This is a genomic window from Limisphaera sp. 4302-co (assembly GCF_049537155.1).
GTDB lineage: Bacteria > Verrucomicrobiota > Verrucomicrobiia > Limisphaerales > Limisphaeraceae > Limisphaera.
In genome coordinates this window covers 57,672-115,342 of record NZ_JBMVQZ010000012.1, presented here as the reverse complement: position 1 = coordinate 115,342, position 57,671 = coordinate 57,672, and the positions used below count along the sequence as shown (strand labels likewise).

Below are 57,671 nucleotides of genomic sequence, written 5' to 3'. Positions count from 1 at the left end.
ACGCGCCGGATCGTAACCCGCCAGGTGAACCCGCTCCGCAGCGGGCCGTTGCCACGGCCTCCGATAGCGCCACGGGTTCGTGCCGAACACCCGCTCGCACAATTGCGCCAGCCCGGGATCGTAAGCCTGCAATTCCTCCCGGGTGTTCACGTGGTTATGACTGGCGTCGTTTTCCCGGTTGCAGTCGAACCAGCTTTGCACCGCCTCGGCCCAGTACTCCTCCGGGTTGGAGGCGGCATAAGTGCCGGTCCATCGTCCCTCGCGCCGGGCCTGTTCAAAAAGGCGTTCCAAGGTCTCCTGAAACCCCGGCTCTCCCCGGCGCAGCGCGACGTTGTGCAGCGCGTGCGAGAACTCGTGAATCAGGATGCATTCCCCCGCGTATGGGTCACCCGGGAAGCCCAGGAGATTCTCTTCTCCGCAACTGGTGGTGCGCCCGCCCAACCCGCGTGCGCGCCGGTCCCAATAGATCTTCGGCCGGAGTCGTGCGTGCTCGGGCACGTCGGTGGTGTATTCATCATGGGCCATCACCACCACACGCGCCCCGCGCTCCCCCATTCGGGCCAGCCACTCCGGCCGGCCCGCCAGCATGTGCCCCAGGATCCAGGCCGCCTCACGCAGTGCCGCGTTGCTGACCCGACGGGACCCAAGCACCGGCAAGCCGCCCGCGTCCAGGTGTTTGCGATAAAAGGGATCCAATTGCAGCCGTGCCCGCAGATCCTCCGGCACGGGCCCCACCTCCGGCACCGAAAAGTCCCCCGCACCAGACCCGGCACGAACTTCACCCGCCCACAAGGCTTGGATCACCAAACCCAGCACCACCCCAAACGCGACCGGCCTGCGCAGCAGACTTGCAGGACAATCGGGGTCGGCGGGGGGCATACCGGACCGGAGAGCGTTTGCCGTGGGCGACCGCTTGGTCCAACGCATCTTCCGATTCCGGATCTGTCCGCTCCGGCGGCGCACCTCGCTGCACGGGGAGATCTGCATCGTCCCCAACAAGACCCAGTGAATCCGCCCTTGTAAAGCTTGGTCTGGCTGCTCGCCCGATTCGGAGGGGTCGCCGGACGCGGGCGGGGCGCCTACCCGGCAGCGGCCACACCATTCAGCGCTGGTGATCCGGGACAGTCCGTTCCAAGATGGAACGCCGTGAATGGACTTCATCCACGGGAGGTGCGCCGGTTCGTTCGCAACGCCCTCCGCGAGGACATCGGGCGTGGCGATGCCACCTCGCTGGCGCTGATCCCGGCCCGGGCGCGCGCGCGCGCCGTCATGCGCGCGCGGCAAGCGCTGGTCGTGGCGGGGTTGCCTCTGGCCATCGAAGCGTTCCGGCAACGGAGTCGCTCGGTTCGAATCCGAACCCGCGCCCGGGATGGCGAGAGTCTCCAGGCGGGCGCGGTGCTCCTGGAGGTCGAAGGGCCGGCCCGGGCCCTGCTGTCGGCCGAACGGGTCGCACTGAACTTCGTGCAGCGCCTTTCCGGCATTGCCACGCTGACGGCCCGCTTCGTACGTGCGGTGGCCGGCACCGGCGCGCGGATCCTCGACACGCGCAAGACCACACCCGGGTGGCGGAAGCTCGAAAAGTACGCCGTACGTTGTGGCGGCGGACACAACCACCGCTTCGGCCTCGACGACCTGGTCCTGATCAAGGACAACCATCTCCAAGTCCTGCAAGACGCCGAACCCAACCCGGTGGCCGCAGCCGTGGCACGGGCACGGCAACGCTGGCCCCACCTGGAGGTCGAGGTCGAAGCCGACACCTTGCAACAAGTGCAGCAGGCTCTGGACGCAGGTGCCGATCGCATCCTGCTGGACAACTTCAGCCTTCCCGATCTCCGGGAGGCCGTGCGGCGCGTCGCCGGCCGCGCGCGCCTGGAAGCCAGTGGAGGTATTCGCCTCGACAACGTCCGTGCCGTGGCCGAAACCGGCGTGGACGACATATCCGTCGGCGCGCTGACCCATTCGGCACCCGCCGTGGACATCGGGCTCGATTTCCTCCAGCCATGACCACCGACGCGCACATCCTGGCAGCCCTGCATGCCGCCGGTTCCGCCGGCGTCTCGGGGGCCGAGCTGGCGGAGCGGCTCGGCATCACCCGCGCCGCCGTCTGGGCAAGGATTCAGGAACTTCGCGCCCTGGGGTTCGAAATCGAGGCCAGCCCGCACCACGGGTACCGCCTGGTGCGTTGTCCCGACCGCCTGTTGGCCGACGACCTGCTCGCCCGCGTCGCACACCGAGTCCAGCGGATCGGACGCGACATTCGCGTGCTCGCCCAAACCGCCTCCACCAACGACGTGGCGGAAAAACTGGCCTTGGACGGCGCCCGGGAGGGCGTGGTGGTGTTTGCAGAGGAACAAACCCGCGGCCGCGGCCGCCTCGGCCGAAGCTGGATTTCCCCTCCCGGCAAAGGTCTGTGGTTTTCCGTCCTCCTTCGCCCACCCCTGCGCACAACCGAAGCCACGCAACTGACCGTGACCGCGGCCGTCTCCGTCTGCCGCTCGCTCCGACAGACCACCGGCCTGCCCTTGGAAATCAAATGGCCCAACGACGTCACCTGCCGCGGCCGCAAGGTCGCCGGAATCCTCACCGAAATGAATGCCGACCCGGACACGTTGCACCACGTGGTGTTGGGCATCGGCGTGGATGTGAACCTGGAACCAAAGGATTTCCCGGCCGAGCTTCGCGACGTGGCCACCTCGCTGCGAATCGAGTCCGGCCAAACTCTGGACCGGCCGGCCCTGGCGGCCTCCCTGCTGGAGGCGCTCGACACCGACTACCGGCGCGTTTGTGACGGCCGGTTCTGGGAAGTGGCCGACGAGTGGGCCCGTTACTGCTGCACCCTGGGCCGGGAAGTGACGCTGGTGCTGGGTTCGCGAAGGCTGACCGGCCGGGCGGAAGCGCTGGACGAGACCGGGGCCCTACTCCTCCGCACCGAACACGGCCTCCTGGAGCGCGTCATCGGCGGTGACGTGACCACCGAAAAATAAGGGTCCGTGGCTTGCGCACGCGCACGGCCCCAGCTTCACCGGTGCCTGTGCCACGGGAAACGCCGCCCGGTTTTGGCCCGTGCAGGCCTCAACCCCAGGGGCAGGCTCTCCAGCAGAACCGATCTTCGAACGTCCTCCCGCGTGGCCCGGCAGGAGCTGTGATGCGCAACCTGCTGAAGGAAAACAGGTGGGAGAACCTGGCATGTGGATTGGAGCACCGACCCGCGCCTTCGGCTTGGGCGCCTGTCTCCGGACGGGAAGTGAGAAAGTGCCCTCCCCTGCTCCAGCAGCAACGGAGCGGAAGCCCCCATTTCCGCACCGGACGGCTCCGGCGTGCCGCCATGCCCGACGCCGCGGCGTGCGGAACGCACATCGCCTTTCGGAGACCTCGCGCCCCGGCAGGGCTGGAAGGTCGCTCTTCCACGTCCCATGCCGCATGAGGCGCCGGTCCATCGAGTGCCCGCCGGCGGCTCGCGAAGCGCCGGGTTTGCGGCGCTTGGTTTGGCAACCGCGGGCGGACCGAAGGCGCACGCACGAGGTCGTCCCGGGGCTGGGTCTGGAACCAGTCAGCATCATGGCACCGCTCGTGTGACATACCTGCCCACGTTCCCGGTCTTGCAGGGTTCCAGTCGGCGGCGCCATTTCTCTGCCAACGGCCTCAAAAACAGGAGCCGTCCCGGCGGTCCACGACCGGCTGAAACCGCTGGTTCCTCGCGCGGCCTTCTCCTTTGCTCTTCGCAAGCGGCCCGCCTGATGCTCCGCTTGCAGTCTTTGTTTCCCCTGTCGCGCCACCCGGTCTGGTGCATCGCCGGCATGGAGCTTGTGCTCCTACCTGCTTCCGGACTTTCTGCGACACTGGGAAACCGGACAATCCCTGTGTCGCACCGGCCGATGAGGACCTGCCGAAACCCTTCCCACTGCCGCCGGTGATGGCACACGTCCCTCGATATCGAGGTCGCCGGCCCTGCCGGCCTTCGGGCGGCCCATCCACCGCCACTGCCCGGATCGGATAAAACGCGACTTCCCGAAGGGATTCACGCAGTCGACACTGCCGGTGCCCCTGTGACCGCCGGGCGAATGTCCGCAACGCAAAGGCCATCCGAATGCCCCCTCACCACGGGCCGCAGAGAAACCCATGGCCACCGCCATTGTGGCCGCACCGCCGCGCGGACATGCCTCCTGCCGCGCCCGGCAATCAATCAGCCGGAAGACGTCGGCCGCGACTTTGCGGCCGGTGCGCCTGAAGGCAGCCGGCATCGGGATTACGGAGGGGGTGTGGGTGAGCAAAAGGACCCGGACAGTGAGCGTGAGGCTCGGAGATACTCGAACCCCTTGCGGCAGGGCCTGCCGGCTGTCTCGAGAAAGGTTCCCCAGCTCGAGACCCATTGGCCCCTGAGTCCGGCGATGCGGACGAGCGGGCCTTTCACCCTGCTCCCGGAAACATGTCGGGGCGCCGGGGGAGAAAAACTTGCGAGCCCGCTGCAGGAGCGAATCGACCGGAATCCGTTCCGCAGGATCCTCAGCGGACAGCCGGCACACGCCGCAGGGCCTCTGCCACAGTGGCAGCGCCGCTCAGTTCGATGTCGCGGCTGTCCAGGATGTGGATCGGGAACGGCGTGTCGGCTGTTTGACCCATCCGTTTGACCTTCCGGGGGATGTGGGAGCCCGTGATGATACGTTCCTTTTCTTCTTCGCTCCGGACCGTGGGGGGAGCGGTTGACGTTTCGGCCCGGCGGGAAGCCTGAGGCCCCGTTGCGCACGCGCTGGCGAGCAGCCCGAGCGCGAGAAAGGCCGCGGCACGACTCCACTGCGAGCCGCGGCAGCAGACCTCCACGCGTTTCATGTGCCCAACATAGCACGGCTGCGTTCGAAAGGCACCGGGTTTCCCCAAGGCCGGGCGTGGCGATGATCCCGCCGAATCGGGAAGGACACCGGGAGAGGCGGGGCACTGTTCGGTTCGGTTCGGACGGTCGGATCCGGAAACGCAACGACCCCGCCCGGTGGGCGGGGTCGCGTGCACTTACCCGAGTCAGGTGCGATCAGAATTTCTTGGACACCTGGACGTACCAGAACCGGCCACGGGGATCGTGGATGGAAGTGTCGTAGCCGGCCGTGTCGTTGCTGGAATCCGAGAAGGGCGGATCCTCGTCGGTCACGTTCAACACGCCCACCACCAGTCGGACGTTGTTCAGCAGGTCGTACTTCGTGTCCTTGAACGCGTAACCGGCCTGCAGGTCGAACGTCCAGAGATCATCCACGTACTTGTAAACGATCTGGTTGGCCTGATCGTACTCGCCGATGTAGTTGGCGGTGAAGCTGAAGGTGAAGCCCTTGTAATCCCAGCTCAGAGTGCCGTAACCCCGCCACTCGGGCACACTGTAGGAACCCGCGTAGTGGATGGTCGGATCGCCCGGGCTGGGGATCTCGTCAAATTTGTACAGCCACGAGGCGCTGGCATCCAACGTGAACTCGCCCCACGACTCGGTGGGGTAGAGGTACCGGATGCCGAAGTCGAGGCCCTCGACCTTCCGTTCGGCGATGTTTTCGTAGCCGCTGATGATCTTGACGATGGTGCCCGGGATGCCCTGGGCAATGTCCTGCGCGGTGGGCGGGTTCCGGATCACCCGGCCCGGGAAGAGTGCCTCGTTGTCGAGGATATCCTGCGGATCGAGGTCCTCGATTTTGCCGGTCTGTTTGATGTGGAACCAATCCACCGACAGCGTCAGGTGCTTGATGGGTTCGAATGCGATGCCGGCCGTCCAAGACTTGGCCTCTTCCGCATCCAGGTTCGGATTGCCACCGCGTTCGACCCGGTACTGCAGGTTGTTCTCACCCCGCGCGGGGTCGCTGAGGAAGTCGAACGAGGTGGACCTGCCCTGGAACAACTCCACCAAGGAGGGGGCCCGGAAACTCTCGGCGTAAGTGCCGCGCAGGACCACCTGATCCAGCGGTTTCCACCGCACGCCCACCTTGGGATTGGCCGTGTCACCGAAATCCGAGTATTGCTCGAACCGCCCGGCCGCCTGAACCTCCAACTCCTTCACGCCGGGGAACGAGAGGTCCTGTCCCAGCAAGGGGATCCGGGCCTCGATGTACGCGGCCCACGCATCCCGGCTGCCTGCGCCGGAGGTGCCGCCCGAGCTGACGATGTGTCCGCCCTCGGAAAACGGATCCGAAAGGTCTTTCACGTCCTCGTACCGGTACTCGCCGCCGACGGCCAGCCCCACGCGGCCGGCGCCCCAGTCGATCGGCAGGGTGCCGCTGGCGCGGATGTCCGGGCTCCAGAGCACCGAGTCGCCCGACCGGAAGGTGCGGACTTTCAGACTGTTGATGACGTCCGGGGAATTGATGCCTTGGCCCGCGCCAAACACGTTCAGTGCGGTGGCCGGGTCGGTCGAATTCAGGGCATCCTGCAGGGCTTGTGCGGAGATGAAGTTCTTGCCGATCTCCAGCGTGCGGCTCTCACTCCACAGGAACGCGGCTTCGGCGGTCCAATCTCCGCCAAGCTCGAACCTGATCCCCGGCAGCAAGCGGATGGCCGTGGTCTCACCTTCGTCGATGCGCGGGCCGGCCTCCGTGATGCGGTACCGGAAGGTCACGTCCTGTCCGAACGGGTTGTACGGGTTGCTGGCCGGCACGGTGAACCCGTCCAGATCGCCGAACACGGGCGTGGGCGCCGCGCTCACCTCATAATTGACCCGCCGGACGGAGGCTTCCAGGAAGAGTTTGACCTTTTCCAGCACCTGGTAATCCACGGCGGCGAATGCGCCGTACCGGGTCGTGTCCGGGAAGGCCGAGATCCAAGGATTGAAATCGTACCGGTTCAGGCCCGGGTTGGCCACGATCTCCAACGCGGTGGGCCGGCCGGGCACGGCCGGGTTGGCCGGTACGCGATAGCGGCCCGTGCCATAGACCGTACCGTCCGGCGCCGTCCACGGGCTGGTCAGGATGATCGTGCCGGGGTTGCCGGAGGAGCTCCGCAAATCCACGCCCCCGCGGGGACTCTGGTTGGCCGATTTGGCGAAGTCACGATCGCGGTAGAACAGAGCATTGCGGCTGAACCAGTCGGCGATCACCAGTGCGCTGCCCTTCTCGGTCAGGACGCCCCAGGCCGCGCTGTACGACTGCTCCAGCATGTCATCGCCGCGTGTCACATTCCCGATGCGGGCGGTGACCTCGGTGCCGGTGAATTCTTTCTTCAGGATGATGTTGACCACGCCGGCGATGGCGTCGGAACCGTACAACGCCGAGGCGCCGTCCTTCAGAATCTCGATTCGTTCCACCGCCGCCAGCGGGATGCTGTTGAGGTCCACGAACTGGTCGGTGATGTTCTGCGCGAAGCCGTAGCTGGCCAGGCGACGCCCGTTCAGCAGGACCAGCGTGGCGTTGGGACCCAGACCGCGCAGAGAGACCGAGGAAGAACCTTTGGAAAAGGAGTTGCCGCCCAGGAAGCTCTCGTTGAACTGACCGGCGTTGTTCTGGGGCATCCGTTGCAAAACGTCGCTCACCGTGGCCACACCGATCTTCTCAATCTCCGCCGCCGTCAGCACTTTCACCGGCGACGGGCTGGCGTTGACATCCACGGTGGGGATGTAAGAACCGGTGATGATCACCGGCTTCATGGTTTCCGGTGCTTCCGGTTCCTGGGCGGTGGCGCTACCCAGCGCCATGGCAATCCCCGCCGCACACAGGACACGCGAAGCCCCAAGGAGGAGGTGGGAGCTTTGGTTGTTCATAGGGTCAACTGGTTCTGGGTTCGTTCGTTAGGGACCTCTTCTGAACTCAGGTTGAGCCTCTCATACCGGGGCCAGGTGGCCTTGACAAGCGTTTTTTCTCTGTTTTTCGGCGAAAAGTTTACTTTGGGATCCCCCGTGAAGCGGGCCGGGCGGGTCGCGCCGCGGACAGCCGGGCCGGCCAGGACCGGTACAGTCGCGCCGATCCGTCCGCCCATCGCCCTGCCGCACCCACGGCGGACCCGCGGTGAACGTTTCGCACCGTCATCGACCCATCGCCTTCAGGTCCCTGCCCCTGATGATTCCACCCGGGCAAAGCCGCGGCACCGCGCCCACCGGCGACTTGACGGCCTTGCCAAGCCGACTCAGGGTGGGGCTGTATGAACAAGCCGCATCGCTTGGCCGGCTTGGTTTTGTTGCTCTTCTTCATCCGGACCGTCCTGTGCGCCTCGGACACGCGGACCGAGACGCCGGACTGGGTGCCCGAATCGTTGCGCCCCTGGATCCCCTGGGTGCTCCACGGTCACGAGGAGTGGAACGCTCCACCGCGCTGGGACCAAGGCGAGGCCAGGCGTCCGGCGTGGCCGGGCCGCCTGGTGCTCGAAGCGGAGGAAGCCGGTGCAAAGTTCGCGTTGGAGGCGTGCCTGTTTGCCGAGGACTGGCTGGTGCTGCCCGGCGACGAGACGATGTGGCCGCAGGAGGTCACGGCCAACGGCGTCCCTGCGCCGGTGGTGGCCCGGTCGGGCCGGCCCGTGCTCCGCCTGCCCGCGGGCCGGTGGCGGATCGAGGGGCGCCTGGATTGGCGCAGCCTGCCCCTGCGCATGCGCGTGCCGGCGGAGATCGGCAGTCTGGAGTTGAAACTGCTGGGCGAACCCGTGCCCGTGCCGGGCTGGGATGCCGAGGGCTGGCTCTGGTTTCGGCAGCCGCCACCCCCGCCAGAGCCCGAGACGCAACCGGATTTCCTGTCCGCGGAATGGTTCGGGCTCTTCGAGGACGGCAACCCCCAATGGTTGCACATCGAAGTCCAGCTCTCCGTGGCGGGTCGGCCGCGGGAAGAGCTGGTGGGTACCGTCCTGCCGGAAGGTTGGTCGCTTGCCTCGGTCGGCTGTCCCCTGCCCGTGCTGGTGGAAGATGGAACGCTCCGCGCACAGGTGCGGCCGGGCCAGTGGACGGTGGAGCTGGAGGCGTTCCGTTACGGGCCCCGGTCGGACCTGCGTTTTCCCGAGGACGCAAAGGTGCCCGGCGAAGGTGCCGTGCTCATCGGTCTGCGAACGCGACCGGAGTTCCGCGTGGTCGAGCTGCGCGGGGGCGAGCAGGTGGACGTGACGCAAACACGTTTCCCGGAACGTTGGCGCGGTCTGCCCGTGTTCCGCTGGGAGGTGCACCGCCCGCTGGAGATCGTGGAACGACAACGCGGCGGGGGCATCGGCCCCGTCCCCACGTTGCGGATCCACCGTCAGTGGTGGCTGGACGAGGATGGTGGCGGTCTGACCTTCCAGGACCGTCTCCAAGCAACGGGCCAAAACGTGTGGCGGCTCGACGTCACCGAGGGGGTGGAGCTGGGGTCGGTCCGTTTGCAGGGTGACCCGCAATTGTTGACGCGGCATCCGGAGACCGGGCGCGCCGGCTTTGAAATCCGCCTGCGCGATTTCGAGGTGGAAGCGGTCGGCCGGATCCCGCGGCGGGGCCCGGTGAGCGCGAGCGGTTGGGAGGTGACCTCCGATCAGGTGGAAACCACCCTGCACCTGCCCGTGGGATGGCGCCTGTGGGCCGCGTTCGGGGCCGACCAGGTCTCCGGTGACTGGCTGACACGCTGGACGTTGCTCGACCTGTTTGCCGTCCTGGTGCTTGGCCTGGCGGTCCAACAGTTGCTCGGCTGGCGGGCGGGTCTGCTTGCCCTGGCAACCGCCACCCTCATCTATCACGAACCGTGGGCCCCGCGCTGGAGCTGGTGGTCGGTCATCGCATTGGTGGCCCTGTTGAAGGTGGTGCGGACCCCGCGGGCCGCCCTTGGACTGGGCCTCCTGCTGGTGCTGGCCGGCTTGGTGCTCGTGCTCCAAGCCGTGGCGTTTGCGGGGCTGCAGTTGCGTCACGCATTGTACCCCCAGTTGGAAACACCGCAGCCAGCGGTCGGCGAAACCCGCAAGTTCGCAGCTCCCACGACGCCGCCGGCCGAAGCCGCCCCGCCGGAGTATGCACCCTTGCAGGCACTCCCGGCGGCCCGTGCGCTCAGGGAAGCAGTCCTGGACCGCTCCGCAGCCCCGCAAGCCGTAGCCTACCCGAGCCGCTCCGGTGAAAATCTCGGCCTCGATGTATCGGCGAAGGTCCAGACGGGACCGGGCATACCGGAGTGGCGCTGGCGTGTGGCCATCCTCCGATGGAACGGCCCGGTGCGGCCGGAACAAACGATTCAACTCTGGCTGGCCCCGCCCTGGCTGGAAAGAATCCTGGCGGTGGCCCGGGCTCTCCTGACACTGGCCTTGACCTCGGTGCTCCTCTGCGCCCCGCGCCGGCCGGCGTTCCGCTTCGGCCCGCTCCCCGGAGCATCTTCCGTTTCGCGCGCAGCGGGCGTGGCGGTGGCCACCCTCTGCCTCGCCGGGCTTTCCTCCCCTGCAGGAGCCTCGGAGTTTCCGCCGCCCCAGATCCTGACCGAGCTGCGCGACCGGCTCTTGGCCGTGCCCCCGACATTCCCCGGAGCGGCCGACATCCCGTGGGCGAGGCTGAGCCTGAAAGGCGAACAACTGACCTTGGAGGCGCGGTTGGAAGCAGCGGCCCGCTGCGCCGTGCCTTTGCCGGCGCGGGTCAACCAGTGGGCGCCCCACCGCGTGTGGCTGGACGGCCAGCCCGAAACGGCGCTCCGTCGCGAGGACGGTTCGCTCTGGATCGTCCTCCAGCCGGGCGTGCACGAGGTCCGCGTGGAGGGCCGGTTGGCACCCGTGGACGAATGGGTCTGGACCTTCCAACTCCGACCGCGAAAGGTCGAGGTCTCGGCGCCCGGCTGGGAGGTTTCCGGCCTGAGCCCCGAGGGAGTGCCGTCGGACCAGGTGTTCCTGCGCCGTCCCCGAACGGCCGCACCCTCCGGCGGGCCCGCGCCCCCCACAACGTCCTACGACCGCCAAGTGCTCGTGCCTGCCTTCCTCACGGTGCGCGAAATCGAGCTCGGCCTGCGCTGGAAAGTCCGCACCACGGTGAGGCGGCTCTCACCGCCGGGCCGCCCCGCCGTGCTGCATGTCCCTCTGGTGCCCGGCGAGCAGGTTTTGACGCCCGGCCTGACCACGCGCGGGAAGCAGGTGGAGGTGCGCCTCGGGCCGGGTCAACGCCAGTTCATCTGGGAAGGTGAACTCTCGCCCACCAATCGCCTGGGCCTCGCCACTCGCACCCATGACACCTGGGCAGAAGAATGGCGCCTGAGTGTGGGGCAGGTTTGGAACGTGGCGTTTCAGGGCCTGCCGCCGATCTACGAGGCTGGAGCGGCGCTCGTGCCCGTCTGGCGGCCCTGGCCCGGCGAAGGCGTGGAATTGCGCGTCACGCGGCCGGAGGCCTTGCCCGGTCCCACAGTCACGGTGGAGTCCGTCAACCAGGTCACCCGCGTGGGTCACCGGCAGCGGAGCAGCGATCTGCAGCTGCGCATTCTGTCCAGCCTCGGTCAGGACTTCGTCCTCACACTGCCGCCCGAGGCCGAGTCGGTGGAAGTCCGTCGCGATGACCGGACGCTGCCCCTGCAAAAACTTGGTGACCAGGTCACCGTACCCTTGTTGCCGGGCCGCCAGACGGTCCGCCTCACCTGGAAGGAAACCGTCCGGCTTACTCCGCGGATCCGGCCGGGCCCGATACACCTGCCGGTCGAAGCCAGCAACGTCAGGCAAACCATGCAACTGCCGGAGGATCGATGGGTTCTCACAGTGCACGGGCCGCGCTTGGGGCCGGCCGTTCAGTACTGGTCGGTCCTTGCCCTGGCGGCCCTGCTGGCGGTGGTGCTGAGCCGACTGGGTCTCGGGCCCATGGGAAGATTCTCCTGGTTCCTGTTGCTGGTCGGTCTGACGCAGGTGCCCGTCTGGATTGGTTGGATCGTGGTCGCATGGTTCGCCGCCCTGCAACTTCGCGGTTCCTGGGTGTTGGAAGAGCAGAAGTGGTGGCTGGCCGATCTCGCCCAACTGGTTCTGGTGGTGCTCACGGTCGCCGCCCTGGGCGTTTTGTACGCAGCAGTGGCGGCCGGGCTGTTGGGTCGTGTGGAAATGTTCGTCTCCGGGAACGGCTCCCGCACTTGGATCCACCACTGGTACAGCGCGAGGACCGGGCCGGACCTGCCCCGACCCGAGACTTGGGCGATCTCCATCTGGTGGTATCGCCTGGCGATGCTCCTTTGGGCGCTTTGGCTGGCTTGGTCGGCTGTTCACTGGTTGCGCTGGGGCTGGCAACAGTTCAGCAAGGGCGGTTGCTGGGCGATCCCACGCCGCAAACCGACGGCCCCGAAACCCCCGCCCCTTGCCGGGGCATAGTCCCGCCGCCCGGCGGATGCGGCACGTTGCGCGGGCGCGCGCGCCGCTGCCCGTGTCACGCGGACGGTTGCCGCCCTTGGACAGACCTCTTCTTTTGGAGGCCGGCGGATCAGGTTCCGGCGGAACCTGACTGGCCGCCCGCATCGGTCCGGCTACATTGTCAGCGGGCATGCACACCGTGTACTGCGACTACAACGCGACCACGCCGCTGGATGCCGGAGTCCGCGCAGCCATGGAACCGTTCTTTGGCGAGGTTTGGGGGAACCCCTCCAGCCTCCACCGCGTGGGCCGCCGCGCCCGGGCTGCCCTGGACGACCTGCGGGAACGTGCCGCCCGTGCGTTGGGGGCCAGGCCGAGTGAGATCGTGTTCACCAGCGGCGGAACCGAGAGCGTGAATCTGGCCGTGCTCGGCGCGGCCCGAGCCCGGCGGGAACGGGGCCGGCACCTGATTACCTCGGTCATCGAACATCATGCGGTCCTGCATGCCATGGACCATCTGGAACGACGCGAGGGTTTCGAGGTCACGCGGCTGCCGGTCACGCGGGAAGGCGTGGTGGACCCGGACCTCCTGGCCCGGGCCTTCCGGCCCGACACGATCCTGGTCTCCATCATGGCCGCCAACAACGAGATCGGCACCCTCCAACCCGTGCGCGAGATTGCCGCGCTCTGCCAGCGGCACGGTGTCCTGTTCCATACCGATGCCGTGCAGTTCTTCGGAAAAATGCCGTTTTCCGGCGTGGCCGACCTCGGCGCGGACCTGATTTCCCTCTGTGCCCACAAGATCCACGGTCCGAAAGGGGCCGGCCTTTTGTACCTGCGCTCACCGTTGCAGATCGAACCGCTGCTGTTTGGCGGTCCGCACGAGAACGAACGCCGCGCCGGTACCGAAAACCTGGCAGCCATCGCCGGGATGGTGCATGCCTTGGAGCACTTCCTTCGCCCCCCTGTGTTCGATCCCGAACGCATGCAGCGGTTGAGCACCACTCTGATGGAGGGTCTCCTGCGCATCCCTGGCGTGCATCTGCTCGGCTCGCGGGATCGTCGCCTGCCGAACACCGTGGCGGTGGGAGTGGAGGGGCTGGACAGCGCCACACTCGTGGCCGCACTGGACGTGGAGGGGGTTTGCACATCGGCCGGCTCAGCCTGTACCTCCGGCGCCCTGGAACCCTCACACGTGGCGGTGGCCCTCGGCGTCCCTCCAGAGGTGGCAGGCGGTCTGGTCCGCTTCTCCCTCGGACGCGAGAACACTGAAGCAGACGTCCGGGCCGCCATCGAGGCGTTCGAGAAGGTCGTCCGCGTGGGCAGAACCTGTGGGCAACCGGCCCAACAATTGTGAACAACGCGGGAGCAGCGCTCACAACTCCCCTTTGCCGGGCCGGGCTCCGATCCATCCACAGAACTGTTCACAGTAGTCCGTGCCCCCGCAGCCTGCGCCCATCCTTGACAGTCCGGACATTTCTGCCTTATTCACCGGGCCTAAGAATACGGCGGTCCAAATCGCTCGGAAGACCTATTAATCAAGGCAGCGCATGAACCTGACCATCGCCAAGGAGCACCTCCTCGTCGGGCTCCAGGCCGTCCAGAATGTGGCAGGCGGCCGCACGACGCTTCCCGTCCTGCACAATGTCCTTTTGCAGGCTGAAACAGGTCAGCTCCGGCTGACGGCAACCGACCTGGACATTCTGATCACCTGCACCGTGCCTGCAACCGTGGGTGCACCGGGCTCGACCACAGTCCCGGCCCGCACCTTGCTCGGGCTGGCCCGTGAACTCAACGGAGTCGAGCTGGAAATCGAGGCCGACGAACGCTTCACCTGCAGCCTCAGGACCGGTGCCTCCTACTACCGACTGCGCGGCATCAGCCCTGACGAGTTCCCGCCCCGGCCGACCTTCCCGCAGGGGCGCGAGGTCGAAATTGCGCGCGAGGCGCTCGCCTCCATGTTGCGGAAAACCGCCTACGCCGTCTCGACCGACGAGTCCCGCCATGTCCTCAACGGCGTGTGCTTTAATTTGAAGGACGACAAGCTCACCTTGGTGGCCACGGACGGGCGGCGGCTGGCCCTGGTGGAGCATGAACTTCCGATACCGGAAGGCGCCAGCGGCGAGTTCATCCTCCCATCCAAGGCGGTCAACGAGATCGGGCGCCTTCTGGCCGGCACCGGCCCGCTCAAACTCCGGTTCTCAGAAAACCAGGCGGCTTTCGAGTTCGCCGGCGAACAGGGAACAAACATCCTGCTGGTTACGAAACTGGTGGATGGAAGCTATCCGAATTATCGCCAGGTCATTCCCACCGAGTCCCAGCACCGCGTGGCCGTGCCGCGGGAAGAGCTCCTGCACGCCCTCCGCCGCGCCGAGTACATGACCAGCGAAAAGGCCAACTCGGTCAAGCTGACCTTCACCCGCAACAACCTGGCCATCACGGCGAACTCTCCCGACGTGGGCGAGGCCCGCGAAAGCCTCGCCGTCAACTACAGCGGCAGCGACCTTTCCATCGCTTTCAACCCTCGGTACCTCATCGAGCCCCTGAACGCGCTGGACGAATACGAGGAGGTCTTCCTCGAACTGAACGACGAGCTCAGCCCCGGCGTGATCAAGGTCAACGGACCGTTCCTCTACGTGGTCATGCCCATGCGCATTGCCACGTAAGCCGGTCCTCCCGATGCCGGGTCTCTGGTGCCCATGAACTGCCTCGTCACCGCCGGTCCCACCTACGAGCCGGTGGACCGGGTCCGGCGGCTGACCAACTGGGCCACCGGCGAACTCGGTTTGCGCCTCTGCCAGGCCCTCCGCGCCGAGGGGCATCGCGTGATCCTTCTGCTCAGCGAAACGGCCCCCTGCCATCTTCCCGCCCACGCGGACGTGATCGAGCGCTTTGGAACCACGCGCGATCTCGAGGACCGGCTCCACTGTCTCCGCGGTGAACCCATCGGCGCCCTGTTCCACACCGCTGCGGTCAGTGATTTCCGGCCCGGACGCATCTGGCACGGGACCGACCCCTCCACCGGCCGGGTGATCGAGTGCGGCAAGATCCCCAGTGATCTCCAGCCACTGTGGATGGAGCTGCTCCCGACCCCCAAGCTGATCCGCCGCCTGCCGGAGTGGTTCCCTCGGGCCTGGATCGTCGGTTGGAAGTACGTCGTGGACGGCACGCAGGCCGACGCCCTAGGCCAGGGGTGGGAACAGGTTCGCCTCTCCGGCACGCATGCCTGTGTGGTCAACGGCCCGGCGTACGGCCCGGGTTTCGCCCTCCTGGAACCGGGCCGGCACCCGCTGACCTTTTCTGACCGCGCCTCCCTGGCAACGGCACTGGCGCAACGCTGCACGCAACTCGAGCGTGCCCGTACCCGCCAATGAACCGAGTCCCCCCCTCACGCGGCCGATCGAGCGGCGCAGCGCATCCGTCCTAGCCCCCCAGGAAACCCAGCAGTTGGATGGCCCAGGGCTGCGTGAACTGCAGCAGCGCCTGTGGCCACAGGCCCAACACGAACATCCCGGCAACCGGCAACCCCAGCGCCAGCCGCTCCTGTCCTGTCAGATCGCGCCAGCAGCCGCAGACCGGTTGCACCGGCCCGTGGAAGACCCGCTGCAGCATCCGCAGCAGAAAAACCGCCGTCACCAACAACCCGGGCACCGCCAGAATCGCCCCCCACGGCACCAGGGCAAACAGCCCTCGGAAAATGAGAAACTCTCCGACGAAACCATTCAGTCCGGGCAGACCGAGCGAGGCAAAGGCCGCCACACCCGTCAAGCCGCAGAACACAGGTGCGGCTGCACGCAACCCCCCGAAATCATCCAGCCCGCGCAGCCCGCCGCTCCGCTCTTCCAACAGCCCCACGCACCAGAACAACGTGGCCGCCGTGAGCCCGTGGTTGAACATTTGCAGGACCAGCCCGTTCAAAGCCGCCCCCTGATGGACCGCCCCTTGGTCGCCGCTCCCGGCCGCGCCCAGGGCAAACGCGGCCAGCAGGCAGTACCCCAGATGATTCACTGATGAATACGCCAGCATGCGTTTCAGGTCGCGCTGGGCCAGGGCCGCGCAAGCCGCCGCCACCACCGTCCAAAGTGCCAGCGCCATCAACCATGGCCATGCCTGCCGCAACGGCTCCTGAAACACGGGCAGGAAAATCCGGACCAGTCCGTACACACCCATCTTCGACATCGCCCCGGTCAACAGCATGGTGACCGGCGTGGCCGCCTCGGTGTAGGTGGCGGGCAGCCAGGTGTGCAACGGCATCATCGGGATCTTCACCGCCAGCCCCGCCAGCACCAGCGCCATCACCACCAGCGCCAGCTCTTGCGGACTCTGCACCCAGCCGTTCCAGTGTCTCCAGACTGCGGGCCAGAGCGCACCCTCCCGGGCAAGCCGGGCCAGCTCGGGAAAATCCAGTTCGCCCGTTCCCAGGAGCACCACCAGGAACCCGAGCAACATCGCCACGCTGCCGGCCAGTGTGAAAAGGAAGAACTGGATGGAGGCCGTGTGCCGCTGCGGCCCGCCCCAGAGCCTGACCAGGAAAAACGCCGGTATCAAGCTGAGTTCCCAGAACAAAAACCAGTGAACAAAGTTCAGGGCGGTAAAGGTGCCAAACAACGTGGCCATCAACGCCAGCGTCAGCCCGTGAAACACATGAACCCTTTCACGAATCGTGCGCGCCGCCAGCAGCGCCAGCCCGGAGACCACCACCGTCAGCAGCAGCAGCACCCAACCCAGTCCGTCCACACCCACGTGATAAGTCACACCGAGCGTCGGCACCCAGGCATGCCGTTCCACCGCCTGCAGGCTGCCGGCACGAAGGTCCACGATTGTTCCCAGGGCCAGCACCAGGAAAGCAGACATCCCCCAGACGAGCCACGCAACGAAGCGGGCCACCCGGTCGCGCCCCGCCATGCCGCACATCAACCCCACGCCGCCCAACAGCGGGACGAGGGTCAAGCACGTCAACCAGGGAAACCCCTTCATCGGCCGCTCCCTCCCCAAACCCACCACGTCACCAGCACCGCCACAACCGCCGCCATCAAAGCCAGCGAACGCTGGACGCGCCCGTTGTTCCAGAGCGAAAGCCGCCGGCCCTGCGCCCGCAGGCCGCTGCAGGCCCCATCGAAGCCTGCGTTCACCACCCCCTCATCGGTGACCCGGGTGAGCACAGCCATCGCCTCCGTCAACAGGGCAACGGCCTGGACCATCCCGTTCCAGACCCACCGGTCCAGGCGGTCGCACCAGTGCGCCACCGTTCGCAACCACGAGATCACCGTCCATCCGTAAATCTCATCCACCCAGAACTTGTCCCGGAGCGCCGGGTACAGGCCGGCCGGCAGGGCTGTCAGGGGTTCCTGAAACTCGCCCGCTGACCGGGCGACCCTTCCGTACAGCCACAGGCCCAGGCCCATTCCGCCCAGGACACCCACCACCGACAGGGCGGCCAATCCCCACAACTCGCCCGAGAACAGCCGGCCCCAGTCCACCGACACGGTCGCCCCTTCCAGATAGGACTGAATCCAAGGCCAGGCGGGTGTCCCCACAAAACCCAGAAGAACCGAAAACGCGGCCAGCACCACCAGCGGCACCGTCATCACGGGCGGACTCTCATGAGGTGGATGCGAACCTTCGCCGGCGCCCGCATGGCGCGGCCCCTGCCCACCGAAGACCAGCACGACCTGCCGGGTCATGTAGAACGCCGTGAGAAAGACACCGGCCAGCGCCAGCCAGAACGGTACCGTCGACACCGGCCACGCATGGGCGGCGTGCAAAATCTCCTCCTTGCTCCAAAACCCGGAGAACAACACCGGGAATCCCGCCAATGCCAGCATGCCCACCGTGTAGGTGAGGAACGTCACGGGCATCCACTTCCGCAGCCCGCCCATCCGCCGAATGTCCTGCTCGTCGTGGCAGCCGTGGATCACCGAACCCGCACCCAGGAACAGGAGCGCCTTGAAGAACGCGTGCGTCAACAGGTGGAACATCCCCACGGCCACGCCCCCCGTCGCCAGCCCGAGCATCATGTAACCCAGCTGGGAAATCGTCGAGTAGGCCAGGATCCGTTTGATGTCGGTCTGTGCGACCGCGACCGAAGCCGCGAAGACCGCCGTGAGGGCCCCCACCCAGGCCATCACCGTCAACACGGCCGTGCCGCCGTCGTCCGACCCCGCCTGCAACAACGGAAAGACGCGCGCCATCAGAAAGACGCCGGCCGCCACCATCGTGGCGGCGTGAATCAACGCGCTGACCGGCGTCGGACCTTCCATCGCATCCGGCAACCAGACATGCAGCGGCAGTTGACCCGACTTGCCCGCCGCCCCGGCGAACAGCAACAGTCCTATCCATTGCGAGGCGCTCCAGCCCCACAGCGCCGTCTCCATCACCACCCGCTGCAACCCCGGCCCCTCCAGACAACCCTGCCCGCCGTCGTAGAACAACTGCGTGCCCGTCAAGCCGTACAACCAAACCAGACCCAGCAGAAACGCCAGGTCCCCCACCCGCGTCGTGATGAAGGCCTTCCGAGCCGCGGCCGCCGCCTCGGGCTTGTGAAACCAGAAACCAATCAACAGATACGACGCCAGGCCCACCAGTTCCCAGCAGATGAACAACCCCACTAGGCTGTTCGACATCACCAGCCCCAGCATGGCCCCGGCAAACAGCGACAGAAAACAGAAGAACCGCGTGAAATTCGGGTCCCTCGCCATGTACCCCAGGCTGTAAAGAAAGATCAGCAGCCCCACACCGGACACCATCACCAGCATCGAGGCCGACAAGGGATCCAGCACCCAGCCCAGCCACAAAACGCCTTCCTCACCGGGCCCAAACACGAACCAGGGGATCCGGACGGTCTGACGGATGCCCACCTGACCCACCGTCTGGATAAAAGCAGCCACGGACAGCACCAGCGACACCGCCAGACCTCCGATGGCCAGCCCTGCCGAAGCGGCACGGGCCCGCCGCGGCAGCAGCGCGGTCACCCCGGCTGCCACCAGGGGCAGCGCCGGGATCAGCCACATCCATTTCACCCACGTGTCCATGTCCCTCCCCTTCTGCCAACCGGCGCGTCAACCACGCAGCCGGTCCACCTCGTCCACGTGTGCCGTCCGATAATGCCGGTAAACCGCAATCACCAGGGCCAAACCCACGGCCGCTTCCGCCGCCGCCACCGCGATGGCAAACAACGCGAACACCACCCCGGTGGCGTCGCCTTCGGAAACCCCGTGCCGCCAAAACGCCACGAAATTCAGGTTCGCCGCGTTCAGCATCAGTTCTACGCCGATCAACACGGCGATCGCATTCCGGCGGGTCAACACCCCGGCCAACCCTGTGGCAAACAGGGCGGCACTCAACAACAGCCAGCCGGTCAGTCCGTTCATTCCTCCGCCTCCCGGTCCGCAGCCGTGCGCTCCGGCTCGTCTTCCCGCCAGGCCAGCAGCACCGCGCCGATCAACGCCGCAGTCAACAACACCGCCAGCACCTGAAGCGGCACGACCCAGCGCGTGACCAACTGCCGGCCCAGCTCCTCCACGCTCAAGACGGACGGCTCCGCCGCACCGGCCGGGTCGGCGGCCGCGCCCGCCCAGCCGAGCACGCCCAGGACCGCCAGCGACACCAGCGCGCCCACCCACCAGCGGCTCGCATGCACCCCGCCCACCGGCACCTCACCCCCGCGCGTCAGCAACAATGCAAACACGATGAGAATCGCCACCGCACCCACGTAGATCAGGATCTGCACGAAGCCCAGGAACTGCGCCCCCAACTGCAGGTACACCGCCGCCACCCCCGTGAACGAAACCGCCAGCGCCAGAACCGCGTGCACCAGGTTTCGCAACCACACCGCGGCAATTGCGCCTGCCAGCGTGATCAGCGCTGTCAACACGAACGCCAGGTCCATGTGCTCACCCTTGTCCCGTTCTTGACTGTCCTTGCCCTGCCGGGCGCGGTCCGAGTGCTCGGCTCGTGAGAGGCACCCCGCGCGCGGCCACCCCATTCGACCACGGGACACAACCCTCGTTGTTCCCGGGCCCGGCGGTCCTGACACAACGCGGCCCAGTATAGAAGCCGTCCCCGGAGGCGAAAGCCCAAAACCGGCACCGGGCGGCGCTGTGGCCGGGTCTCAGAAGCGGCGCGGGGGCGGTGAAGCCGGACCGGTCACCGGGCGCCAGCGCACGTTGCGAATGGCAGCAGCCGTTTGCCAGCAGGAGATGCCCAGCGGTATACATTCCTCGATGTCCCCCGGCCGCACCGAAATGCGGCGCCCCTCGATGTTCACGTTCACCACCTGTTCGTCGTCAATCCAGGCCTCCAAGCGGGCGGGCGTCACGCGCATGCGAATCCGGTACCACCGGCCTTTCTCGAATCGGTGAAACGTGGTGGTCTCGTTTTCCGACGCGTCATAACCGTCCAGGCTGGAAATCCCCACCAGACCGCCGCCCCAACCGCCCACGATCAGACTGCAGTGCGCCTCGCCCACCGGAACGGTCAACCCGCAGAAAAAATCCGATCCCGAAAGCCGGGCCGCCTCCAGGGCGATCTCATAGTTCGTGTGCGGGAAGTCGTTCGTGTACCGGACGCCGGTGAACGGACTGCCCATGCCCATCACCAGAACGCCGTCCTGCAACTCCACCGCCCCGCGTCCCGCGTAAGGGATCACGTACCAGCCGGCCCACGATCGGCAGTCCCACAACACCTGCCAGCCGTTGCCCGGCCAGGAGGCGGGCGGCTGGTTTCGCGCCCGGTCCAGGGTCTCGAGCGCGTCGGCCGGAAGCATGGGTTCGCCTTCTTCGATCTCCGCGGTGTTGGCGGAGGACGGCGGCTCCGGCGGCGGCCGGAATTCGTGGGAGACCGGCCCGCGACAGGCGGTGGCCAGGCCGGCCACAACCGCCAGGCCCGCGATCCAACCGTGCAGGCTGTGTTGCGTGTTCATACGACCTCGTTGAGGGCCATGCCGTCCTGCAAAGGCCGCGCGCGTCCGGTCGCGGCAAGCCGCGCTTGAAATCCGGTGCACCGCGCCCCGGGCCCACTCTACCGGGCGGTGCCGGGCTGTCGAGTCCCCCTGTGACAAAAAGGGTTCGCCTTCGAGGGTGCGGCTGGTCGAAACTGCGCCTCCGGATGGACAAAACGGCGGTGTTTTTGGATCGTGACGGCACGATCATTGAGGAGCGCCATTACCTGAGCCGGCCCGAGGAGGTTCGCCTCCTGCCGGGCGCGGGCGAAGCCTTGCAACGGTTGCAGCGGGCGGGGTACGAACTGTTCCTGGTCACCAACCAGTCGGGTGTGGGACGCGGTTACTTCACGTTGGACGACGTCGCCCGGGTGCATCAGCGGTTGAACGAACTTCTCACCCCGTACGGGGTCCGTTTCGCCGAGGTTTACGTGGCACCGGAAGCGCCGGATCAACCCTCGCGCGGCCGGAAACCGTCACCCTACTTTCTTCTCGAAGCCCGGGACCGGTTTGGCCTGGACCTCCGCCGCTGTTATCTCATCGGGGACAAGCGCGCCGACCTGGAATGCGGCTGGAACGCCGGGGTGCGCGCTTCTATTCTGGTGTTGACCGGCTACGGAACCGAGACGCTCCGGACCTTGCCGGAGCCGTTGCCGGGCCCGTTGCTGGTGGCTCAAGACCTCGGCACGGCGGCCGATCTGATTCTGTCGGGATCCGGCGCGGTCAGGGGGGATCTGCAGGGAGGGGCAACAGGCCGCGCGGAAGGCCGGGACAACGCCCGGTCCGACCCGGCGTCGGCCAGGTAGAAAGAGACTTTTTATGTGCGGGATCGTGGGTTATGTGGGGCGGCGGGAGGCCGCACCCATCCTGTTGGACGGGCTCAAGCGCCTGGAGTATCGCGGCTATGACTCCGCCGGGATCTGCACCCTGGACGGGTCCGGCCTGCAACTGCGCAAGTGCGTCGGTCGCGTGGACGCGCTCATTGCAGCGGTGCGGGCCCGACCCCTGCAGGGCACCCTCGGTATCAGCCACACCCGCTGGGCCACACACGGACTGCCCAGCGACACCAACGCCCACCCCCACCTTGACCAGTCCGGTCGGCTGGTCATCGTCCACAACGGGATCATCGAAAACTACGCCGATCTGCGCCGGCAACTCGTGGAGGCCGGCCACCAGTTCCAGTCCCAGACCGACACCGAAGTGTTGGCCCACCTCATCGGCCGGCATCTGGACGCCCTCGTCCCGCGTGGCCAGCGGCCCGTGCCCGAGCAGGTCGTCACCGCCGTGCACCAGGCCACGCGCGAGGCCGAAGGCACTTACGCCATTGCCGTGTTGCACGCCGACCTGCCCGACTGCCTGGTGGGCGCCCGGCGCGGTTCACCGCTGGTGCTGGGGCTCGGACGTGACGAGAATTTCCTCGCCAGCGACGTTTCGCCCATCCTTCCGCACACCCGGCGGGTCATCTACCTGCACGATGGCGACATTGTCCTGCTCCGCGCGGACTCCTACCAGTTGTGGGCCGGGGACCAGTCGGTGGAACGGCCCGTGGACACCGTTCAATGGTCGGCCGAGGAGGCCGAGCTGGGCGGCTTTTCCCACTACATGCTCAAGGAAATCCATGAGCAACCCGGGCGCGTGGCCGACGAGCTCAAACGCGTGCTGCGGGCGGACAAGGGCGAGGTGGCCTGGCAGGAGCTCGCACCGCATCTGGACGAGCTCGCTTCCATGCGGCGCTTCATCCTGGTGGCCTGCGGCACCAGTTGGCACGCCGCACTGGCCGGGGAGTACCTCATCGAGAACCTCGCCGGCATCCCCGTGGAGGTCGAGTGCGCCAGCGAAATGCGCTACCGCAAACGCCCGTTCGAGGAAGGCTCGCTGGTCATCGCCATCTCCCAGTCCGGGGAAACGGCCGACACCCTGGCCGCCGCGCGCCTGGCGCGCCGGCAAAACGTGCGGACCCTGGCACTGGTGAACGTGATTGGCTCCACTCTGGCCCGCGAATCCGATTGGACCCTCTACATGCGGGCCGGGCCGGAGATCGGAGTGGCCTCCACCAAGGCGTTCACCATGCAACTGCTCCAGCTCACCCTTCTGGCACTGTGGCTGGGCCGGCGCCGCGGCCTGCTCTCGGTGCGGGAAACGCGGCGCATTGCCCGCGCCTTGGAGGCCATCCCCGGCAAAATGAAGAAGGTGCTCGAGGACGAGAGCCGCATCATCCGCCTGGCCAAGAAGTACTACCGGTTCACGGATTTCCTCTACATGGGGCGGCAATACAATTTCCCGATCGCCCTGGAGGGTGCCTTGAAGCTCAAGGAGATCTCCTACATCCATGCCGAGGGCTATCCCTCCGCCGAGATGAAACACGGGCCCATCGCCCTCATTGCTCCTGATTTCCCCAGCGTGTTTGTCATCCCGCGCGATGAGTGGTACGAGAAAAACCTCAGCAATCTCGAGGAAATCAAGGCCCGAAACGGCCCCATCATCGCCGTGGCCACCGCCGGCGACCGCGAAATTCGCAGGAAGGTGGACGACGTCATCTACGTGCCGCGCACGCTCGATTGTTTGCAGCCGCTCCTGACCGTGGTGCCCCTCCAACTGTTCGCCTACCACGTCGCCCTCCTGCGCGGCTGCGACGTGGACAAACCGCGCAACCTCGCCAAGAGCGTCACCGTGGAGTGATCCCGGGCCGCGCCACCGGTCGGCTGGCGACGCAGACGCTCATGGAACGGCGTCGCCGCCCCCGGCCCCGGGCCAAAGACCCATGCGCCGCAGCTCCGCCGCGTAACCTTCGCGGTAAGTGGGATACCGCGGCCGCCAGTGCAGTTCCTCCTTGAGCCGGGCGTTGGAAACGCGCTTGTGACCCGCGTTGCGACGTGCAGGCAGCGCCCCGGCCGCCGCCGGCGGCGGGGGCACGCCCCGCCCGAGCCGGGCCGCCAGCCAGTCGAAGATCTCTCCCAGTCGGGCCGGCTCGTCGTCACTCACGTTGTAGATCCGACCGGACGGCGCGCGTTCCAGGACCGTGAGCACCGCCGAGACCACATCGTCCCGATGGATCTGGTTGACCCACCGTTCCCGTTCCCAGGCCTCCGGTGCCGGCCCCTCCAAAAACCGGCGCAGGTAATAGCCGCGGCCGGCGCCGTACATGCCCGAAATGCGCACGATCACCGCCGATTCGAAGACCGACCCACCTGCCTCCAGCCACCGAAGCTCGGCCGTTCGAAGCAGCCGACCCTTTTCGTCTGCGGGTTCGGCAGGGCTTTCCTCGTTGACCCATTCACCCCCGGCTGCCGCGTACACTCCGGTGCTGCTGGTGTACAATGCGCGCCGGACACCCAGGCGCCTCGCCTCCTCCAGAACGCGGCGCACGCCCCAGTCATACACGGCCCGGTAGTTCTCCTGCCCGCCCCGGCCGGGCGCCGCACAGTACACGAGGGCGTCCCACCCTGCCGGCAGATCCGAGGACCAGCCCGGCCGGGTCACGTCGGCGTGTACAGGTCGGATTCCGGCTTCTCTCATGGCCTCGTCTGCGGCGCTCGTGCGGCGCACGCCCCATACCTGGACTCCCCGGCGCACCCACTCCGCACCCAGGGCCAGCCCGAGGTATCCGCAACCCACGATCAACGTCTTCATTGCCGCCCCAGTTTGCCCCCACCTGACCGCCCGCGCCATGAGAAGCCGGCCCGGACGCGTAGGCCGGGCCCTGCAGGGGATGCGCGATTCCATCACGGCCCGGCGCGCAACTGGTAGAACTCGGGGAACGGAGCGGGAGGATCAGGCAACGCCCAAGTGGCCGTGGGCGCACCAGCAGGCCGGTGCCAGACCGGGATCCAGTCCATCAGATTCGTGGAGAGCCACAATGACGTGGCGAATTCCGCCCCCGGCACCACCAAGTCCCAGCTTCCCGGCCGGCCCGCCGGGCGCACCCCGAGGCGCAGCGGTGAGCCGGCCGGGCGAGACACCCGGGCCATCAGCTCCAAATCGAAAAGCAGCGCTCCCGGATGGAAGGTCTTCGCGGCTTCTAGACCCGACAGATACAGGGAGGTCCGTTCTTCGGCCGTCAGCACGCGCGGGAAGTAAAACAGTTCGTCCGCCGCCAGCCCGCCCGAGGGCCCGTCGCACCGCAGCGCGCGCAACGGTTGGGTGGTACCTGTGGGCAGGGTGGCGGGCACGCTGGAGATCGGGCCCTGGTCCACCTGCAGGTTCGCTTTTTCTCCATCGAACCAGGCGACCAGCCAGCGCCATTGGCCGGGCCGCGTGCCGGAGGTTTCATTTTGGACCTCCGTGTCACCCACGCGGAATCGGAACCGGTTGATCCGCGTGCCGGTGTAGTAGAGCCGAAACTCGCCGGGGCGCTCGAGGATGGTGCCGGCCGGGTCGTCGCCCGAGCGCCATCCGTAAGCCACCCAGCCGCCCACGGTGAAGGGCCCCCTGACCCGCTGTTGGGGATGGAAGGGCGTCTCCAACCAACTGGTGGCCGACCCGGTGTTGGAGACACAATTGCCCACACGGCCCGGCAGACTCAGCAGGTTCGTGCCCGTCGCGTGAAAGTGATGCCAATGCACCGCATCGCGCCACGGACCCTCCGGTTCATTCAAACTCCAGAGTCCCACCGCCGGTGCGCCGTCCCCGCTCCGATGGACCTGCACCGCCACGAGATTGGTGCCCGGCAACACCGCCTCCACAGGCACTTCAAACTCGACCGGTTCGAGGCCATCTGTTGGGGCTGGTTCCGCCCATGGCCCGTACGCCGTTTCACCGGGCGGCATGCGGTGGCGGAACACTTCGCGGCCGTTCCAAAAGAGCACCGCGCCGGACCGGACCCACAACCGGCCACTGACCGGCGCCTGCAGCCCTTCCGGCGACAGCAACCGAGCCCAAAAATAGGCCGTGCAAGGTGGATGCGCTCTTTCTGCGCCCAATACCGTGCGCAGATCGGGCGTGCCGTAACCCAGCGGGGCCCGCCCGACGGGCCAGACCTCCGCACCCTCCGCAGCGGCTGTCCACGTCGGGCCCGGTTCACCACCGTCGTGGTAGTGCCAGGCGGAGCCGGCCGGCAGCCGGATCGCCACCTCGTCCGATCGGACGACACCCACCCGAACGGCGGGGCCGGCCGCCACGCCATGAGCATTGCTCAGCTCCAGGTGGTACCAACCCGCACGGCTTCGATCGGCCGCGGGGAGTCGCAGCACCGGGCCGCCGGCCTCGGCGTCAGGCGTAGGTTCTCCTTGGAAGTACCAACGGTAGGCGAGCGGCTCCGCGCCGGCCGCCTGCGCCACCAGTTCCAAGGGCGCGCCCTCCTCCACCACCGCCTCCCTGGGGAACGCCACCAAATAGGGCCGATTGCGCGTGTGGATCCGGAAACTTTGCGTCGCGGAAAACACCGGCGTGCCGGTGTCGGATACGACCACGGTCACGTCCCAGAAGCGTTCCATCGGGTCCTCCGGCGCGCGCCATTCGAACAGACCGGTGGACTCTTCCACCGTGGCCCCGACAGGCCCGCTGAGCAGTCGGAACCGTTGCCCGTCGTAGGAGGCGAACGGGTTGGTCACATATGCACGGAGCTCGAGCGTCACAGTTGCGCCACTGGGCACGTGGAGGTCCGGCACCTCCGCGAACTGCGGGAACCGGATCTGTGGCGGCGCGGACGTGCTCACCAGCCCCCACCCGGCGATGAAGTCATTCCCGCCGAGGCGGCTGGTGTACCGGACATGGAGTTCCGGCCGGGTCCGCAGGGCCGGAGGGATTACAAACGTGTACACGAATTCCAAAGGGGTGCCCCAGGGCACCGGCGACCATTCCCCGGGCCCGATTTCCACCTCCACACGGGCGTCCGCACTGGGCAACAGCGCCAGCAGGACCCCATGCGTGGCCTGGCCCTGAAAAGGCGACAGGGGAATCCGCAGCCGCAATTCCCGTGTGTAGGCGTACCATTCCACCGCATCGTCTCCCTCGAAATGCTCCACTTCCGGCGGGTGACCGGGCGCTTTCAATCGCCGCCATATCAGCCCTGGCACGGCCTCGAACGCCGCGTAAAAGGGCCGGGGATGGTCCCAGTCCGGAGGCGGCACCAGTTCGAACCGTGCCCGGTTGTAACTGTAGTACAGGACCGCGTGTACCCCGTTGCTCAGGCAGAGAATGGCGAACCCGCTGTCGTCGGAGGCCCCGTTCGTGTTTTTGGGGTTGGCGGTCCCCACCACCAGCGACGCCACGGTGCTTGGCCCGAGCTGGTAGACGCGCTGCGAACGCGCGTGGTAATGCCCGCCCATCGTCCACCAACGTTGCGGGCGCTGACTGAACAGTTCGCGCAGTTCCACGGCCGTTCCGCGGTACCACGGCGGGAAATGAAACGGCGGCACGTGCGTGACCACCACCAGCGGTTGCTCCAACGGCGTTTGCTCCAGTTCCCGGCGCAGCCATGCCTGCTGAGCCGGGTTGCGCCCACCGTAATTGCCGCAGTTCAACAGCAGAAAGCGCACCCCGGCGATGTCCAGTCGCTGCCGCACCGGCATCTGGGGATACATCAGCCGGTAGGTGGCGGCCTCTTCTTCGAAGGCCAGCTGGTCGTGGTTCCCCGGAATCCAGACGATGTCTTCCGGCGCCACGTTGGTGAAGGCGCGGATGGCTGCCAGCCAGTGGAGCATCTCGTTGGTCCCCATCTCCATGCTCCAGGCGCGCGGCACCCAACCTGGCACAGGCGACAGCGTCGTCGAAGTGTCCCCCGCCACGATCACCTTGCGCGGCGGCGGGTCCATGGCGTTGACGATCTGCACCAATCGGGGGTCGAGATTCGTGCTGATCGGGAGCACGTCCTCCCAAAGGTTCATGTGCGGGTCGCTGAAGAAAACCACCACGGCGTTGGAAGGATGGCGCGGATCGAACCCCGCCGCTGCGTAAGCCTCCTCCAAGGTGTCGAACTCCGGAGGCGCATCGGCCCACGCACCCGCCGCACCCAGTGCCAGGCCCACGCTCAACGCCATCCACGCCATCCAAACGGTCCGGGGCACCTCCGTATTCCGGGCAGATCCAGGTCCGGGCCCGGACCAGATGTCGTCCCCGGCCGGGCAAGGACCGGATCCAGCCGGGGTCCGGACCGCTCGACAGGCCGGCTCTCGAACAGGCCGTGAGCCCGCGGCCCCGGGCACCGTTCTCGCCCCGCTCCTGCGGTTCATGAGTGATCAGTCCACAGACTGCCGCGCACGGGTCCCGAGGTCAAGCCCGGCAGAATGGACGATCCGTGCCCGGGCAACGCACCGGGCAGGGTCGGGTGACCGACACCTTGCCGGGCCGGAAGGGTCCGCATCCGACCCGACCGCGCCCGGCCCGCGACGGACCTTTGCAGGGGGCGCCCCGGGCACGGGTGGATATTTTCGCACCCCTGGTCCGTATTTGTCCCACCCTCGATGCCACACTGGCGGCCATGAAGAGCATCTTGCGAGAGATCTGGGTCCGGATCCGACCGCCCCGGACATTGTTTCGATGGGGAGAAGCCGAGCTGGTCCGGTGGCCGGATGGCCGGTTGCGGTTGCACGGGGGAACCGATGCGGATCGTCAGGCCGCGCTCGAATGGGCCTCACTGTTTGCGCACGAGGTGATCCCGGTGAAGACGCCCGCCCCGCGGCCTGCCCGGCGCCAGACCACGGCCACCCTGCCGCGTCCATGGCCGAGCCCCAGCCCGTCGCCGAGCCAACGTTCCCTGGCCTGAATGCGGCGGAGCAGGCCGCTCCCCCACCCCGGGCGCAAACCGCCACGAAACCGGCTGCGCCTGCCTGCACGGACGTGGCTCGCGTCGGACGCAATGCCGGTCCTCATGCGGCATCCAGGTTCGCGGGGTCAACGCGGAGCCGCACGCAGTCCCGCAGGTCACGCACGAGCATGCCGGGCCCTTCTGAGGACTGGAAAAACGTTGCCGGACGCGCATTTTTGTGGTTGAGAATGGATGACCATCGGAGCGGAGAGGTGGCTGAGTGGTTGAAAGCGCACGCCTGGAGAGCGTGAGTACCCCAAAAGGGTATCGGGGGTTCGAATCCCCCCCTCTCCGCCAGCTTTTCTGCTCACGTCCCGGTGCGGGACGGGTGATCCCGTCACTGCCCGACCTCGGGGCGGATGAGACTTCCCGGTCAACCGCTTCCGCACGCTTTCTACCGGCAAGCCGACCTGTCGCCGCCGGTGCACCGTCGCAGATGAAGAAAGGCGGGAGGACGGGGCATTGGGCCTCTTGTTCGCAGTTACGCATTTGCCAGGGCCGCCCAACCCCGTTCAAATGGGGCGGGTACGGCCGCAGGCCCGGAGCAACCGTGGGTGGGCCGGCGCACTGAAGGAGAAATCGGGGTTATGAAACCGCGGGTGGTCATCGTGGGGGCCGGGGTAATCGGACTCTCCGCAGCGTGGTACTGCGCGCGGCGCGGGTTTGAGGTGCGGGTGGTGGAGCGCAACGGCGCGCAACGCGACGGGTGTTCGTTCGGCAACGCCGGACTGATCGTCCCCAGTCATTTCGTGCCCCTGGCCGCACCGGGCATGGTACGGCTGGCGTTGAAATGGATGTTCCAACCCGATTCACCCTTTTACGTGCGTCCCCGCTGGGACCCTGAACTCTGGTCGTGGGGCTGGCGGTTCTGGCGCGCCGCCACCCGGGCGCATGTGCGGCGCGCCGCGCCGGTGCTGCGCGACCTGCACCTGGCCAGCCGCCGCGCATTCGAGGAGTTGGCAGAAACGGCGGGAGCGGAGCTGGGCTTGGAAAAACAGGGGTTGCTCATGCTCTGCAGCACCGAACACGGACTGGAGGAAGAGGCCAAAGCCGCCGCCCAGGCCCGTGGACTGGAGATTCCGGCCGAGGTTCTCGACGCCGATCAGGTCCGGAAACGGAATCCGGATCTGCAGCTCCGGACGGTCGGCGGGGTCTTTTACCCGCTGGACTGTCATCTGCGGCCGGAACGTTTCATGGCTGCGCTCCAGCGCCTGGCCGAGGCGGCCGGGGTGCAATTCCTCTGGCAGGCCGAGGTTCGTGACTGGTCGGTCCACGGCAACCGCATTCGGGGCGTCCGGCTGCGCGACGGTTCCACAGTGGACGGCGACGCGTTCGTCCTTTGCGCCGGGGTCTGGTCGGCCGACCTGGCGCGTGGACTCGGCCTGCGACTGCCGCTTCAGCCCGGCAAAGGCTACAGCCTCACGTTGACCGCACCGCGGCGGCGGCCCCGGATGGGTTGCATCTGCACGGAGGCCCGCGTGGCCGTCACGCCCATGAACGGTGCCCTGCGCGTGGGCGGCACGATGGAGCTGAGCGGGAACGATCCCTCCATCCAAGCCGTTCGCGTGCGCGGCATCGTGAACGCCTTCTGCCGCTATTTCACCGATTTTCAGCCCGCGGACTTCCAGGGCGTCACGCCATGGGCAGGACTCCGTCCCTGTTCCCCCGACGGCCTGCCCTACCTGGGCCGGCCCGCCGGGTGGGAAAACCTGTGGATTGCAGCCGGTCACGCCATGTTGGGATTGAGTCTCGGACCGGTCACCGGACAATGGATCGCCGACGCCATTGCGGGCCGGACGCCTGTCGTGACATCTCCCTTACTGGCGCCCGACCGGTACAATTGAAGGTCACCAACGATGAAACCGACGAAACCAGAAGCCATCTGGCAGGGAGTGCTTCCCGCCATCACGACCCCGTTCGATTCCCAAGGCCGCGTGGACCACGACTTTCTGGCGCGGCATGCCCGTTGGTTGGTGGAGAACGGGTGCACCGGCGTGGTGGCTCTGGGTTCCCTCGGTGAAAGTCCCACCCTGCGGTTCGATGAAAAAGTGGCCATCCTCCAGACCGCCGTCGGTGCCCTTCAGGGCCGTGCACCGGTGGTGGCCGGCATCGGCACGCTCAGCACCGCTGAAGCGGTGGAACTGGCGCGGGAAGCCGGGCGCGCCGGTTGTGCCGGGCTGATGATCCTGCCGCCCTACGTCTATGCCGGCGACCCGAGGGAAACGGCCCGGCACGTGGCCGCCGTCCTGCGCAGCACCCCGCTCTCCTGCATGCTGTACAACAACCCGATCGCCTATCGAACCGATTTTCTCCCCGAACAAATCGCCCAACTGGCCGAACAGCATCCCAACCTGCATGCGGTCAAGGAATCCAGCGGCGATGTCCGCCGCATCACCGCCCTGCGCGCCCGGTGCGGCGAACGCCTGGCACTCCTGGTGGGTGTGGACGATCTCATCGTCGAAGGCGTGCGGGCCGGCGCAGTCGGTTGGATCGCCGGTCTGGCCAACGCCCTGCCACGCGAGTCAGTCGCTCTCTTCGAGCTGGCCCGGCGCGGGCCGGCCGCGCGCGCCGACAAACTTTACGAATGGTTCCTGCCGTTGCTCCGGCTCGACACCGCCAACAAATTCGTCCAGCTCATCAAACTGGTTCAGCAGGAGACCGGCACCGGCTCGGAACGGGTGCGCCCGCCTCGACTGCCCCTGACCGGCCCGGAACGCCGCGCCGCGCTCGACCTCATCCGAGCCTGCCTCGCCCGCCGTCCGAAGGACAAGACCGTGTGCACGCGCTCCCGACCATGAATCGCCGTCCTCCACCGGCACACGAACCCGCACCGGCTGCACCTGCCCCTGCGGCAGCGTCGCCCCGTTCCGTCTGTAGAAGCCGTCGGTGCCCGTTTGAATCTGCCGAACCATGAAACTGGAAGGCCTCTCCCTGATCGGTCACGGCACCGCCCGGCCCAAGGGCGAGCCCATGCACCCCATCAACCCGGCCACGGGTGAAGCCTTAGAACCGGCTTACCACTGGGCCGACCTGGAGGACGTGGATCGGGCGGCGCAACTGGCGTGGCAGGCCTTCCGGCGGTTCCGACTGTTCCCCGCCGGCGCCCGGGCCCGGTTGCTGCGCCGCATCGCCGAACAGATCGAAGCTCACGGGCCGGAAATCCAGCAACGCGCGCACTTGGAAACCGCCCTGCCGCTGCCGCGGCTTCAGGCCGAGACGGCCCGCACCTGCCATCAGTTGCGGCTCTTTGCCTCCCTGATCGAACAGGGCTGGTGCTGGGACGCCCGCGTGGATCACCCCGATCCCGCCCGGCAGCCCGTGCCCAAACCGGACGTCCGTTCTCATCTCATCCCGCTCGGGCCCGTGGCGGTCTTCAGCAGCAGCAACTTTCCACTGGCCTTTTCCGTGGCGGGCGGCGACACCGCCTCCGCCCTGGCCGCCGGTTGCACCGTCATTGTCAAGGCCCATCAGAATCACATGGGCACATCCGAACTCGTCGGGCGGCTCATCCAACAGGCTGTCCGCGAATGCGAGGCGCCCGAGGGCACCTTCAGCCTGCTGTTTGGGCGCGGCACCGAAATCGGCCAGGCGCTGGTGCGGCACCCCATGATCAAGGCCGTGGGCTTCACCGGCTCGCGCAAGGGCGGTCGGGCCCTCATGGACGCCGCGGCCGCCCGGCCCGAACCGATCCCGGTCTACGCCGAGATGGGCAGCATCAACCCGGTCTTCCTGTTGCCCGGTGCCCTGCGCGAACGGGCGGACGCCATCGCATCGGGTCTCCACGGATCGGTTACCCTAGGCGTGGGCCAGTTCTGTACCTGTCCGGGATTGATCCTCGCACCCACCGGGCCGGACACCGACCGTTTCCTGGAAAAGTTGAGTCAGCAGATGGCAAACACACCGACGGGGGTGATGCTCACCAGCGAACTGTGCGCCGCCTACCACGCCGGCGTGGAGGCGTGCTTGAAAATCCCCGGCGTCCGGCGCCTCACGCCGCCTCTTGCGCAGGCCGATCCCGTGGGCACGCGCGCCGCCGCCGCCTTGCTGGTCACCACGGCGGAGGTTTTTCTGGCTCATGAGACCCTCATGGAAGAGGTCTTCGGCCCCTCCACGCTCGTGGTGTTGTGCACCGACCGAAGCCAGCTGCTGGAGATCGCCGAAAGAATCGAAGGCCAGCTCACCGCCACCATCCACGCCACACCGGAAGAGCTGCTGGAGGCGCGCGACCTGGTGCAGGCGCTCGAGCTCAAGGTGGGCCGACTCGTCTTCAACGGCTTCCCCACCGGCGTGGAAGTCTGCCACGCCATGGTCCACGGCGGTCCCTACCCCGCCACGTCGGACGGTCGATCCACCTCTGTCGGAACCCGCGCCATTCTTCGATTCCTTCGACCGGTGTGCTACCAGAACTTTCCCGACGCGGCCCTGCCCGAGGCCTTGCAGGAAAAGAACCCACTCGGCCTCCTCCGGATCGTGGACGGTCGGCCGGAGCTGGGGCGTCCGGACAACCCGGTCGCGGGTTGAGCGGTCGCGGGTTCTCCCGAGAGCCAACCGAGTGCGGATGGCGGGCTTGGGCGAAAGCCCTTGGACACCCGGGCAGTCCGGCACATTGCCCTTTACGAGCGGGCGTGGCCTCTGGCCACTACCGTCCGGCCCGGATCCCCCAGCAAAACGGATCCGCCGGATCCAGCCGGAGCCGGCTCTCGGCGTTCACGTGGGCCGTGCCGGTGATCGTCGGCTCGATCCAACCGCGTTCGCGGTCCACCCAGCGGTACCGGCCTTCGAAAACGCTGCCCACGATGCTCTCCTGCACCCACACCTCGCCCTCCGCCAGCTTGCCGTCTCCCGCCAAACAGGCCAGCTTCGCACTGGTGCCCGTCCCGCACGGTGACCGGTCATACGCGCCCCCGGGACAGAGCACAAAGTTGCGCGCGTTCGCACCAGGCCGGGTCGGCGGACCGTACAGCTCGACATGGTCCACCTCCGGAAACCCCTGCGCATTGACCGCCCTTCGGACCCGCCAGGCAAACTCCGTCAAGACCTCGACCTGCCTCAGGTCCAGACTCAGCCCGTGCCGTTCCACCAGAAAAAACCAGTTGCCGCCCCAGGCCACGTCACCGCTCACCGGGCCGTGCCCGGGCACCTCCACCGTATGGCCCTTGCAGACGCGGTAACTCGGCACGTTGACCACCGAGACGCGACCGTCCTCGTGCAGCCTGGCCTGAACCACCCCCACCGGTGTCTCGATGCGGTGTTCCCCCGGCCCGATCCTCCCCAGATGAGCCAACGTCACCACCACACCGATTGTCCCATGCCCGCACATCCCCAGGTAGCCGACGTTGTTGAAAAAAATCACCCCCGCCACACACGTGCGATCCTGCGGAGGCACCAGCAGCGCGCCCACCATCACATCCGAGCCGCGCGGCTCGTTCACGATGGCCGACCGGTAATGATCGAATTCCTGCTCGAACCGCCGGCGCCGTTCGGAGAGCGGACCGTCGCCCAGATCCGGTCCACCTTCGAGCACCACGCGCGTGGGTTCGCCACCCGTGTGCGAGTCCACCACCCGAATCCAGCGCACCGGTTCCATGGTTCTCTGCCGATCAAGGGTAGGCCCGATGCCCCGCCCGCGGCAAGACACCGGACGCCCTGTCTCACGCGTCCGTTCTCATGGTTGCGGCCCTGGTCCCAATGCGCCGTTGATCCGTGAAGCAATCTCCATTAGTTTGCGTCCAACAAAGAAACGAACCGAAAGTGGATCCTATGCAGAATCAACCAACGAGCTTCGCCAGCAAACCCGCCAGCCGGCGGGAATTCCTGAGGACCACGGCCATGGCCGCCACCGCAGCCGCTGCAGCGCCCCTTTTGCGCACTCCCGTGTACGGCCAAAACCAGGCCCCATCGGCCAACGTCCTCGGAGCCAACAACCGCATCGTGGTGGGGTACATCGGCACCGGCAACATGGGCCAGACCCACATCCGGACGCAGAAAGCCCACGCCAACGAGAACAACATCGTGCAAGTGGCGGTCTGCGACGTCTCCAAACACCGGGCCGCGCAGGCCAAGGCCATCATCGGCGATCATGCCGAGGTCTACCACGATTACCGGAAACTACTCGAGCGCAAGGACATTGACGCCGTCACCATCGCCACAGTGGATCACTGGCACGCCCGGTGCGCCATTGACGCCCTCAACGCCGGCAAGCACGTCTACGTCGAGAAACCCATGACGCGTTACCTCGGCGAGGCGTTCGAGCTCTACGACACCGTCAAGAAAACCGGCAAGATCCTGCAGGTCGGCTCCCAGGGTTGTTCCGACCTCAAATGGCACAAGGCCGCCGAATGGATTCGCGAAGGCCGGATCGGCCCCGTGGTGATGGCTCAGGGCAGTTACATGCGCAACAATCCCAAGGGCGAGTGGAACTATCCCATCGAAGCCTGGGCCACTCCCGACGACATTGACTGGGAGTTCTGGCTCGGCCCGGTGCACCGGAAAAAGCCTTTCGACCCGGACGACTACTTCCGCTGGCGCAAGTACTACCCGTACTGTGGCGGGTTGCTCAGTGACCTGGTGCCGCACAAGGCCCATCCCTACCTGCTGGCCACCGGCAATCCCCAGTTCCCCGTGCGCGTCGCCTGCGTGGGCAGCAAACCGGTGGGCACCGACAAAAACACCCAGGGCACCCCGCCCCGCGACGTGCCGGAAATCGTGCAGATCATCGCCGAGTTCCCGGACGGCATGGTCATGCACATCACCAGCAGTTCGGTCAATGAACAGGGCACACAGGAGATGATCCGCGGCCACTTGGGCACACTGACCATGGCCGGCAACCGCGTCGAGTTGCGGCCGGAACGGCCGTTCGCCGACGAAATCGATCCCGAAAACAGCGAGCCCTTCCCGGTCGAAAGCGTCGAAGCCCACGAGAAGAACTGGTTCGACAGCATCCGGGCGAACAAACAGCCCAACTGCGGCATCGAACTGGCCATCCGGGTGCAGACCATCGTCTCGCTGGCGGAGATCTCCGACCGACTCAACGTCCTGTGCGTCTTCGACGAAAAGACGCGCAAGGTCACCACGGCGGACGGCAAACCCGTTACCGTGCCCACGTACGGGTGGTGCGAGCTCTCCTGAAAGACGAAAGAGTCCGCTCACCGCATTTGTCCAGCCCGGGGCGCAACCCCCGGGCTTCTTGTTTTCCGTCACGTCTCCCGGACTACGACGCCGTTCGACGCGCACCGCCACATGGCCGCACCCGGCCAAGGCCGGTCACGCAGCCGTACCCGCACCCGTGTCCCTGAAACGGTCGCGCCGCCCGGGTTGCCATCAAGCGCTTGCCGACAGTGGTCCGGTGCAAGCCATCCGGGGCGCCGTTTACCACTGCCGGCTTGTAAAAAACCGTGCGCACGGTCATCCTGCGCCAGCCGAAACCAGGCATCCCGACCATGCAAACCATCACACTCGGTGTCAGTCCCCTGCGCAGCAGTCGGCTGGCCTACGGCTGCTGGCGCGTGACCGGAACGTGGGACCCTCGCGAAATCAGCCCGGAGAGCTGGAATGCGGGCAAGCTGGCCATCCGAACCGCCTACGAAGCCGGTTACACCCTCTTCGACAACGCCGACATCTACTGCGGCGGCGAGGCCGAGCGGTTGCTGGGCGAGGTCCTGCGCGAAACTCCCGGCATGCGCGAACGCGTCGTCATCGCCACCAAATGCGGCATCCGCCCTGCCCACACCCCTCAACCGGGCCTGCCGCAGAGATACGATTTCTCCGCGGAACACATCCTCCGATCCGTCGAAGGCTCCCTCAAACGGCTCGGCATCGAGACGATTGATCTGCTGCTGTTGCACCGGCCCGATTACCTCGCCGACCCGGCCGAGGTGGCCGAGGCGTTTTCCCGACTCCAACAGGACGGCAAGGTCCGGTGGTTCGGCCTGAGCAACTGTCGTCCCACCCTGGTCACCGCATTGCAGTGCGCCTGTCCCATGCCCTTCATCGTCCACCAGGTCGAAATCAGCCTGCTGCGACAGGACGCCCTGACCGATGGCACCCTGGACCAATGCCTGATCGAACACATCACGCCCCAGGCATGGAGCCCGCTGGCCGGAGGTCTGCTGGCCGATGGTGCTTCGCGACTCCTGCGCTGGCAACAGCAGTACCAGCCGCACACCGTGTTGGATGAGCTGGACAGCCTGGCCCGCCAGTATGAAACCACCCGTGGTGTCATCGCGTTGGCCTGGCTTCTCCGACACCCCGCTGGCATCGTGCCCGTCGTCGGATCCACCAAACCTGACCGCATCCGGGAGGCCACACGCGCCACCGAGATCCGTCTGACACGTGACGAGTGGTACCGGCTGCTGGTCGCCGCTCGAGGAGAACCTCTGCCCTGAATGACGGGCGCACCGAGCACTCCACGTACGCCGAGCGCTCCCCCTTCATTGCCCCACGGCCTTCACAACGGCGCGGGTTCATCCAGACCGAGCGGATAAGCCGCCAGTTGCCCCAGGGCGATGCCGCCATCATTCGGCGGCACACGCTGCGGCCAGTACGGTCGAAAACCCGCCCGGCGCAGCTCCCGCACCGCCCAGCTCAGCAGATGCCGGTTCTGAAAACAGCCGCCGCCCAACAGGACCGATTCGCAGCCTGCCACGCGCGCGATGTTCACGATGCCCGTGACCAGCGCCTGATGAAACCGCGTGGCCACCCCGGCCGGGGGCGTCCCCTGCTCCACGTCCGCCAGTACCGACCGGATCGTCGGGCCCCAGTCCAACACCCACGGCCCCCCTGTCTTGGCCGGCTCCCGCAACGGCAGCGGATACGGGTTCCATTCGGCCCCGGTGTTCACGCGGAACTCCAGCTCCATGGCGGCCTGGGCTTCGAACCGATTCCGATCCCGCAGACCCGCCAGCGAGGCCACCGCATCGAACAGCCGACCCACACTGCTGCACCACGGCGATCGGATCCCGCCCGCCAACATGCGCCACAAAATCGGCCACTCAGCCGCAGCGAACCGTCTCGCCGCCCAGCCCCGTGCCACAGGCTCCAAGGCAGGGTCCTCCCGGGACAGCTCGTGCAGCAGACCCAGGGCTGCCCGGCGCGGTTCCCGGGCCGCCGCATCGCCACCGGGAATCCGAAACGGCCGAAACGTGCCCACGCGATGCACCCGGCCGGGCTCGACCCGGAAGAACTCTCCTCCCCAGATCGAGCCATCCCAGCCCAGTCCCGTGCCGTCCCAAGCCACGCCCAGCGCCGGAGGCCGCACCTCGTTCTCCACCATCACGGCCAGCACATGCGCCACGTGATGCTGCACCGCCCGCGCGCGGGGCATCCCCTGCCCGGTCACCTGCGATCCGACCGACTCGAAAAACAAACGGCGTGCCAGGCGCGTGGAGCCGTAGTCCGGATGAAGATCCGTCATCACCACCGAGGGCCGGGCCTCGTACAGGGCCGGCAGATCGCGCGCCACTCGAAGCCACGCATCCTCCGCCGCCGCGGTTTCCAGATCCCCGATGTGCTGGCTCAGAAACGCCTGGCCGCCCACTGCCAGCCCGACCGTGTTCTTCAAGTGCGCGCCGGCCGCCAGGACCACGACCTCCGCGGGTCCCGCGCCCTTCCCGCCTCCGCCCAGGGGCAGCGGCAGCGGGGCGAATCCGCGCGCCCGGCGCAGCAACATTTCGCGGCCCTCCACCACCCGGACCACGGAGTCGTCCACGTGCCGTGCGATCGGCCGGTTGTGCACCAGGAACAGGTCCGCGATGCCCGCCAGGCGCTGCAACGCCTCCCGTTCGTCCGTGCAAATCGGTTCTTCGCTCAGGTTGCCGCTGGTGGCCACCACCGGCTCACCCAGCTCCGCCAGCAGCAAATGATGCAGCGGCGTGTACGGCAACATCACGCCCAGAGTGGGATTGCCGGGCGCCACCTGTTCGCTGATCCCCGGCGCTTCCGGATCCGGATGCCTTCTCCGATCCAGCAACAGAATCGGGGCCTCAGGCCCGGTCAGCACACGCTCCTCGGCTGCCGACAAGTGGCAGACCTGCCGCACCATCTCCAACCGCGGGAACATCAGCGCCAACGGCTTGGCCTCGCGCCGCTTCCGTGTCCGCAACCGGGCCACCGCCTCATCCGACCCCGCCCGGACCATCAGATGAAACCCGCCCAAACCTTTGACGGCCACAATGGCTCCCGACCGCAACGCCTCGGCGGTTCGCCGGATCAGTGCACGCGTGGCACGGGCATGTGCACCGGGGTCCGTTTCCTCCCCGGGCGGCCGGCTGGTGCCCAGCACGGTGCCCTCGGGCGACCACAGCTCCAGGTGCGGACCACAGCGGGGACAGGCATTCGGCTGGGCATGAAACCGGCGGTTGGCCGGGTCTTCGTATTCGTGCCGGCACGCGTCGCACATGACGAACCCGGCCATGGTGGTCTGCGGCCGGTCGTAGGGCAGTCCGAGCAGGATGCTGTACCGCGGACCGCAGTGCGTGCAGTTGAGAAATGGGTAGAGATACCGGCGGTCCCGGGGGTCCCACAGCTCCCGCAGACAGTCCCCGCAGGTTGCAATGTCCGGCATCACCACCGCGCGAAGTGCGCCCCCGGCATCGCTGGGCCGGATCTCGAATCGGGTGTATCCTGCGGGATCCAGCCAGCTCGGCTCCACGCTCTGCAGTGAGCTGTGCGGAGGACGCTCCGCCGGCAGTCGTTCCAAGAAGCGCTCCAGCGCCGGGCGTGGCCCTTCCACCTCCACCACCACGCCCTGGGCCGTGTTGCGCACCCAACCGTTCAAACCCAGTTCCGTCGCCAGGCGATGGACGAAGGGGCGAAACCCCACGCCCTGCACCACACCGCGAATCAGAAGTCGAAGTCGTTCCATGCCCCCCGCGCGTGTGCGGCCCCACGTGCCGGCCGTCGACGCGCCGGGCTCACACTACTCCGGATCGCGACACATTCCAATGAGCGCCATTACCGGCCCGGCAGAGGAAACACTGCTCCGATCCGGGTCGCCCTCGGGCGCCGTGCAGCACGCGCGGTCCGGGGGCACACCAGCCTCAGTAGGCCAGCCGATAGAATCGGGGCCCGGACGTCGTGGGTACGGTGTAGGGGCTGGTGGCCTCCGTCACGTCCGTCCACGGGCCGGTGACCGAACCGGCCTTCTGCAGTCGCAGCGCGGGCTGATCCCAGATCAGCGTCAGGTTCCCGCCCTCCCAACGATATCGCAATCGTTCCGGCACGGGGCCGGCCGGCTCCCACACGTCTTCCCAGGCCGTGCCGACCTTGACCTCGTCCACACTGAGAGTGCCGATGCCGCTGCTTTGGCGGAAGCTGAAGTAATAGAGTGAGACCGGCACAACCGGGTCTTTCGCCGTGACCGAGGGACTGCCGGGATCGGCCGGATTCACCCAAAGGGTGGTTTCCCCCGTGTCCACGTTGTACCGCACAATCACCAGGTACGGCACGCCGGGTTGCAGGTCCCGTTCCAGCACCACGTTGGCGGGGACGGAACCGTTGGCCACGCCCAGGCGGAACATCCCGGGCGCGGCACCGTTGGTGGTGGCAAAAAGACGGGCCCGGTAATTCACCGTGCCGATGTCACGGAAGTGCGCGAAGTAGTCGCCATTGGGCGAGGTGGGCGGTTCGGTGAACGTGACCTTCAACCCCGTGTACAGGACGATCCCATTGCCCACGGCCTGGAGGAAATTCGTGAAACCGGCACTGACGTCCTCCGACTGCGTGCGCACGAGTTCCACGCGGCCCTGCAGGACCTGTACCTGGCCGGTGGTTCCGCTGTGGGTGCTCCAAAACCTGCCCGAGCTCTCCACCAGCGCGCCGTCGGGGTAATCGAACGTGTCGGCAAGCACCAGGCCAAACATCGGATGGAACGTGACCAGGAAATTGGTGGACACGTTCCAGGTGCCGTCGCTCACCGTCAGCGTGATCGTGGCCGTTCCGGAGACGTCCGGATTGGGAGTGACCCGGACGGTGCGCTCCGTGCCCGTGCCGGAGAGGAGGATGTTGGCGGCCGGCACGAGAATCTCGTTGGACGAAGAGGCCGTCACCGTGAGCTGCTGGGGCGTCTCGGCGTCTGCCACCTGAAAGACCAACGGCCCGATGGGCGTGTTGGTGGGCGCCACCTGGTTTGCCGGCGCGGTGATGGACGGCAACCCGACGTACACGACAAAGCTCGTCACCGTGCTCTCCCCCTGGGCGTCCCGGACGGTGACCTGGATGGTCGCCTGTCCCTCGCGTCCCGGAACGGGCGTCACCGTCAGTGTCCGCTGCTTGCCCGATCCTTCCAACGACAGATGCTGCCCATCGTTTGGCACGAGAAACTCGTTGTCCGAAAGCACCGTCACCAGCAGCTGGTCCGGCGGCGTTTCCACGTCGTCCACCTCGAAAACCAGCGGTCCGGTGCTGGTTCCGGCCGCGAGGTGCTGGTCCGGAATCCCGCTCACCGTGGGCGGACCGCCCGGCGTGTGGACGTCCGTAAAGAGGGTGCCGACCTGCAAATTGTCGAGGTACAACTCACCCATGCCGTTGCCGTTGGACAAGGACTGCCGGAGCGCGACATGGGTGATGGGAACCGGATCCCGCTGGTCCGTCGCATCAGCCCGGTTCACTGTGGAATCTTCCGAGGCCGGATTCAGCCACAGCGTCGAGGTTGCCTTTTCGACGTCGTACCGCACGACCAGCTTGTACTCGGTTTCCAGATCGCAATCCGTGGGGATGACCTCCGAGGGCGTGCCACCTCCACTGGAGAGGCCGAACCGGAATTTGCCGGTCCCGGCGCCGCTCGTCGTGGCGAACACCCGGGCACGGAAGTTGTTGGTCCCCGTGTCCCGAAAGTGCCAGAAGTACGTGCCCGAACCTGATGGGAGCGCGGTGAAACGGACGGTGAACCCCGCGTACAACGCCCCTGTGGCAACGGCGTCACCCGGCACGTTGGTGATCGCCACGCTGACATCTTCATTCTCCGCCTGCGTCAGGTGCACGGTCCCGGACAACACATCCACCTGACCGGTGGTGCCGCTGTGCGTCACCCACGCCCCGGCGGACACCTCCACCAGCGGGCCGTCCGGATAGTCGAAGGTCTCGTCCAGATACAGCGTGGCGTGAGCGGTGAACACCGAGCATCCCAGGAGAGCAAGCTGCGCGATCCGTTTCATAAATTCTTTGCGGCGGAAGGTTGCAGTCCTACGCCGAGCATGATCCCGGGCCCCTGCGCCCGCAAGTCCCCAAGACCCCCGGTCCCGCGGCGTGCGCAGGACCATCCGCACGGGCCGGGTCGCGCTCAATTGGGTGTGGTCTCGGTGGGGTACCAGTACATCCGGCGCTCGATCCGCCATTCCTCGGCTGCGCTGTTCGATTCTGCGGCCGTCCGCAAAAAATCGTTCGTGCGCGCGAGACGGGCGCTGCCGTCGGCCATGGCAAAGTTCCCCCGCAGATCGTGGCGGGCCACGGCGTATTGTCCGGTGACGTTGGACTGTGCCGGCGCGGTGTTTTGAGGCGAATTGGGATCCACTTCCGCCACCAGGACCGTGTCGGACGGCTTCTTGATCGTGCCGAACTTCGTGTTGCTGATCCCCAGGGATGCGCGGGTGTTGCGGTTGATGCACAACCGGCCGTTCTCACCATACATGAAAAAAGCCCGGGCGAAGTTCGGCGGGTTGGCGTAGGGATGGGCGGCTTTGCTTGGGTCGGGCGCGCCGGGACAGGAGAAGATGCTTTTCGACCCGGGCAGAGGAGGGTTCGGAGGGTTTTGCATGTACAGGTCCGCCAGGCGCGGTTGCTGCACGTAAACCACCGTGGCGTTGTACCACGCATCGGCATTCTGCGGATCAATGATCGGCAGCTGGGTGTTGCCCTCTTCCGGCACCAGATCCTGGTTGTCGTCGGCGTACATGCGGAAGGCCAACGCCCACTGCCGCATGTTGTTCAGGCAACTGATCGTCCGCGCCTTGCTCTTGGCCCGGCTCAGTGCAGGCAAAAGCATCGCCGCCAGGATGGCAATGATCGCGATTACCACCAGCAGCTCGATCAGCGTGAAAGCGCGAAGCCCTCCTTCGAACCGTCCGACTTTCCCACGCGACACGGGCATAGGTCTGGGTGGCCGTCCGACGACCGGATCCTTCGGCCGGGGACCGGACGCCACTTTCCCGCCCCGGGTTTTGCGGCCTGCAGGATCCCGGCAGATGGACAACCGGGACCACGCTAACCGGCCCCTCCCACCCGCGCAAGCGCGCATTGGTGACGAACAGGTCACAAGGTCGGCACCTCCCCGGATTGTCCCGGCGGTATCATCGACACGTCCCTCGACAACTTCGAGGGCCGCAGAACGGACGGATGTTTCGCCCCTGCCGGCGCCTGAATGGCCCAATCCCGCAGGTGCCCCGCCCTCGCCCGCACGCGATCGGATTGCATGCTTGGATTGCCCTGCCGAGCGGCCTATGCTGGGCACGGGTCGGCATGATGAAGACATTCGCCCAACTGGGGTTTCCGGGACGATTGATCGCCGTCGAGGGCATTGACGGCTCGGGCAAGTCCACCCAACTGCACCTGCTTCGCCGGTGGCTGGAGTCGCTCGATCTCAAGGTGTTTCTGAGCGAGTGGAACTCGTCCGAGCTGGTCAAAAGTGCCACCAGCCGGGGCAAGGCCCAGCAGCTCCTCACTCCGACCACCTTCTGCCTCATCCACGCCACCGACTTTGCGGACCGGTGCGAACGGCACCTGGTGCCGTTGCTGCGCGCGGGCTACCTGGTGTTGTGCGACCGATACATCTTCACGGCCTTTGCCCGCGACGTGGTCCGCGGCTGTCCGCCCGCCTGGGTCCGCGGCATCTACAGCTTCGCTGCCCTGCCCGACCTGACCTTCTTTTTCAGGGCCGACCTGGAGGTGTCGCTCCAGCGCATTCTTCAGGGCCGACCGCAGCTGAAGTTTTACGAGGCCGGCATGGACCTGCGGCTTTCGCCCGACCTCTACGAAAGCTTCCGCATCTTCCAAGGCCGCCTGCTCGAGCAGTACCTGGCCATGAGCACCGAATTCCAGTTCCACGTCGTGGACGCCAACCAGAGCATCGAGGCTCAGCAACAGGTCGTCCGCGCCATCGTGGCGGCGCGGCTGGATCTCGAAAGCTTCCGGCGTGGCCGCCGATCCCCCCGGCCCCAACCCGCAACCCGAACCTGACCCGCCGTGTCCCCCGCATCACGAAAACCCCGTCGTCCCCACGTGATCGTGCCGCGGCGCACGCCGCACCGGTTCTACGGACATGGCATCCCGGGTGTTCAGCCCGAACAACTCACCGGCAGGCTCATCGTGATCGAAGGCGCCGACGGCTCCGGCCGGTCCACCCAGATCCGACTCCTGGTGGATTGGCTCGAAAGCTGCGGCCACGCCACCATCACCGTCGGTCTCAAACGTTCCACCCTGGTCAGCCAGGAACTCGAACGTGCCCAGGAAGGCAACATCCTCAGCCACACCACGCTGAGCCTCTTCTACGCCACCGACTTCGCCGACCAACTGGAGAATCAAATCCTGCCCGGACTGCGCGCCGGCCAGATGGTCCTGGCCGACCGCTACATCTTCACCCTCATGGCACGCGACCTGGTCCGTGGCATGGACGAGCAATGGCTCCGCAACCTCTACGGCATGGCGGTGGTGCCCGACGCTGTCTTCTACCTGCAGGTTTCGCCGGAGGAACTGGTCCAGCGCACCTTCGCCAAATACGCCGCACTCGATTACTGGGAAAGTGGCATGGACCTGGGCCTCTCCCGGGACATGTTCGACAGCTTCCTCAAGTATCAATCCCTCATGGCTGCACAGTTTCAACGCCTGCACAAGATCTACGGATTTCACATCATAGACGGGCATCGGCCCATCGAGATCATCAACGCCGAGCTCCGGCGGAAGATCACAGCCCTGCTGGCCGGTAAACCGATTCGCTGAATCATGCCTGCCACGGATTCCCACTGCTGGGTCGGCGTGGATCTGGGAGGGACCAAGATCCTCACCGGCGTTTTCGACGCCAGCCTCAAACTCCTCGGCACCGCCAAGGTCAGCACACGGGCCGAACGCGGCCTCGATACCGTCTGCGAACGGATCGAACGTTGCATCCGGGAGGCCCTCGAGGGCGCCGGACACAAACTTGCCCAGGTCCGGGCCATCGGCATCGGCGCGCCCGGCGCGGTGGATGCCGACCGCAGCACCGTCCTGTTTGCCCCCAACCTGCCCGGTTGGCGCAACGTCCCCCTCGGACGTCGCCTGGCCCGGGCCCTCGACCGGCCCGTGGTCGTTGGCAACGACGCCAACGTCTGCACCCTTGGCGTGCACGAGGTCGAACTCCGCGCCCAACCCCGCCATCTGGTGGGTGTCTTCGTCGGCACCGGCATCGGCGGCGGCCTGGTCCTCAACGGGCAACTCTACGAGGGCGCCTCCCACACCGCCGCCGAAATCGGGCACATGATCCTCGAGGTCAACGGCCCGAAATGCGGCTGCGGCAACCGCGGTTGCTGGGAGGCCCTCGCCAGCCGAACCGCCATCTACAGGCGCCTCCGCCAAGCCGTGGACGCCGGCGAGAAAACGATCCTCACCGACTGGCTGGGCCGGGAGCTGGAAGACCTCCGCAGCAACGAACTCCGCAAGGCCTGGCATCACGGCGACAAACTCGTGCGCCGCATCCTGCTGCAAACCGCCGATTACCTCGGCCTCGGCATCGCCAGCCTCGTCAACCTCCTCAACCCCGAAGTGGTGGCCCTCGGCGGCGGCCTCATCCAGGCCCTCCACGCCGAACTCATGCCCCGCATCACCGAGACCGCCCGCGCCCGCATGATGCCCGGCAGTGAACGCGCCCTCACCCTGCTGGCCAGCCGCCTCGGCGACCACGCCGGCATTACCGGCGCAGCCGTGCTCGCCCGACGGGCCCTCGAAGACGCACCCGCCCGGACCGCCGGGGTCAAACGCGCCTGATCCGCACCGCTGATCCGGCAGAGGCCCCGCCCTGCGGCTCGCCCGGGCCCCCGGCTTTCAGCTTTCGTGCCCGCCCCAAACTGCGCAGATTGAATTCCATGTCGCAGACCATCGCCATCGTCGGACGACCCAACGTCGGCAAGTCCGCCCTCTTCAATCGCCTGGCCGGACGCCGCATCGCCATCGTCCACGATCAACCGGGCGTCACCCGCGACCGCGTCAGCGCCGAGGTCGAATGGCGCGGCCGGCCGTTCACCCTCATCGACACCGGCGGCATCGGCCTCCGTCCGGGCGAAAAGGCCCAGGACATCCTCGTGGCCGCCACGCGCCAACAGGTCGAGCTCGCCGTGGCTTCCGCCTCCCTCATCTTCTTCGTCGTGGACATCCGTGAAGGCCTCGTGGGCCTGGACGAAGAACTGGCCGAATGGCTCCGCGCCAGTGGAAAACCTGTGCTGGTCGTTGCCAACAAGGCCGACACCCCGGACTGGGACGCCCAGACCATCGAATTCGCCGAACTGGGGTTCGACCGCATCTTCCCTGTCTCGGCCGAACACGGCCGCGGCCTCGAGCCGCTGATGCGCACGGCACTCTCCCTGTTGCCGCCCCGGGAAGAGGCGACCCACACCGAAAGCCCGGTCGAGTCCCCCCCACCCCTCAAGCTCGCCATCGTCGGCCGGCCCAACGTCGGCAAATCCTCCCTCGTCAACGCACTCATCGGCTCATCGCGCGTCATCGTCAGCCCCATCCCGGGAACCACCCGCGACGCCGTGGATGTGCCGTTCGAAATCGACGTCGAAGGGCGCAAGGAACGTTACGTCCTCATCGACACCGCCGGACTCCGCAAACGGCGCCGGATCCGCGACGACATCGAGTTTTACAGCGTCACCCGCGCGGAGGCTTCCATCCGCCGGGCCGACATCGTCCTCTTCGTGCTCGACGCCGAGGCGGGCATCCTCGAGCAGGACAAGAAAATCGGCGGCCTCATCCTTGAAGCAGGCAAACCGTGCATCCTGATCGTCAACAAATGGGACCTCTTCCAGGACCTCGTCCAAAAAGAATGGGAAAAAAAACGCGCCGCCGCCCACGGCCGGCGCCAGCCCGGGCCGCCACCCGATCCCCTCCAGACCTTCGGCAGTTGGGTTCGCGAAAAACTCTTCTTCCTCGATTACGCGCCGGTGCTGTTCACCTCGGCCCTGACCGGCTTCCAGATCGATCGCATCCTGGAAGCCGTCCGATACGTGGCCGCCCAAATGCGCCAAACCGTCCCCACCGCCATCCTCAACCGCACCCTCCACGACGCCGTCGAGCGCCAACCGCCCATCAGCAAGGAAGGGCACCGCATCAAGTTCTTCTACGCCACCCAGATCAGCCATACCCCGCCCACCTTCCTCCTTTTCGTCAATCGCGAGGAGGACTTCTCCGAACCCTACAAGAAGTACCTCGCCGGCCAGCTGCGGAAGGCCTTCGGCTTCGAGGGCTGTCCCATCGTGCTCATCCCCAAACCGCGACCCCAAACCGTCTCGCCCATCCGAACCCGCCCGGAACAACAAGCGGCACGAACCCGCGAAAAACCCCGGTCCCGCACCCCCACCCGGCGCAAACCTACCAGCCGCTGAATGACCCGGCCCCGCACCCACCCATGAGCTTTCTTTGCCCGGCAATCTCCCCCGCGGATGTGCCGCCCGCCCGCCATCACCCGCACCCCTGCCTCTCCATACCGTTCCGCACGGCAAACTGGATCTGCCGGGACAACCCGACCGCCACACCAAGCAAAATCACCAGACTCCCCCACAAATGCCCCCAGTGCGGTCGCTCCCCCAGTGTCACCGCCGCAATCCCCACACCCAACACCGGCTGCAAAAACACCGTCAGCACCGCCACGTTCACCGGCGCCTCCCGGATCACGACAAACCAAATCACGTACCCCACCGCCGTACAGATCAACGACAGGTAGAGCATCACCCACCAACCTTGCCATGGTAACTCCTTCGCCGCGCGCCAAGCCGAGGGACCGTCCCACATTAGGTTAGCCACGCTTCCCGCCACCAGCGCCACCGTCACCACCCGCGCCATCCCGGCCCGACCCAGCAGCGGTTTTCCCATCACCGAGTACGCCGCCTCGCACACGAACGACGAAAGAAACAGGACGTGCGCCCACAGACCCGGCAGCCGAAACTCCGGCCGCCACACCTCCGCCATCACCAAAACACCCAGCAAACCCAGGCCAAACCCCGCCCAACGCCGCGGCCCGATCCTTTCCCGCAAAAACCACGCCGCAGCCATGGAGGTCACCAGCGGCTCCAACGCCATCAGCACCGCGGCGTCCGTGGCTTCACCCATCTGCACGCCGGCCACCTGCAGTCGCGGCGCCAAACAGAACACGATGACCCCCATCGAAACCGTCCGGAGCAGGTCCCGACCCGCCGGCGAAGGCCCCTTCAGCCAGGGCCAACACACCGCCAGGATCAGCGCCGCCAGCGTGTACCGCAACGTCGCCAGCGCACCGGCATCCAAATGAGGCGCCAACCCCTTGAAAGCCGAGTATGTCCCGGCCCAAAAGGCGTTCATCACCACCAACAACGCCAGGTGCCCCGCTTTCATTCCCCAGAGTCGCCCGCGCAGAGCAAACTCCGTCCCCCCGCCCCTGTGCAAGCTTCCAAACGCCCGGCCGGCTTCGACGGGCAGAGGCGCCCGGCGGAATTCACGCCGATGCTCTCCGCAGCGCACGTGCGCAGGCTCGCAGATGCTGATCGAATTCCCACCCCTGTGGCCCCGGAAAACTCTCGTTGCCCCTTACCGAAACCTCGCTCCCAGCGCCGCCCTCACCCCTTCGAATCCGACCTCCTCATCAAAAGGCCCCGGGCCCGGTCGTGCCAGCACACCAAGAACACTTGCGACGTAACGGGCCGAACCGGCCGCAGCGCCTCCCTAACATGGCGGACGGCCCGAGATCCGCACATGACCCGGTAAACTCCGGACTCCCAAAACCGGTCACTCCTCGCCGAAGCACGTGGGTCCGCGCCGGCTTCCAAGGGATCCGCCAAAGGCAGCCCGAGGGGGGGCGCGTTCAAAGGCCGGGATTTTTCGGGCCAGACACCCTCTCTCCGATTCGTCATCATGCAGGGGCTCAGGTTGGGTCTGGCCGCGCCCGGGACCGGCCGCAGGTGGCTTCGGGCCCCAGCAAAGATCTTTCCCCTTCCATGCCCCTCCGTCGGGCGTACGCATTTCCACTACTGAAAGGACAGGCTGCCGTTCGTACGCCACAACCACGACACCGCGGACCTTTTGTGCGGTGGGAGACCACAAGATCTTCCTCAGCAGCAGGGTTGCTTGTGTCGGTCCTCCTTACACTGGGAGAATAATCCTAATAACCTGCGGTGTAGTGAGATACAATTCAGCCTGCAAACTTGAGCCCCCGGTGTCGAAGTGATTTACAGGACGGGTCTGAGTGGCAAGAACGGTCGGGTGGTATATGTATCCTATTTAGCGGCAATATGTTATGTCGAAACGGAAACTTCAGCGGCAAAACGGCGCGCGGGAGAAGTCGTCAGCAAACTTTACACTTTCGATTTCGCGCCCCCCCGCCGCAACCAGAGGTTGGGGCAATGTACTGAGTAAGTGGCTGTACCGCAGGTACATAAGTAGATCCCAAGGTCTCAATCCGCCCTACGGCACGGCAAGTGCTTTCCATGGGCATTGGCTCACCGCGTCCTGAGCATGGCTAACGGTGAGTTCGGAAAGGAAAAAACGAAACGACGAAAGAAAGGGAACATATGCGTGGTAAATGGATGATCACGGCCGGCTTGGTTCTGGCCACACTGCCCAGCATGGCGGCCTTGATTGACTTCGAAGCAGATCCTCTTGGGTCCAAACCCAACGGATGGTCACCCTTGGGTCATCCGAACGTGACATTCAGCGACACATCAGGCGCGGGGCTTGATGTGAGTAACTTCGGCGCCCAAGGACTCGGGACAAGGTCCTTGGCCGTTCATGATGACCGCGACGGAAGCAAACTCCAAATCGATTTTTCCGTTCCCGTGGATGCCCTCACCTTGTGGTTTGGGAATGATGACCCAGGTTGGGCCGGGCCGACGGACCTGGCTTGGTTGGAAATCTGGAGCGGCGCAACACTCCTGGCCACGGTGACCTCGAGTCTGAACCTTAATGACGTGATGGACCAATCCATCGGCTGGAGCGGAGCGTGTTTCGACCGCGCCTACTTCTGGTACGGCGACAGTTCTGGCAACCCCTACACGGCGGGGCTCTATATGGGCCTGGTCGAGATTGTGGACATGATCGAGTATCGCCCGTGCGGCACCACGGTGCCGGACTCTGGCAGCGGGTGGTGGCTGTTGGCGATGGGGCTGGTGGCCATACTCCCCCTGGGCCACAACCGCCGGGCCCGGCTCTCCATGAAGAGGTCCTGACTCGGAGCTTGGAGTACGTAACGAAGGCACGTCGATCTTGGTGCGTTTGGGTCCCGGCCGCAAAACCTGCCGGCCGGGATCCTCTTTCTTCTTGGGGAGACGAAAGGCTGCGCTCCCGGCCCACTGGACCAAGTGCCCCTGCTCCGTTTCGGGCCAACCGAGTGAAGCTTTCCTCCAAGAGGGACCATGTCAGGGCTGCGGGCTCCCTATCAGAACCAAGTAAGAACGCGATTCCCCGCCCCGATGGGGACTTGAAGCATTGGAAGCTCTTCCAAGAGCAATCCGTTCAGGGAGGGTAGCACAAGCATCGCACAATACCCAAGCCGGCCGTCGTGCCGCCAGCAGCCCGATCATTTTCCCACGGACATGCGGAGACGCGGTCCCTCCCGGCTGAGGCGGCGTCGAACATTCCACCCCTCCCCGCACCCCTGCACCGCAGGGTGACCGTTATCGATGACGCCGGGCGTTCAAAGCAGCCAAGACGAGGCAAGCGTGATCCCCTGTGAAAAAGCCCGTGGGAAAGATTTAAGAAACCAAAGGGCGTCCCGTGCTCTGCAGGATGCGGATTGAAGAAGGCGCGCTTTACCGGCAGTTTGGTTTCAATGGAGGTTGCACGGCTTTGCCGACTTTTACGGGCGGGCGAACCTCAGAAAGGGAAACGGGTCCACGGCTACTGCAGCAACAAGTGTCAGTGAGAACGTGTGGCAGCTGATTGGGCTTCCGCTCCGTAGCGGCGCAGCCACACGGTGAGGATGGCCACGTCGGCAGGTGAAACACCCGAAATCCGGGATGCTTGGCCCAGTGTGCGTGGTCGGATGGCCGCAAGCTTTTGCTGGGCCTCTTTGCGGAGACCGACCACCTTGGCATAGTCGAAGTCTTCAGGTATCTGTTTGTCTTCCAACGACTTAAAGCGTTGCACCTCCTGCAACTGGCGTTGGATGTAACCCGCGTATTTGATTTCGACTTCGACTTGGTGGATGACCTCCGCATCGAGATCGGTTCGAGCCCCGGGGAGATCACCATATCGAACCTCGGGCCGGCTCAGGATCTGCGCCAGCGTGAGGGTCCCGTATCGACTGGTCTGGAGTCGCTTAAGCTCAGCCGCAATGGCTTGCTGCCTGGCTTGGACCCGCGCGAACCGCCGGTGGGGCAGCAAGCCGACTTCGTAGCCGATGTTTGAGAGCCGCAGGTCGGCATTGTCCTGTCGCAACAGGAGCCGGTACTCGGCGCGCGAAGTGAACATGCGATAAGGTTCGGCCGTCCCTTTGGTGACCAGGTCGTCAATGAGCACGCCGATATAGGCCTGATCCCTGCCCAAGGCGATGAGCGGCCGGCCCTTTGCGCGAAGGGCGGCGTTGATGCCAGCGATGATGCCTTGCGCGGCGGCTTCCTCGTACCCCGAGGTTCCATTGATCTGGCCGGCGAGGAAAAGCCCTTTGCAAACTTTGGTTTCCAAGTAGGGCGTCAGCTGGGTGGGCGGCGCGTAATCGTACTCGACGGCGTAGGCGGGCCGGAGCATCACCGCGTTCTCACAACCGATCACAGTGCGGACGAGTTGCAGCTGGACATCGAAGGGAAGGGATGTGGAGAGCCCGTTTACGTAGACCTCCTCCGTGTGAGAGCCCTCGGGTTCCAAAAAGATCTGGTGTCGCTCTTTGTCGGCAAACTTGACAACCTTGTCCTCGATGGAGGGGCAATAACGCGGACCGACCCCTTGGATGACGCCGCTGTAGAGGGGGGAGCGATGCAGATTGTTTCGAATGATTTCTGCGGTTGCGGGGGTGGTGTAGGTGATATGGCAGGGGAGCTGGTGGCCCAGTTGGGCCAAGACCGAACCGGGAGGGTACCGATCGCTGACGGAGCGCCAAGGGAACCGAACTACCGAATGTTCCACGTGGAACAATTCGTCCTTCCAATGCGAGAACCAGGGAGGCGGCTCGTCTCCTGGCTGAATTTCGGTCTTTGAGAAGTCAATTGAGCTGCGCAGCAGCCGGGGCGGGGTCCCGGTCTTCATGCGACCCAGTTCGATCCCCAGACGCCGCAGGGCCTCGCTGATCCCCAGCGCGGCCTTGTCCCCTGCCCTGCCCCCGGGGATCTGGGTTGCCCCAATGTGCATCAGCCCCTTCAAGAAGGTCCCGGTGGTGACCACCACGCTTTTGGCCCGGTATTCCACACCCAAGGTGGTTCGGACGCCGACGATTTCGCCAGCTTCGACCACCAGGTCGGACGCCTCGGCCTGCATGACGTGAAGGCCTTCTTGCCGTTCGCAAACCCATTTCATCCGCATCTGGTAGGCCTTCTTGTCACACTGCGCCCGAGGCGCCCATACGGCCGGACCCTTGGTCGTGTTGAGCATCCGAAACTGGATGCCGGTCATGTCGGTGTTGATCCCCATCTCCCCACCCAGCGCGTCGACTTCCCGCGCCAAGTTGCCCTTCGCCAACCCGCCCACAGCGGGGTTGCAGGACATCTGACCGATCGAGTCCGGATTCAGGGTAAGCAGCAGAGTCTGGCATCCCATCCGGGCCGAGGCCAGGGCGGCCTCGATCCCGGCGTGTCCGCCACCCACAACAATCACGTCGTAGGAAACCGGATACCGAAAGAATTCAGTACGCACGGAACCTGCCTTCTTGTTGCAAGGGAAGATATTGTACGCCGCTGGCCGGGTTGTGCGACAGGACCCAGCAAAGTTCACGCACCTCGGCCGCTCGATCCGCCGCATCGATGGCTTGGGCCACCTCTGCTGGCGTGAGCGGCCATCCGCGCCGGGATCGCAAATGCTCCAGTACGCGTTTTTCCAATGCGATGATGCTTTCAGAGGCCTTCTTGCCGGCCTCCACACCCGGCTGGTGGTAGGCGTTGATGTTGATGAGGGACGCATACAACCCCACTGCTCGTTCGTACAGCGCGATCAGGCAGCCGAGTGTAAAAGACGAAAGGCTCTCCACGTAGATCCGAATGACTCCCCGACCCTTTTCTTCGAGGGCGCGGGCTGTACCGGAACAAAAACTGTGGAGGTAGTCACCGGCCGTTACGCCGGTTTCCATCAGAACCGGCGCATTGTCCTGGTGCCGAAGGACCTCGATGAAAGTGGCGAAGAAGTTCGGCAATCCGTCCCGGAGCTGTTGGACGTAGGAATGCTGGTCGGTCGTGCCTTTGTTGCCGAAGACGGTCAATCCTTGGTGAACGACCCGGCCGTCCCGGTCATGTTCCTTTCCCAATGACTCCATGACGAGTTGTTGCAAGTACCTGGCCAAGAGCTCGAGCCGATCTTTGTAGGGGAGGACGACCATGTCCTTGGCACCGCGCCCATCGCCGGCGAAATGCCAAGCCAAGGCCAGTGCTGCAGCTGGGTTTTCGCTAACGTTATCTGAGCGTGTGATAACGTCACACAAACGCGCTCCCAGCAGAAGTTCATCGATATTGATGCCCTGAACCGCCGCTGGTAAAAGGCCCACTGCAGAGGTCTCGCTCGTGCGCCCCCCCACCCAGTCCCACATCGCAAAGCGCGCCAACCATCCGCCCGCCTCTGCTTCGCGGTCCAGCCGACTGCCCCGCTGCGTGATGGCCACCGCGTGCCGGTTGAATGCCAACCCACGATGCGCGTAGGCCACTTGGGTGCGTCGCATCCCATTGGCAGTCTCGCGTGTCCCGCCCGACTTCGAAATCACCACGCAAAGCGTCCGCCCCAGCTCGGGCGCAAGCTGCCGCAAGACGCGATCCATCCCGTCGGGGTCCGTATTGTCCAGAAACCACGGCCGCAGTCGGTCCCGCCCCGGCTCGCCAAGCGCATGTGCGACCATCTGCGGTCCGAGCGCCGATCCCCCGATCCCGATCAGCAGCAGGTGTCGAAACGGGCCATCCTGGCCCGCGACCTTACCTTGGTGCACGGCTGCCGCGAACGATCTGACCGCGGCAAGGGTCTCGCGAATGTCGCGCCGGATCTCTTCGGTGGGTGCAAGGTCGGGATTGCGCAGCCAGTAATGTCCCACCATGCGGTTTTCGTCCGGGTTGGCAATCGCGCCTGCCTCCAGGGCGCGCATTTCTTCAAACGCCTTGCGGAATGCGGGGGCCATCCGTTCACGGTAGGAAGCCGGTATGCGCATCCCTCTCAGGTCCAGGGTGAGTCCCAAGGCGGGGAAACTCATCACGTCGGGTTCCGGGGCTGCAACGCCCGGGGGCCGAACCGGTCCACAACTGCTCATGATCTGTGCGTTCATGCAGGCACGCACTTATACCATGGGCCGGGACCGCCCTCAAATCGGGATCGGCCGTTCCGGGCGGCACAGGCGCGCCGGCGGCCCGCGACTACGCGGCCCGCCCCGCGGCAGATGCCCAGCAGCCGCCCAGCGCGCCTTCCATTCCGACCGCTTTTGGGGCATCGCAAGGGGCGAAGTGCGCCGCGCCGCAGAATCCGCAGGCATGCGCAGGGCAGGGCGGGGGAGCCGGGGCGGTTTGCTGTTGGGCGGGGTCTGCCCAAGAAGGCATGGAGCGGGCGGCGCCGGCGGTCTGCGGCCGGGAAAAACTGGACTGGAAAAACGTGGCTGACGCGTGTATAAAAAGGTCCGATTGACAACTGAATGTAGTGTTTTTGACGGTTGAGGGCACAACTTTTCAGATCGGTTCCTCCCCTCAATAGCTTGTGCTCCGACAACAACCGGACCCCAGTCTGTTGTGTGTTTGCTCTTTACGGGCTGGGGCAGGTCTGATTCGCTGAAGCGGCGCATGTACCTGAAGAGTCTGACGTTGTTGGGGTTCAAGTCCTTCCCCGAGAAGACGACGTTGAGCTTTCAACCCGGGGTGACGGCCATTGTGGGGCCGAACGGTTGCGGCAAGTCCAACGTGGCCGACGCGATCCGGTGGGTGCTGGGGGAACAATCGGCGCGTGCCTTGCGCGGGACCGAGATGGCGGACGTGATTTTCAACGGGACGGACCTGCGCAAGCCGATGGGGATGGCGGAGGTGTCGCTCACGCTGGGTGGGGTGGAGGAGGCCCAGCTTCGGGCTGCGGGCCTGAATCTGGACTTTCACGAGCTGACCATTACCCGGCGGGTCTATCGTGACGGCGGCAGTGAATACTTTCTGAATCGGGCGCCGTGCCGGCTCCGGGACATCCAACAGCTCTTTGCCGGCACGGGGATCGGGCGTGCCAGCTACAGCATCATGGCGCAGGGCAACATCACGCAGGTGTTGTCCAGCAAGCCGGAGGATCGCCGGTTGGTTTTCGAGGAAGCGGCGGGCATCACCCGGTTCAAGTCCCAGAAACGCGAGGCGCTGCGGAAGCTGGAGGCCACCGAGCAAAACCTGCTGCGGGTCTCGGACCTGATTCGCGAGGTCAAGCGACAGATCGGTTCCCTGCAGCGTCAGGCGGGCAAGGCCCGTCGCTACCGGGCGCTCCAGGCGGAGCTGCGGCATCTGGAGACCCAGCTTGCGCGTCACCAGTACGACGTCTGGTCCGGCGAGCTGCAGCAGATCGAGCATGCCCTTGCCGGATGTCTGGGCGCCATTGCGGAGGCCGAGTCGGCGGTGCAGACCGGTGAGGCGGCCCTGGCGGAGCAGCGGGAGGGCTTGAATCAGTTGCTGTCGGCCCTGACGCGCTTGCAACAGTCGGCAGCGGAGATCAAGGCGGCGATGGACCATCGCGAGCAACAGGTTGCTTTTTGCGAGCAACGCATTCGCGAGCTGGTGGCGCGTGACGAGCAGGCCTTTGCCGAACTGACCCACCTGGAGGAACAGCACCGGATCACCGAGGAAAGCCTGCGGCTGGCGCGGGAACAGCTCGAGCAAGCCCGCCAGGGTTTGCTCCGGAACGAAGCCACGCATCAGCAGCGGCGCCAGGCGCTGCAGTCTGTCGAGGAGGAGCTGAGGCGGCACGAGGAACTGTTGCGCCGGGCGCAGTCGGAGGCCTTCAACCACGCCCAGGAGCTGGCGCGGTTGCGGAACAACCTGCACCAGACGGAGGCGCAGCAGCAGGCCCGGCTGGCGCAGCAGGAGAAGCTGTCGGCCGAAAAGCTGCAGCTTGAGACCGAGCGGGATCGGCTGGAAGCCCGGCTGGCGGAGTTCGAGACCCGGGTGGCTCGCGAGAAGGAGGACGCCGAATCGCGGCGCCGTGTGGTGGCGGAACGTCAACAGCGGCTGCGCCAGCTTCAGGAGGAACTGGCGGCGGCCGCGGCGGAATTGGACAAGCTGCTGCAGAGCCAGGCCGGGATCCGTTCCCGCCTGCGGGTGCTCGAACAACTGGAGGAAAGCCGGGAGGGGTACGATCCGGGTGCGCTGGCGGCGCTGCGCCGCTCCCGCGAGGTCCTGGGGTCGCTGGCCGATCACATCCGCGTGCCGGACGCGTACGTCGTGGCCATCGAACAGGCGCTGGGGCACCACCTGCAACTGGTACTGACCGAGCATCCGGAGGCTGCGCAGTCGATTCTGGCCGATCTGTCCCGGAACAAGGCGGGCCGGGCCAGCGTGGCCGCGCTGGCTCTGCAGCCTCGGCTCGGACCCTCGGCGGGGCCGGGGCCCGACTCCGTGCCGCAGTCGCCGGCGCCGGCCGATCCCCCCGCGGATGCGGGTGAGGGCACCTCCCGTGCGATCCGCGCTCTGGACGTTGTGGAGGCCGATCCGCGCGTGCAACCGTTGCTCCAGTCGCTGCTGGGCCGGACCTACATCGTGCCGGACCTGGCCACCGCCACCGTGCATCTCTGCAACGGACAGGCCGGATGCGATTTTGTGACGCTGCAGGGCGAACTGCTCAGCCGGCATGGTGTGTACACCGGCGGGTATTTGAACGGCCAGGGGCAGGGCAGGGGACCGGCCTCCATCCTTGGGCGCAAGAATCAGATTGCCGAACTGCGGAGCGAGTTGGCGCGGCTGGACGAGGCCGTCGCGGCCGCAGGGCGTCGGCGGGGAGAGTTGGCCAGTGAACAGACCGCTCTCCAGGCCGGCCTGCAGGAGGCTCAAACCGAGCTCCGACAGCAGGAGGTCGCCATTGCCACGCGCGAGGGCGAATTGCGGGCGCTGCAAAACGCCCGGCAGGCACTGGTGCGCAAACTCGAGACGGTCCACTACGAGGCCGAGCTCCTGGCCCGCCAGCTCGAGGAAGCCGGGGAGCGCCGCGCCCGGTGGGCCGCGCAAATCGCCGCCGCCGAGGAGAAGGAGTCGGAGATTCGTTCCCGCGTCGAGGGTCTGTCTGCGCGTCTGGAACAGTTGCGGCAGCAACGCGAACAGGCCCAGGCTGCCCTCAGTGACGCCCGCGTGGCCCTGGCGGCTGAACAACAGCGGGTGACAGCCGTTGAGCAGCAGGTCGGCGCGCTGGAACAACGGCTCCAGGAGCTGTCAGCGCGGGCGGAACGCTGCCGGAACGACCTGGGTGAGAGCGCCGCGCGAAAGCAACAGGCCGAACAGGAGGCACAGTCGGCCCGTGAAG

General features: G+C 66.3%; 37 protein-coding genes and 1 tRNA gene (2 of these 38 cut by a window edge). 21 read left to right on the top strand and 17 right to left on the bottom strand.

Going from position 1 to position 57,671, the window contains the following annotated elements; all coding sequences use genetic code 11:
- Positions 1–816: the 5' portion of a peptidylprolyl isomerase gene (locus tag ACPDIX_RS12350; protein ID WP_423432107.1), read on the bottom strand. The gene continues 546 nt to the left of window position 1, outside the view; the window shows 816 of its 1,362 coding nt (coding positions 1–816); its start codon is at positions 814–816; its stop codon lies off the left edge, out of view.
- Between the two features lie 330 nt (positions 817–1,146).
- On the opposite strand from ACPDIX_RS12350, the gene nadC reads away from it, so the two are divergent.
- Positions 1,147–2,004: a carboxylating nicotinate-nucleotide diphosphorylase gene (gene nadC, locus ACPDIX_RS12345; RefSeq protein ID WP_423432106.1), complete on the top strand. Its 858-nt coding sequence runs from the start codon at positions 1,147–1,149 to the stop codon at positions 2,002–2,004.
- Positions 2,001–2,984 carry a biotin--[acetyl-CoA-carboxylase] ligase gene (locus tag ACPDIX_RS12340; protein WP_423432105.1) on the top strand — a complete coding sequence of 328 codons (984 nt, stop codon included), beginning with the start codon at positions 2,001–2,003 and terminating at the stop codon, positions 2,982–2,984. Before nadC ends, ACPDIX_RS12340 begins: the two co-directional genes overlap by 4 nt.
- Positions 2,985–4,503: 1,519 nt before the next feature.
- Here ACPDIX_RS12340 and ACPDIX_RS12335 read toward each other — a convergent pair.
- Together ACPDIX_RS12335 and ACPDIX_RS12330 are read right to left on the bottom strand one after the other, a co-directional pair.
- Entirely contained in the window at positions 4,504–4,827 is a 324-nt protein-coding gene (locus ACPDIX_RS12335; RefSeq protein ID WP_423432104.1) for a hypothetical protein, read from the bottom strand.
- A 196-nt stretch (positions 4,828–5,023) separates the two neighbouring features.
- A complete protein-coding gene (locus tag ACPDIX_RS12330; RefSeq protein WP_423432103.1) occupies positions 5,024–7,720 on the bottom strand; it encodes a TonB-dependent receptor in 2,697 nt (898 codons plus the stop codon).
- A 377-nt stretch (positions 7,721–8,097) separates the two neighbouring features.
- Here ACPDIX_RS12330 and ACPDIX_RS12325 point away from each other — a divergent pair, with 377 nt between their 5' ends.
- The 4 genes from ACPDIX_RS12325 to ACPDIX_RS12310 all read left to right on the top strand — a co-directional run bounded on the left by ACPDIX_RS12325 (position 8,098) and on the right by ACPDIX_RS12310 (position 15,569).
- Complete coding sequence (locus ACPDIX_RS12325) at positions 8,098–12,216, top strand: hypothetical protein (protein ID WP_423432102.1); 4,119 nt, start codon at positions 8,098–8,100, stop codon at positions 12,214–12,216.
- Between the two features lie 169 nt (positions 12,217–12,385).
- Positions 12,386–13,552 (top strand): cysteine desulfurase family protein, encoded by a 1,167-nt coding sequence (locus tag ACPDIX_RS12320; protein WP_423432101.1) that lies wholly within the window; start codon positions 12,386–12,388, stop codon positions 13,550–13,552.
- 193 nt (positions 13,553–13,745) lie between these two features.
- Positions 13,746–14,861, top strand: coding sequence for a DNA polymerase III subunit beta (gene dnaN / locus ACPDIX_RS12315; protein ID WP_423432100.1), 1,116 nt, complete (start codon positions 13,746–13,748; stop codon positions 14,859–14,861).
- A gap of 33 nt (positions 14,862–14,894) precedes the next feature.
- A complete protein-coding gene (locus tag ACPDIX_RS12310; protein ID WP_423432099.1) occupies positions 14,895–15,569 on the top strand; it encodes a phosphopantothenoylcysteine decarboxylase in 675 nt (224 codons plus the stop codon).
- Positions 15,570–15,618: 49 nt separating this feature from the next.
- Here ACPDIX_RS12310 and ACPDIX_RS12305 read toward each other — a convergent pair whose 3' ends face one another.
- From ACPDIX_RS12305 to ACPDIX_RS12285, 5 genes are all read right to left on the bottom strand, one after another.
- Positions 15,619–17,172 carry a complex I subunit 4 family protein gene (locus ACPDIX_RS12305; protein WP_423432098.1) on the bottom strand — a complete coding sequence of 518 codons (1,554 nt, stop codon included), beginning with the start codon at positions 17,170–17,172 and terminating at the stop codon, positions 15,619–15,621.
- Positions 17,169–19,226 (bottom strand): NADH-quinone oxidoreductase subunit L, encoded by a 2,058-nt coding sequence (gene nuoL / locus ACPDIX_RS12300; protein ID WP_423432097.1) that lies wholly within the window; start codon positions 19,224–19,226, stop codon positions 17,169–17,171. The genes ACPDIX_RS12305 and nuoL overlap by 4 nt, the downstream gene beginning before the upstream one ends.
- Positions 19,227–19,253: 27 nt before the next feature.
- Entirely contained in the window at positions 19,254–19,565 is a 312-nt protein-coding gene (gene nuoK, locus ACPDIX_RS12295; protein WP_423432096.1) for an NADH-quinone oxidoreductase subunit NuoK, read from the bottom strand.
- Entirely contained in the window at positions 19,562–20,083 is a 522-nt protein-coding gene (locus ACPDIX_RS12290) for an NADH-quinone oxidoreductase subunit J (protein WP_423432095.1), read from the bottom strand. The genes nuoK and ACPDIX_RS12290 overlap by 4 nt, the downstream gene beginning before the upstream one ends.
- Positions 20,084–20,305: 222 nt before the next feature.
- Entirely contained in the window at positions 20,306–21,115 is an 810-nt protein-coding gene (locus tag ACPDIX_RS12285; protein ID WP_423432094.1) for a family 16 glycoside hydrolase, read from the bottom strand.
- A 185-nt stretch (positions 21,116–21,300) separates the two neighbouring features.
- Here ACPDIX_RS12285 and ACPDIX_RS12280 point away from each other — a divergent pair, with 185 nt between their 5' ends.
- Both ACPDIX_RS12280 and glmS read left to right on the top strand, forming a co-directional pair.
- Entirely contained in the window at positions 21,301–21,939 is a 639-nt protein-coding gene (locus tag ACPDIX_RS12280; protein WP_423432093.1) for a D-glycero-alpha-D-manno-heptose-1,7-bisphosphate 7-phosphatase, read from the top strand.
- 13 nt (positions 21,940–21,952) lie between these two features.
- Positions 21,953–23,812: a glutamine--fructose-6-phosphate transaminase (isomerizing) gene (gene glmS, locus ACPDIX_RS12275; RefSeq protein ID WP_423432092.1), complete on the top strand. Its 1,860-nt coding sequence runs from the start codon at positions 21,953–21,955 to the stop codon at positions 23,810–23,812.
- A 39-nt stretch (positions 23,813–23,851) separates the two neighbouring features.
- Here the strand turns inward: glmS and ACPDIX_RS12270 are convergent, their stop codons facing one another.
- Entirely contained in the window at positions 23,852–24,763 is a 912-nt protein-coding gene (locus tag ACPDIX_RS12270; protein ID WP_423432091.1) for an SDR family oxidoreductase, read from the bottom strand.
- A 92-nt stretch (positions 24,764–24,855) separates the two neighbouring features.
- Positions 24,856–28,110: a metallophosphoesterase gene (locus ACPDIX_RS12265; RefSeq protein ID WP_423432090.1), complete on the bottom strand. Its 3,255-nt coding sequence runs from the start codon at positions 28,108–28,110 to the stop codon at positions 24,856–24,858.
- A 440-nt stretch (positions 28,111–28,550) separates the two neighbouring features.
- On the opposite strand from ACPDIX_RS12265, the gene ACPDIX_RS12260 reads away from it, so the two are divergent.
- The 5 genes from ACPDIX_RS12260 (at position 28,551) to ACPDIX_RS12240 (ending at position 33,398) form a co-directional block, all read left to right on the top strand.
- Complete coding sequence (locus tag ACPDIX_RS12260) at positions 28,551–28,835, top strand: hypothetical protein (protein WP_423432089.1); 285 nt, start codon at positions 28,551–28,553, stop codon at positions 28,833–28,835.
- A gap of 248 nt (positions 28,836–29,083) precedes the next feature.
- Positions 29,084–29,174, top strand: a tRNA-Ser gene (locus ACPDIX_RS12255).
- A gap of 290 nt (positions 29,175–29,464) precedes the next feature.
- Complete coding sequence (locus ACPDIX_RS12250) at positions 29,465–30,721, top strand: FAD-dependent oxidoreductase (RefSeq protein WP_423432088.1); 1,257 nt, start codon at positions 29,465–29,467, stop codon at positions 30,719–30,721.
- Positions 30,722–30,733: 12 nt separating this feature from the next.
- Positions 30,734–31,675: a dihydrodipicolinate synthase family protein gene (locus ACPDIX_RS12245; RefSeq protein WP_423432087.1), complete on the top strand. Its 942-nt coding sequence runs from the start codon at positions 30,734–30,736 to the stop codon at positions 31,673–31,675.
- 112 nt (positions 31,676–31,787) lie between these two features.
- Positions 31,788–33,398 carry an aldehyde dehydrogenase (NADP(+)) gene (locus ACPDIX_RS12240; protein WP_423432086.1) on the top strand — a complete coding sequence of 537 codons (1,611 nt, stop codon included), beginning with the start codon at positions 31,788–31,790 and terminating at the stop codon, positions 33,396–33,398.
- Between the two features lie 118 nt (positions 33,399–33,516).
- On the opposite strand, the gene ACPDIX_RS12235 is transcribed toward ACPDIX_RS12240, so the two are convergent.
- Entirely contained in the window at positions 33,517–34,464 is a 948-nt protein-coding gene (locus tag ACPDIX_RS12235; protein WP_423432085.1) for a proline racemase family protein, read from the bottom strand.
- A gap of 173 nt (positions 34,465–34,637) precedes the next feature.
- On the opposite strand from ACPDIX_RS12235, the gene ACPDIX_RS12230 reads away from it, so the two are divergent.
- Both ACPDIX_RS12230 and ACPDIX_RS12225 read left to right on the top strand, forming a co-directional pair.
- Positions 34,638–36,005: a Gfo/Idh/MocA family protein gene (locus tag ACPDIX_RS12230; protein WP_423432084.1), complete on the top strand. Its 1,368-nt coding sequence runs from the start codon at positions 34,638–34,640 to the stop codon at positions 36,003–36,005.
- 311 nt (positions 36,006–36,316) lie between these two features.
- Entirely contained in the window at positions 36,317–37,261 is a 945-nt protein-coding gene (locus tag ACPDIX_RS12225; protein ID WP_423432083.1) for an aldo/keto reductase, read from the top strand.
- Positions 37,262–37,323: 62 nt separating this feature from the next.
- Here ACPDIX_RS12225 and hypF read toward each other — a convergent pair whose 3' ends face one another.
- From hypF to ACPDIX_RS12210, 3 genes are all read right to left on the bottom strand, one after another.
- A complete protein-coding gene (gene hypF, locus ACPDIX_RS12220; protein WP_423432082.1) occupies positions 37,324–39,738 on the bottom strand; it encodes a carbamoyltransferase HypF in 2,415 nt (804 codons plus the stop codon).
- Positions 39,739–39,913: 175 nt separating this feature from the next.
- Entirely contained in the window at positions 39,914–42,028 is a 2,115-nt protein-coding gene (locus ACPDIX_RS12215) for a hypothetical protein (protein WP_423432081.1), read from the bottom strand.
- Positions 42,029–42,153: 125 nt separating this feature from the next.
- The gene (locus ACPDIX_RS12210; protein WP_423432080.1) at positions 42,154–42,954 is read right to left on the bottom strand and encodes a prepilin-type N-terminal cleavage/methylation domain-containing protein; all 801 of its coding nucleotides are present in this window, start codon (positions 42,952–42,954) and stop codon (positions 42,154–42,156) included.
- Positions 42,955–43,328: 374 nt separating this feature from the next.
- Between ACPDIX_RS12210 and ACPDIX_RS12205 the strand changes: the two genes are divergently transcribed.
- The 4 genes from ACPDIX_RS12205 (at position 43,329) to der (ending at position 47,440) form a co-directional block, all read left to right on the top strand.
- On the top strand, positions 43,329–44,045 hold the full coding sequence (locus tag ACPDIX_RS12205; protein WP_423432079.1) for a dTMP kinase: 717 nt from the start codon (positions 43,329–43,331) through the stop codon (positions 44,043–44,045).
- Positions 44,046–44,051: 6 nt separating this feature from the next.
- The gene (locus ACPDIX_RS12200; RefSeq protein ID WP_423432078.1) at positions 44,052–44,804 is read left to right on the top strand and encodes a dTMP kinase; all 753 of its coding nucleotides are present in this window, start codon (positions 44,052–44,054) and stop codon (positions 44,802–44,804) included.
- A gap of 3 nt (positions 44,805–44,807) precedes the next feature.
- The gene (locus ACPDIX_RS12195; protein ID WP_423432077.1) at positions 44,808–45,824 is read left to right on the top strand and encodes an ROK family protein; all 1,017 of its coding nucleotides are present in this window, start codon (positions 44,808–44,810) and stop codon (positions 45,822–45,824) included.
- 98 nt (positions 45,825–45,922) lie between these two features.
- Positions 45,923–47,440, top strand: a complete 1,518-nt coding sequence (gene der, locus ACPDIX_RS12190; protein ID WP_423432076.1) for a ribosome biogenesis GTPase Der — start codon at positions 45,923–45,925, stop codon at positions 47,438–47,440.
- A gap of 76 nt (positions 47,441–47,516) precedes the next feature.
- On the opposite strand, the gene ACPDIX_RS12185 is transcribed toward der, so the two are convergent.
- Positions 47,517–48,425, bottom strand: a complete 909-nt coding sequence (locus ACPDIX_RS12185) for a DMT family transporter (protein WP_423432075.1) — start codon at positions 48,423–48,425, stop codon at positions 47,517–47,519.
- Between the two features lie 1,172 nt (positions 48,426–49,597).
- Between ACPDIX_RS12185 and ACPDIX_RS12180 the strand changes: the two genes are divergently transcribed.
- On the top strand, positions 49,598–50,251 hold the full coding sequence (locus ACPDIX_RS12180; RefSeq protein WP_423432074.1) for a hypothetical protein: 654 nt from the start codon (positions 49,598–49,600) through the stop codon (positions 50,249–50,251).
- Between the two features lie 688 nt (positions 50,252–50,939).
- Here ACPDIX_RS12180 and ACPDIX_RS12175 read toward each other — a convergent pair.
- Together ACPDIX_RS12175 and ACPDIX_RS12170 are read right to left on the bottom strand one after the other, a co-directional pair.
- Positions 50,940–52,868 carry a tRNA uridine-5-carboxymethylaminomethyl modification enzyme MnmG/GidA gene (locus tag ACPDIX_RS12175; protein WP_423432073.1) on the bottom strand — a complete coding sequence of 643 codons (1,929 nt, stop codon included), beginning with the start codon at positions 52,866–52,868 and terminating at the stop codon, positions 50,940–50,942.
- Complete coding sequence (locus ACPDIX_RS12170; protein ID WP_423432072.1) at positions 52,858–54,399, bottom strand: glucose-6-phosphate isomerase; 1,542 nt, start codon at positions 54,397–54,399, stop codon at positions 52,858–52,860. The genes ACPDIX_RS12175 and ACPDIX_RS12170 overlap by 11 nt, the downstream gene beginning before the upstream one ends.
- A gap of 577 nt (positions 54,400–54,976) precedes the next feature.
- Between ACPDIX_RS12170 and smc the strand changes: the two genes are divergently transcribed.
- Positions 54,977–57,671 carry the 5' portion of a chromosome segregation protein SMC gene (gene smc / locus ACPDIX_RS12165; protein WP_423432071.1) on the top strand. The gene runs 1,145 nt beyond the window's last position, so 2,695 of the gene's 3,840 nt are visible here — the first part of the coding sequence; its start codon is at positions 54,977–54,979; its stop codon lies beyond the right edge, outside the window.

Bases quoted from the DNA above. Each gene is read 5' to 3' on its own strand.
- ACPDIX_RS12340 (WP_423432105.1), top strand. From the start codon at position 2,001: ATGACCACCGACGCGCACATCCTGGCAGCCCTGCATGCCGCCGGTTCC.
- ACPDIX_RS12335 (WP_423432104.1), bottom strand. From the start codon at position 4,827: ATGAAACGCGTGGAGGTCTGCTGCCGCGGCTCGCAGTGGAGTCGTGCC.
- ACPDIX_RS12330 (WP_423432103.1), bottom strand. From the start codon at position 7,720: ATGAACAACCAAAGCTCCCACCTCCTCCTTGGGGCTTCGCGTGTCCTG.
- ACPDIX_RS12325 (WP_423432102.1), top strand. From the start codon at position 8,098: ATGAACAAGCCGCATCGCTTGGCCGGCTTGGTTTTGTTGCTCTTCTTC.
- ACPDIX_RS12320 (WP_423432101.1), top strand. From the start codon at position 12,386: ATGCACACCGTGTACTGCGACTACAACGCGACCACGCCGCTGGATGCC.
- dnaN (WP_423432100.1), top strand. From the start codon at position 13,746: ATGAACCTGACCATCGCCAAGGAGCACCTCCTCGTCGGGCTCCAGGCC.
- ACPDIX_RS12310 (WP_423432099.1), top strand. From the start codon at position 14,895: ATGAACTGCCTCGTCACCGCCGGTCCCACCTACGAGCCGGTGGACCGG.
- ACPDIX_RS12305 (WP_423432098.1), bottom strand. From the start codon at position 17,172: ATGAAGGGGTTTCCCTGGTTGACGTGCTTGACCCTCGTCCCGCTGTTG.
- nuoL (WP_423432097.1), bottom strand. From the start codon at position 19,226: ATGGACACGTGGGTGAAATGGATGTGGCTGATCCCGGCGCTGCCCCTG.
- nuoK (WP_423432096.1), bottom strand. From the start codon at position 19,565: ATGAACGGACTGACCGGCTGGCTGTTGTTGAGTGCCGCCCTGTTTGCC.
- ACPDIX_RS12290 (WP_423432095.1), bottom strand. From the start codon at position 20,083: ATGGACCTGGCGTTCGTGTTGACAGCGCTGATCACGCTGGCAGGCGCA.
- ACPDIX_RS12285 (WP_423432094.1), bottom strand. From the start codon at position 21,115: ATGAACACGCAACACAGCCTGCACGGTTGGATCGCGGGCCTGGCGGTT.
- ACPDIX_RS12280 (WP_423432093.1), top strand. From the start codon at position 21,301: ATGGACAAAACGGCGGTGTTTTTGGATCGTGACGGCACGATCATTGAG.
- glmS (WP_423432092.1), top strand. From the start codon at position 21,953: ATGTGCGGGATCGTGGGTTATGTGGGGCGGCGGGAGGCCGCACCCATC.
- ACPDIX_RS12270 (WP_423432091.1), bottom strand. From the start codon at position 24,763: ATGAAGACGTTGATCGTGGGTTGCGGATACCTCGGGCTGGCCCTGGGT.
- ACPDIX_RS12265 (WP_423432090.1), bottom strand. From the start codon at position 28,110: ATGGCGTTGAGCGTGGGCCTGGCACTGGGTGCGGCGGGTGCGTGGGCC.
- ACPDIX_RS12260 (WP_423432089.1), top strand. From the start codon at position 28,551: ATGAAGAGCATCTTGCGAGAGATCTGGGTCCGGATCCGACCGCCCCGG.
- ACPDIX_RS12250 (WP_423432088.1), top strand. From the start codon at position 29,465: ATGAAACCGCGGGTGGTCATCGTGGGGGCCGGGGTAATCGGACTCTCC.
- ACPDIX_RS12245 (WP_423432087.1), top strand. From the start codon at position 30,734: ATGAAACCGACGAAACCAGAAGCCATCTGGCAGGGAGTGCTTCCCGCC.
- ACPDIX_RS12240 (WP_423432086.1), top strand. From the start codon at position 31,788: ATGAAACTGGAAGGCCTCTCCCTGATCGGTCACGGCACCGCCCGGCCC.
- ACPDIX_RS12235 (WP_423432085.1), bottom strand. From the start codon at position 34,464: ATGGAACCGGTGCGCTGGATTCGGGTGGTGGACTCGCACACGGGTGGC.
- ACPDIX_RS12230 (WP_423432084.1), top strand. From the start codon at position 34,638: ATGCAGAATCAACCAACGAGCTTCGCCAGCAAACCCGCCAGCCGGCGG.
- ACPDIX_RS12225 (WP_423432083.1), top strand. From the start codon at position 36,317: ATGCAAACCATCACACTCGGTGTCAGTCCCCTGCGCAGCAGTCGGCTG.
- hypF (WP_423432082.1), bottom strand. From the start codon at position 39,738: ATGGAACGACTTCGACTTCTGATTCGCGGTGTGGTGCAGGGCGTGGGG.
- ACPDIX_RS12215 (WP_423432081.1), bottom strand. From the start codon at position 42,028: ATGAAACGGATCGCGCAGCTTGCTCTCCTGGGATGCTCGGTGTTCACC.
- ACPDIX_RS12205 (WP_423432079.1), top strand. From the start codon at position 43,329: ATGATGAAGACATTCGCCCAACTGGGGTTTCCGGGACGATTGATCGCC.
- ACPDIX_RS12195 (WP_423432077.1), top strand. From the start codon at position 44,808: ATGCCTGCCACGGATTCCCACTGCTGGGTCGGCGTGGATCTGGGAGGG.
- der (WP_423432076.1), top strand. From the start codon at position 45,923: ATGTCGCAGACCATCGCCATCGTCGGACGACCCAACGTCGGCAAGTCC.
- ACPDIX_RS12185 (WP_423432075.1), bottom strand. From the start codon at position 48,425: ATGAAAGCGGGGCACCTGGCGTTGTTGGTGGTGATGAACGCCTTTTGG.
- ACPDIX_RS12180 (WP_423432074.1), top strand. From the start codon at position 49,598: ATGCGTGGTAAATGGATGATCACGGCCGGCTTGGTTCTGGCCACACTG.
- ACPDIX_RS12170 (WP_423432072.1), bottom strand. From the start codon at position 54,399: ATGAGTTTCCCCGCCTTGGGACTCACCCTGGACCTGAGAGGGATGCGC.